The organism is Paraburkholderia sp. UCT31, from assembly GCF_014397655.1.
Lineage (GTDB): Bacteria > Pseudomonadota > Gammaproteobacteria > Burkholderiales > Burkholderiaceae > Paraburkholderia > Paraburkholderia tuberum.
In genome coordinates this window covers 1-55,327 of sequence record NZ_VZQP01000026.1, presented here as the reverse complement: position 1 = coordinate 55,327, position 55,327 = coordinate 1, and the positions used below count along the sequence as shown (strand labels likewise).

Sequence of the window (55,327 nt, the reverse complement as noted above, 5' to 3'; positions counted from 1 at the left end):
GCTCGCGGTGCTGGTGCACGATCAGGTCGCGCCGCTCTTGAACTGGCCGGCCGCCTCCGCTTCCGGCGTGGTGCTGATGATCGCCACGCTCGCCGTGATGGCGCTGTCGCAACGGCTCGTGCGCCGCACCCAACGTCTGACCGGGGAGCCTCACGCATGAGCACGCCGCTGCCGACCCCGCGCCTGCCGCGCACCGAACCTCATTGGCCACGCTTCCCGCGCCTGCCTCAGACGATGCCCGGCCAGCTCGGCCGCGCGACCGCGCTCGTCGCCGGCGTGGTGCTGTTTCTCGCTGCGCTGCCGATCCTGACGATGATCGCGATGTCGTTCAGCGCGGCCGACACGCTCGAATTCCCGCCGCACGCGTACAGCCTGCACTGGTACCGCGCGGCGTGGCACAGCTTCGTGTCGCCGGACGCGACCGATACGCTGTCGATGGGCGCCGCGCTGAGCACGAGTCTCGTCGTCGCGCTAGCGACGATGCTGATCGCGACGCTGGTCTCCGTGCCCGCCGCGTACGCGCTGTCGCGCTACCGTTTTCACGGCAAGCCGGTGGTCGAGCAACTGATCGCGCTGCCGCTCGTCTATCCGCTCGTGATGCTCGGCCTGTCGCTGCTGCTGGTGTTCAACGTGCTGCCGGTCGAGCTTGGCGTCGGCCGTCTGATCATCGCGCATGTGATCCTGGCGCTGCCGTTCACGGTGAAGAACTGCGCGGCGTCGGTCGCGTCGATCGGCCCCGAGTTCGAGGAAGCCGCGCTCGTGATGGGCGCGAGCCCCGGCCGCGCGCTCATCGACGTGGTGCTGCCGCTGATGCGCCCCGGCATTCTCGCCGGCATGCTGTTCGCCTTCATCGTGTCGTTCAACGAGTTCACGGTGACGTTCTTCCTGTACAGCATCGACACGATGACGCTGCCGGTGTGGCTCTATAGCCGCACGGTGTCGTCGCTCGATCCGACCGTGTTCTGTTTCGCGGTGGTCATCGTCGCGATCGACTTCGCGCTGATCTGGCTGCTCGAAAAGCTGATCGGCGACGAAGGCGTCGCGCTGTGAACCCGCCACCTTGCTGGAGCCTCCGATGACCCATCTGACCTTGCAGGCCGTCACGCGGCGCTTCGGCGCCGTGCATGCCGTCGACGACGTCGACCTGAGCGTGCCCGACGGCAAGCTCGTGTGCTTTCTCGGCCCGTCCGGCTGCGGCAAGACCACGCTGCTGCGGATGATCGCAGGCCTCGAAACGCCGACCGAGGGCAGCATCCATTTCGCCGGCCGCGACATCACGCGACGGCCGGCCAACCGGCGCGACTTTGGGATGGTGTTCCAGTCGCTCGCGCTGTTTCCGCATATGACGGTCGCGCAGAACGTCGCGTATCCGCTGAAGCTGCGCAAGGTCGCGAAAGAGAAGCAAACGCGCCGCGTCGCCGAGCTGCTCGAGCTGATCCAGCTGCCGCACATGGCGAACCGGCCGGTCACGCAACTGTCGGGCGGGCAGCGCCAACGCGTCGCGATCGCGCGCGCGATCGCTTCGGAGCCGCAACTGCTGCTGCTCGACGAACCGCTGTCCGCGCTCGACGCGAAGCTGCGCGAAGCGATGCAGGTCGAAATCCGCCTGCTGCAGCAACGCCTCGGCATCACGACGATCATGGTCACGCACGACCAGCGCGAAGCGATGACGATGGCCGACGAGATCGTCGTGATGGAGAAAGGCCGCATCGCGCAGGTCGGCAAGCCGCTCGACATCTACCGCGATCCGGTCAGCGAGTTCGTCGCCGACTTCATCGGGCTCGGCAACATTCTGCCGGTGCGGTACGACGGCGCGGGCGTCGTGAGCCTGCCGGGCGGACGGCGCATCGCGGTGACGCCGAACCCGAACGCGCCGCTCGCCGATGCGCGGCAGCCGGGTGCGGCCGGCGACGCGATCCGCCTGCTGATTCGCCCCGAGGACATCTGCGTGAAGGCGGCCACGGAAGCACCGAACCCGAACCGGCTGCCCGGTACCGTCACGTTCATTCGCGACGTCGGCGCCTCGCTCGAAGCGACGATCGATTGCGTGGGCTTCACGCTGACCGCCGCGACCACGCCGCGCGAAACGCCCGGGCTCGCGCTCGGCATGCCGGTGCTCGCCGAGCTGCCGCCGCACGCGTGCAAGCTGATCGCCGCGCGCGCCGCCTGATACCCGAACCCATCACACGGCTTTGCTTGAATAACTACCGTATTACGACAGAGGAACACATCATGAACCAGCGCCCCGCTCTCCAATCGACCCGCCGCGTGTTCGCGACGCTCGCCGCGACGCTCGCGATGACCGCGCTCGGCGCGCTGTGCGCGCTGCCGTCGGCCGCGCATGCCGACGCGCTCGACGACATCGCGAAGTCGGGCACCGTGCGCATCGGCGTATTCGAGGACTATCCGCCGTTCGGCTCGATCGGTCCGGACATGAAACCGGTCGGCTACGACATCGACGTCGCCAATCTGATCGGCAAGGCGCTCAACGCGAAGGTCGAACTGGTGCCGGTCACCGGCGACAACCGCATGGCCTTTCTCGCCGACCACAAGGCCGACATGTTGCTGTCGGTCGGCCAGACGCCCGAGCGCGAAAAAGTGATCGACTTCTCGCAGCCGTACGCGCCGTACTACCTCGCGGTGTTCGGCCCGAAGTCGCTGCCGGTGAAGACCGCCGCCGACCTCGGCGGCAAGTCGATCTCGGTCGCGCGCGGCACGCTCGAAGACCTGAGCGTGACGAAGATCGCGCCGCCGTCGGCGAACATCAAACGTTTCGACGATCCGAACGGCGCTATTTCGGCGTTTCTTTCTGGTCAGGTACAGTTGATGGTGGTCGGCAACGACGTCGGCGCGACGATTCTCGCGCGGCATCCGGCGAACGATCCGGAGCAGAAGTTCGCGCTGTTCAGCTCGCCCGATCACGTCGGTCTGAACAAGAACGAGCCGCGCCTGAAGGCGAAGGTCGACGAAGCGATTGCCAAGGCCCGCAAGGACGGCACGATGAACGCGATTTCGCAGAAGTGGTTGCGCGCGCCGCTGCCGGCCGATCTTTGAAACCTGTGGCGTGGCGCCGTGAAGGCCGCGCCGCGATCTGATCCTACGATGGGCACGAGGCCATGACTTACGCGTTCGATTTCAGCGGCTTCGGCCTGTATGCGGGGATGCTCGCGCGCGGCGCCGCCGTGACGCTCGGCCTCACGGCCGTGTCGACCCTGGCGGGCGGGCTGGTGGGGATCGCCGGCGCGAGCATCGCGGCGGCCGGGCCGAAGTGGGCGCGCTGGCTCGTCGCGAGCTACGTCGAGCTGATCCGCAACACGCCGTTTCTGGTGCAGTTGTTCTTCGTGTTTTTCGGCCTGCCGAGCCTCGGCATTCATATCGACGAGATAGAGGCCGCGATTCTCGCGATGACCGTCAATCTCGGCGCGTACGCGATCGAGATCGTGCGCGCCGGCATCGATTCGATTTCGCGCGGTCAGGTGCAGGCCGCGCAGGCGCTCGGCCTGCATGGACGCCAGGTGTTCCGCTACGTCGTGCTGCCGCAGGCGCTCGCCAACGTGTTTCCCGCGCTGCTCGGCCAGGTGCTGATCGTGATGCTCGGCTCGGCCGTCGTGTCGCAGATCTCGGTGCCCGACCTGACCTATGCGGCGAACTTCATCCAGTCTCGCAACTTCCGCTCGTTCGAGAGCTACGTGATCATCACGGCTGCCTATCTGCTGATGTCGATCGTGTTGCGGCAGCTGTTGAACCGCTTCGGCCGCGGGCTGTTCGCGGGCCGTGCGGCACGAGGTAACAACAGCAGTAGGAGCGGCAACGACGGCTTGCCGCGCAACTGGCGCAGCCGCCTGATGTGGCGCGGTGCGCGCACCCTGCCGACGGAGCGCTGATCATGGCCGAATTCACGCTGTGGGACATCGCCCGCAACCTGCTGCTCGCCGCGCGTTGGACCGTGCTGCTGTCGCTGATCGCGTTCGTCGGCGGCGGGATCGTCGGGCTCGTGCTGCTCGCAATGCGCGTGTCGCCGATCGCGTGGCTGCGCCGCATCGTCGTGCTGTACGTCGAGGTGTTTCAAGGCACGCCGCTCTTGATGCAGCTTTTTCTCGCCTTCTTCGGCTTGCCGCTCATCGGCATCGACGTGTCGCCGTGGGCCGCCGCGACCGTCACGCTGACGCTCTATACGAGCGCGTATCTGGTCGACATCTGGCGCGGCTGCGTCGAAGCGGTGCCGCGCGGTCAGTGGGCCGCGGGTGCGAGCCTCGGCATGACGTTCGGCCAGCAGTTGCGCTACATCGTGTGGCCGCAGGCGCTGAAGATCGCGGTCGCGCCGAGCGTCGGTTTTCTCGTGCAGGTGGTCAAGAGCACCGCGCTCGCGTCGATCATCGGCTTCGCCGAACTGACGAAGACCGGCACGATGATCACGAATGCCGCGTTCCGGCCGTTTCCGATCTACGGCATGGTCGCGATGATCTACTTCGCGATGTGTTTTCCGCTGACCTGGTATGCTCGCGTGCTCGAAAAGCGGCAGAAGGTGGGACAGCATCGGTGACCCTATCAACAAACGTGTTTGTTGTTGTCACTCCGGTCGATTTTTGGGGACCGGAATTGGCACAACACTGGAATGCGGAAGATGATCCGAATAGGCTTGCTTCACTAGTCCGGCACCAGCGTCGTATCGGTAAATAATGTATCGCTCGGGAGACTCGTTCCGCCCGCTATTGGGTATCAGTACGACTAACCCTTTCGGATCGAGATAAATGGCGGCTGGGCGTTCGCGCTCGGCGAAATCGACGCGCTCCCATCGCCCCGCCTTCGTGTTGTAGCGGATCGCAACGCCTTGGAGATAGTTCGATGTGAATTCGCCGGATATCACGAATACGCGCTCCTTTGAACCGATACATGCCACCTGTATTTCATCGCCCCGCGATTGATCCTCGTCCCCGCATAAAGTCGTACCGGCGCGGTGCTGTTCTTGCTGAGATAGAAAACCGACGTGCTATCTATGGGATGATCGCGCAGCAATGCGAGCGTATGACTCTGATCGCTTCCGAGTCCGCAACGCGTGACCACTTCCATACCGATAGCGGATTGCGAATCGGCGACGTAGCCAATACACAGGATCGCGATAAAGGCGGCTATTCTCATTTCGCCATATCCGGAAGGGGTTGCATTGAATCGGGATCGGCGCTCAGACCGTCCGCGCACCCCGTGATTTTCTTATAGTAGACGCCGTTGGACAGGCCGCGATAGCGTTTATACGCTGCATTTCTCCATTGGATTTCCTCGTCAATTTTCTGGCAATGCCCCACAATCTGTCTCCTTGTGCCAAATTCCTCCCCCGCAACCAACCGAAATCATTGAAGGGTTACAACGCATCGGCGTGTAACCCTTTTTTTGTTTTTGCGACTTTCTACTAATTGTCAAGACCTGACCCGACTCACGTGTGATGCAATGGCATCGTTGCGTGCCCGGTATGCCGGGCCGCCGATGGATGCGCTTACGGTGGTGGTGAACCGGTGCTGTGATGGCGTCAAGCCGACGCCTGATGAATACCGGGCCGCTATGGAACAGGCGGATGAAGCCGGCAGGCGCGAACAGCTGTTGCAACTGCTGGAGAAGATCGCAGCGGAACAGCGCAAGTGGCATCGTGGCGGATCGCCCCTGAGGCCCACTCTCTGGAATCACGCGTAACCGCGAAAGGCCCGCTCGCCCGGCCTTTTCGCAGGCAAAGCCCCGCCGAAGCGGTGGTAGCGAGCCGAACTCAGAGATCAACGAAACGCGGCAACAGGTCTTGGTCGGCGAGGCGAATTTCGATATCATTAGCCGAATTGACGTGCTCCCGGTTGTTCACGTCAAAGACTTCATCCGTCACGCTGACGATGATCGTGCCTTGCTGCTTGCCATCGCACATGACAGGGATAAGGGCGCGCGCTTCGGGCACTTGGGCGGCTGTGAGAGCGTGCGGTAGGTAGAGCATCCAGCTTACGCCGGGACGATTATCGAAAACCGAGTTGGCAAAGTACTTGCGTGGACCGAAGATGGCATAGGACGGCGCATACACTTCTACGACTTTCGTGACAATCTGCGCGACGGCTTGATACCCCCCAAGTCGAGATGAATCATTTGATCTTTCTTTGACATTAAAGTCGAATTGTTGGGAGAAACCATCTCCACCATCGATAGATATCGTGAATGAAGCACCATCTTTCTGTGCCGCCCCATTCCAAATCCCAATTGATTTTGGATCATCCCTCGATTTTCCCTTGTATTCTTTTGTCATCTCATCAATGGCCGTAGGCAAAGGTTGACGATTCTCTCCGTAAACGCGATACCGAAGCGCTTCCTCGGCGCTGCCCCCCTGGATATACCACTCCTTAAGCATTGCATCTTGACTTGCAAGTGCATCAACTACAGGCCTTAAGCGACGCAGATGAAATTCGAAGTCGGCATTGGGTAAATTGGGCGTATCCCTATACTGAGCAAATAGATTCATTGCGATCTCAAGGTTGGTAGACAGAAGGGACGCCGTTTTTCAGCAGCGTTGGCATTATGTATTCCCTTGCTTTAGGTGTCCCAATAATGCCGGGACTTCGGACTCATACCGTACCTGCGCGTGACTTCATCGCCCTTCTCTGGTGGGCACTTGCATGGCCTTTCGCGCTCGCGGCTCCGGTCACGCGGTAGTTCGCCCCATCCGCCGTCTGCACCCGCGCCAGTGCCGCTGCTGCCCGCAGGACCAGCAGACGGTGCGGTGGTGGGGACCGGAACAGGTATTGGCATTGCCTGCGCCATTGCGTTTGCTGCGCGTGCGAGCGTCGCCGGGAATGGGATACCCATCAGCGTTTCTCCTTCATTTCCTGTTGTCTTTTACCCGTCGCCTGTAGCAGCATTTCGAATCGCTGTTCAGCCGGAACGCCTGATTTGTGCAGCCATGCTATGACCGCCGGAATCCAGTAAAACCCCGGCGTGGTTGCTTCCGCATACAGGAAATCGACTATCGGCACGTCACGCGTAAAGCGGAGTACCTTTGTTTGCGCGAAGGCCGCATTAAGCCGGTCCCGCAAGGTCTGATCATTGGCCAGCGCGGGATAGTCGCGCACGATATGACCACGGATAAAGTCCACATAGTTACGGTCTTCGTAGTCTTTCAGAAGCGCCCATTGTCCTTCAGTAAATTCCATTGTCGTTGATGGTGAACCGTCGTCCTTCGTTGAGGGAGTGCCAAGCTTCGGCAGCCCTGAAAAGATCGCGCTCGCTTTTGCCGTGGCATACCGCATTGAGCGCATGCAACACCCTGGGGTCCCAGAAGCGCAGCAGAGCGGATCGTCCGTCCGGTATTCGGGTATTCAGGTGCGGGCGCAGCTTTGCGGCCTGCCTCTCCAGGCTCTCTGAGGTGATCAGCCAGATCACGCCAGGGCGGGCCTGTTCGAGTTCGCGCAGGTTCGCAAGATGGTCGGGTGTCGTCTTCGGATCAAACAGCCACGGCCCCGCGTGTGCAAGTGCCATGTCGTTCGTGCCCGCGAACAGCGAAACCGTCCTATCGTTTTCGGGCGTGAGTTGCTGGCCGGTATGCTGCTGGTACTGGATGCCATCCACTAGCGCCAGCACGCGGCCACTGAAGTGCCGTTCCCCGTACTGGCGAAGCTGTTCATTGACAGAGGTGGGAATCATCAGCGTTCCAGGGTCATCGCGCCTTGCCCGGCAGCGTGGATCATGCATTCGAGACAGATAGACGACTGCGGAAGCGCCGACCGGGGCGTTGCGCGGTGGATCGATAACGGGCCTTTTTTCTGCGCGGAATCAGGGGAGCGTCCGCGACAATCGCATGCCCACGCGTAACCGAGGGCCTCGGCCATGTCGTAGCCATTTGAATACGACCGAAGCCTATCGAACGGAAACCATTCGCCGGTTTCGGCGTTCAGCGCAATTGCGGACGGCATTGGCGGGAAGTTTGAGTAGATTGAATAGGTGATACGGCAAAGCTGGCACTCTTCCTTACCCCCGGTTTCATCCTGTTTCTGCTGCTCCATCTGACCTCTGCTGTTTTCCAGAAAACACCCGACGAATTAACCATCTAAAAAGCGACACGGTCAACGACTTTAAATTGAGATAACGCAGTTTTGACAGACTTTCATAATTCTGAAGGCTTCAGGCACATTCTTGCTGGCGCAGGACTAAAATGATTGCATCCAGCCGCCTGTGCCGTTATTGATTGACGCCGATTAGTACTTTGTCCATGATGCGTCCATATCCGCCAGTTCACTTTTCAATATTTCTTTCACTCAATATGGATACCGCAATCCTTTCGTCAATCGTTGCTGGTTCGGCCGCCTTGCTCGGCGGCGCTCTCACCGCCGTTATCCAGACGCAGACGCAGCGGAGCAATCATCGCTTTCAGATCGAGCAGGAGACATTGAAACGGAATGGCGAGTTGCGCGAGAAAGAGAAAGCTCTTGCCCTTGAGCGACTGGCTACAGTGCATCGGCAGTTGACCGCCATAGGTCGAGAGTTCTCACAAGACAGCATAGATATCAACTGGCGCGCTGAAATGGGCGAATATGAATATGATCAGCGCTACCTGTCTATCCGCAAGGAAACCGATGAACTGCGAATGATCTGTGGGCTTTACGAGCCGTCTCTGTACGACGACGTTGAAATGCTCCACGGCGAAATGAACTTGTTCTGGGGAAACTTCAAGAATGTCCTGTACCTAACGGCTCATGAAAAAAGAGTCGATCACACGACGCCGTGCCTCGACCGCGCACACTCGGCCGCAATGGAAATTTCCCGACAAACGTCGGCATTGAAGGCGCGCCTAGCCGAACGAGCGCGCCATTACCGATCGGCCGGCTGATTCAGCATCGGCCCGCGTCGCACGGAGCGCCGACCGCAGCGCCAGAAAGCTGACGACCCGATGCCCCGGCCGCCCCAGCATCTTGCGGCCCGGCCGGCGCCTGCCAAGGCGAGACGTGAATGGTTCGCGTCGAATAATCGGTACCGTTCAAGCCGAAAAGCAGGCCCAATGCCAGCAATGCGGTGACCTCCGCGATGCGCAGCATCGGCGAGGCACGGCGCAAATCCATGAAGTAGATCGCCACCAGCAACCCCTTTGCCACTGCGATAAACAGGTTGATCGCGCTATTCCACGCGCCCAGACGCAATGCATGCAACGGCTCGACGCGAAACTGCCGATTCGCTGCCGACATTTGGTTTTCGGGAGTTCAAGTCGGAGCATCTCCGGGATCAGACCGCCATGCGCGAGCGAGCGCCATCTCATGATCGCCCGCTGACCCCGGTGGATACGTCCTGCCGGGAAGCGATCCTGATGCGCGAGACGAACCACGCCGCGAGCACGAACCACCCCGCTGCGACGACGAACGCGACGACATAGGCGGGTCCGGCACCGGCAAACGCCTTGACCCATGACAGCATCCACCCGGTGGCGGCAGGGCCGAGGATCTGCGGTAGCACCATCGACACTTGCCAGATGCCCATGTCCTTGCCGCTGGACGCATCGTCTGGCAACACTTGCAGCGCGAGTGCCCAGTCGACGGCTTGATAGGTTCCGTAAGCGGCGCAGAAAACCAGCCCGACTGTGATCACCAGCAACAGGTTTGGATGCAACGCCAGCAGGACGAAGCCAATCGCAGCTCCGGCCATGATCCAGCTGGTCAGGCGGACAACGGGAACGACGCCGTGCCGGTCGGCGAGCCGTGCGCCCAGCAGGCTGGCCGGGATCGCTAGCACCACGCCGACGCCAAGCAGCCCATTCAGGAGACTGGTCGGATGACGAATGCCGATCACGTCCTGCAGGTAGTACAACATGAAGGTGAAGATCGACCAGATTCCCATGTTACCGAACAGACGGGTTACCAGCACCCAGTAAAAGTTTCGGTGCAGACGTGGATCGAGATAGAACGAGCGCATGAACGTGACGAGCTCGAACCGTTGTCGGGATCTGACAGGTGTCGGCTCGCGAGAGCCGCGAATCGTCAGCCAAAGGCAGAGCAACATGATCGCAATGAACGCTGCAACCGTAGGATACAGGTGGCCCGGCGAATAGAGGACAACGAGCACCACGTTGCCAGTGATCGTGCCGAGCACGGTCATCACGTTGAGCCACGCGCTCGCGCGGTTGGTTTCCTGTTTTGGCACGACATCGGGCACCAGCCCGGCGTACGGCCCCGCCGCCCAGTTCCACCAGAACTGGAGATGCAGGAACGCGAGTGTATACATCCATAGACTCCCCCCGCCGTTGAATGAACCAAGCCATACCAGTGCAACCGCAATGCCGAACACGCCGGCGACGAGAAACGGTCGCCGGCGTCCATGTTTTGCAGAGCAGCGATCTGAAAGCGCGCCTGCCAGTGGCGCCACGATCATCGCAATGAATGCGCCGGACGCAATGACGGAGCCGGCCACGCCTTCCTTCAACGCGGCATCGCGTCCGAGCATATCGGCGACCTGTGCCGGCACGAGTACCGGAACGACCGTCATCCATTGGGTAAAGAGCGCAAACCACAGCGACGCGATCTGTATGTGACTGAGCGTCGACAGGCGAGAAGCCGACGGTGTGACCGACACGTTTCGGGCTTGACTGGGTAGGGTCATGTCGGAAGTCCATGAGCTTCGCGCAGAGACTTCGACGCCGCACGGCGGACGAAGGTCGTGGCCAATTCTGGGAGCCGTTCGACCACGACGGGGACTCCCATCGGACCAATGCGCCTGTATCGGTCGTGGTGCAAATGTCGGCATTGGCCGACGGCGAGTCCATCGACGAAGGCGCGGTGTACCGTCCCACTATGATAGCTGCCGTCGGTTGGCCCACAACCTGAAACGGCGCGCGGTCGGCAAGCGCGCTTCTCCGCCGCACTTAGCGACCGATCAACGCCCCGCCTGCGTCGACTGCCGCAACTTCGCCACCTCCGCCGCACCGACCGCCGGCGCGCCGTTGTTCCAGCCAGCCCGCACGAAGCTCAGCACATCGGCGATCTGCTGATCGTCGAGCACCGCGGCGAAGCCGGGCATCGGAAACGGCGACGGCACGCCGTCGATCACGAGATCGCCGGTGCCGTTCAGCGTGACGTTGATCAGCGACGACGCGTCCTTCGCGAGCACGTTCGGATTGCCGGCGAGCGGCGCGAGCATCGGCGCGAAGCCGTGCCCGTCGACGCCGTGGCAATGCATGCAATACGCCGTATAGACGCGTGCGCCGGCATCGTTCGCGGGGCGATCGAGCGACACCTTCGTCGCCTGCGGATCGTACGTATAGGCGGCCGCGCCGGTGCCGCCGACCGGCGGCAGCGACTTCAGATACGTCGAGACTGCCGCGACGTCCTGATCGCTCATCGCTTGCGTGCTGTTGTTGATCACGCTCGTCATCGCGCCGAACGCCGATGCATGGCGATTCGCGCCGGTCTTCAGGAACGTGCGCAGATCCTCGTCGCTCCAGCGGCCGAGCCCGGCGTTGTGCTCGCCCGTGAGGTTCGACGCGAACCAGCCGTCGAGCAGCGCGCCGCTCAGGAATGCGCTGCCGCTTTCGTCGAGCGCACTTTCCTGGAACGCAACACCGCGCGGCGTGTGACACGACCCGCAATGTCCGAGCCCTTGCACCAGATACGCGCCGCGATTCCACGCGACGTCCTTGCCCGGCTTGTCGCGATACGCACCCTTCTCGAGAAACGCCATGTTCCAGAACATCAGCGGCCAGCGCATGTTCAACGGCCACTTGATGTCGGACTCGCGATTCGCCTGCTGCACCGGCGCGACGCCGTGCATGAAGAACGCGTACAGCGCCTTCACGTCGTCGTCGTCTACCTTCGCGTAGGACGGATACGGCATCGCCGGATACAGGTTGTGGCCGTCTTTCGCGACGCCCTCACGCAGCGCCCGCGCGAAATCGGCTTCGGTGTAGCCGCCGATGCCGGTCCGTGCGTCGGGCGTGATATTGGTCACGTAGATGCGGCCCATCGGCGTGTTCATCGGCAGGCCGCCGGCGAACGGCTTGCCTTTCGGCGCGGTGTGGCAGGCGGCGCAATCGCCGAGTTGAGCGAGGTAAGCGCCGCGTTGCACGAGCGTTTGATCGGCTGCGCCGGTGGCTGCCGGAGTTGCGGCATCAGCAGGTGCCTGGGCGATAAACGGCAATGCGACGCATAGCGCCGCGCGAAGACCCTTCAGCATTTTTTTCATGTCGGGCTCCTTTCGCGTCAGGCGCTGTGCAGTTGGCGGCCAACCGGCAATTGCCGCAGCCGCGTGCCGGTGGCCGCATAGATCGCGTTGGTCAGCGCGGGCGCGAGCGCCGCGGTGCCGGGTTCGCCGATGCCGCCGGGCGCCTCGCCGCTCTTCACGATATGCACGTCGATCGGCGGCGTCTGGTTGATGCGCAGCATCCGGTAGTCGGTGAAGTTGTTCTGCTCGACGCGACCGTCCTTGATCGTGATCTCGCTATAAAGCGCCGCCGTGATGCCGAAGATGATGCCGCCCTGCACCTGCGCTTCGATCGTGTTCGGGTTGACGAACATCCCGCAATCGACCGCGCAGTTGACGCGCTTGACCGTCACTTCGCCCTGCTCGAGCGCGACCTCGACGACGATCGCGAAGAAGCTGCCGAACGCGTGCATCACCGAGATGCCGCGCCCTTGCCCCTTGGGCAGCGCGCTGCCCCAGTCGCCCGCTTGCGCGGCCAGGTTGAGTACGTTCAACGCGCGCGGCGATTTGCCGAGCAGATCGCGCCGGTACTGCACCGGATCGATCTTCGCGTGCGCGGCGAGTTCGTCGATGAAACTCTCGACGACGAACGTGCCGCGCGTCGGCCCGACGCCGCGCCAGAACGCGGTGGGCACCGCGTGCGGTTCCACGCGCACGTAGTCGACCAGCTGGTTCGGCAGGTCGTACGGCAGATCGGCGGCGACCTCCACCGCATCGGGGTCGAGCCCGTTCTTGAACGCGGGCGGCGCGAAGCGCGCCATGATCGACGACCCGGCAATGCGATGCTGCCACGCGATCGGTTTGCCGTTCGCGTCGAGCCCGGCCGAGATCGTGTCGTAGTAGTACGGTCGGTACATGTCGTGCTGGATGTCCTCCTCGCGCGTCCACAGCACCTTGACCGGCGTCGACACCTGTTTGCCGACCTTCACGGCCTGCGTGACCATGTCGGTTTCGAGCCGCCGTCCGAAGCCGCCGCCGATCAGATGGTTGTGCACGATGATCTTGTCGGCGGGCAAGCCCGTGACCGCGACCGCCGCATCGACGACACGCGTCGGCACCTGCGAGCCGAGCCAGATTTCGCAGGCGTCGCCGCGCACGTGGACCGTGGCGTTGACCGGCTCCATCGTCGCGTGCGCGAGGAACGGCTGCTGGTAGACCGCGTCGACGCGCGACTTCGCATCGCCGAACGCGCGGCCGACGTCGCCGGCCTTGCGCGCCACCGCGCCGCCATGTTGCGAGGCCGCCGCGAGATCGTCGACGATGCGCTTCATCGATACCTGCGCGCCCGCGCCTTCGTTCCACTTGATCTCGAGCGCCTGCAGGCCGCGCTTCGCGGCCCACGTGTGAGCGCCGATCACCGCGACCGCGTTGTCGAGCTTGATGACCTCGCGCACGCCGGGGATCGTCTTCGCATGCGTATCGTCGACGCTCGCGAGCGTGCCGCCGAACACCGGACAGTTCGCGATCGCCGCGTAAACCATCTCGGGCAAGCGCACGTCGAGGCCGAACTGCGCGGTACCGTCGACTTTCTCCGGCGAATCGAGACGCTTCGCCGGCGTGCCGATCAGCTTGAAGTCCTTCGGGTCTTTCAACGCCACGTTCTGCGGCGCGGGCAGCGCGGAGGCGGCCTGCGCGAGCTGACCATAGCTCGCGCTGCGATTGCTGGCCGGGTGGATCACCTGAGCGGCCTGTGCATGACAACTCGCCGGATCGACCTGCCACTGCTGCGCGGCCGCGTTGATCAGCATCACGCGCGCAGTCGCGCCCGCGCGGCGCATCGGCTCCCACGCGAAGCGGATCGACGTCGATCCGCCGGTCAACTGGCCGCCGAGCAGCGGGTCCATGAAGAGCTTTTCGTTGGGCGGCGCGTGATCGAGCGTGACCGTGTCGAGCGGCACTTCGAGTTCCTCGGCGATCAGCATCGGAATCGACGTATAGACGCCCTGACCCATCTCGACCTTCGGTATCACGAGCGTGACCTTGCCGGCGTTGTCGATCTGGATGAACGCGTTCGGCGCGAACACGCCGCTTTGCGGCGCCTCGTTCGCGTCGCCGCCGATCACGCTCTTGCCCGCCTTCTGATCCTGGCTCGCGGCCGGCATGCTGAAGCCGAGCAGCAGACCGCCGCCGGCCGCGGCGCCGACCGTCACGCCGAATTTGAGGAAGCCGCGCCGCGAGATGCCGCGCGCGTGCCGCGTGTCGGTGTCAGCCGGCTGCGCGCCGTTCTGTGCATCGAGCAATCCCTGGGACATGTCAGGCCCCCTTCGCGGCGTGCTTGATCGCCGCGCGCACGCGGTGATAGGTTCCGCAGCGGCAGATGTTGCCCGCCATCGCGGCGTCGATGTCGGCGTCGCTCGGATTGGGATTGCGCGCGAGCAGCGACGCCGCCGACATCACCTGCCCCGACTGACAGTAGCCGCATTGCACGACGTCGAGCTCACGCCAGGCCTGCTGCACTTTCTGGCCCGTCGGCGTGGCGCCGAGCGCTTCGATCGTGACGATCTTGCGGTCGCCGACCGCCGCCGCGGGGAACACGCACGAGCGCACCGCGACGCCATCGAGATGCACGGTGCATGCGCCGCATTGCGCGATGCCGCAGCCGAACTTGGTGCCGGTCAGCCCGACGAGATCACGCAGCACCCACAGCAGGGGCATGTCGGGCGGGGCATCGACGGTATGGGTTTCGCCGTTGATATTGAGCGTTGTCATGAGCGGCTCCGGGTGGGGATGTTGTTGTGGTCACGCGGTTTAGATCGCGACACCGCACCAGACCGCCGACATGCACCGGTTTTGTTCGGCACGTCGCGCTAATAAGCCATGAAATGCGGCCTGTGAGCGAGCGGGTGTCGCAAGAAAACCGGCCGATTGTAGCGGTGTCGAAAGAAGTTCGCTTTGACGGTGCCAGGCGGCACATCGCATGCTGTGCGCGGTGGATCGCATGTGTCGGCTGGAGCGATGCGTTACCATCGACGGATCGATCCGTTAGCGTGATCGCGCGACCCGCTGCATCGCACTGCGTGGTGTTGCGACGCACGATTCCGTCGAATCACCTCAGCCGCTGGAGCCGCCGATGAACGACCCGCAATGCACTCAATTCCTCACGGACATTCGCCGACCATTGCTTGCGCTGCACAAGGCGATTCTCGATCACGAACGCGCCGCGTACGAAAAGGAGTTCGGCCCGGTAACGCCGGCGGCATTCCTGCAGGTGCTGATCAACGGCTCGGGGTTTCGTTGGCTGACGCCGCTGTCGACGGTGATCGCGAGCGTCGACGAAGTTCTCGACGACGCGGAAGCCGAGGCCGGCGACCGTCTCGCGACCGCCGAGGCCGTGGTCGGCCTGTTCTCGCCCGACCAACCGCACAATCACTTCCTGCCGCGTTATCTGCCGCTCTTGCAGGCCGATCCCGCGATCCTGCATTACCACGGTGAGGTATCGCGGCTGCTGCGCGGAGGGCAAACGACGTAACGGCGATTCGCACCAGGCACGGCGGCGGCGCGTGCGCTGCCTGCCGGCTCCTGCATTGCCTCACCGTTCATAAACGGCTGCGGGTCGAGGCCGCATGGTTGATCGTCGGTATTCTTGCGCAGATCGAGCGGAATGCTCTGACGTGAAGGTACTTTTGCAACGATTCGTCGACCGCCGGAATGCGCGGTCGATCAAATTACCTGGTTTAGCTGAATAAATTCAAGGTGAGCTTTTGCGGGAACGTGGAAGCTCAGCCGCGCCCCTGCGGCAGATATGACAGCGGATCGACCGGCTTGCCGTCGCGCCGCACTTCGAACCCCACCGACACACGCGAGTTGTTCTCGTCGCCCATCTCCGCGATCTGCTGTCCCTTGCGGACGATGTCGCCCATCTTGACCATCAGCTTGCGGTTGTGCGAATACGCGGTCAGAAAATCCTTGTTGTGCTGGACGATGATCAGACTGCCATAGCTGTTCAGTCCGGTGCCCGCGTACATCACCTTGCCGTCGGCGGCGGCTCGCACCGGATCGCCCGCGTTGCCGCCGATTTCGATGCCGCGTGTTTCGCCGGGCTGGAACGCTTCGACGACGCTGCCCGCGGCAGGCCACGCGAGCGTCACGCTGCTCGCGTGCCGGCGGGTTTCCTGCGTGACTTCGCGAACTGCGGTGGCATCCGGAGCCGGCGCGGCGGACTGTGCCGAAGCTTGCGCCGACGTTTGCGCTGTCGCTTGTGACGCACGCTGCGCCGCGGATTGCGCCGCCGCCTTCGCGGCGGCCGCCGCATTGGCCGCCTTCACCGCGCGCTCCGTTTCCGGCGACCCAACGTGCAGTACCTGCCCCGGCTTCAGCCGCGCCGACGCCTTCAATCCGTTCCATGCCTGCAACTGCTTGACGCTGATGTGATGATGCTGCGCAACCCGCGCGAGCGTGTCGCCGCGCCTGACCCGATACACGAGCGGCGGCGACTTTTTCAGCGGCGCGTTATCGCTGGCGTCGATCGACAGCGGCGCGGCTGCCGCCGGGTCGCCAGACGCCGCTCCCGTCGCATTCGCCGCCGGCACGCCGGACGCCGCGTTGGCGCTGGTTGCCGCACCGTTCTGCGCATTGGGCTGCCCGACGTTCGCACAACCGCTGACGGCCAGCGCGACCCACGCGCCAGCGAGACTGGCCAATAACGTTCTGTCGAAACGCTTTCTCATCCTGTTCGACTCCTGCTGTATGAATGCGCAAGCCGGATAGCCCGATGCCGCGGACGAGGTGCGCGATCTGCGGCCGCGCGGCCTTCCCGACGGCACGGCGAAGCCGCCTCCTATGGCGCTCATTTCCTGCCTGCCTGTCGATCAAATTTCTCGCGGAATTCTAAAGTGTCGTTTAATAAAAACGCCTGCCCCACACACTCTGATACATATATAACGGCAAGTAACCGATTTGCCTTTAGGTTCAGTCACTTGCAGGCGATTCCTCGACACGAAATCACGGTCAAAACGAGCGCTTCGCGGCCATATAAATCAAGGACTTACCCGGAGATTCCGCACAACCGATCGCCCTGTCGCGCGTGCGAGCATTGGGATGGCGATACTGCGAGCGGCGAACACGCGTTATGTGTGTACAGCGGCAGGCTGCAGGTTCAGTCGTTGCCTGAGCACGGGTGCGTGCACTGGACTAGGGCCATTGGCGCGGACGACGAACGTCTTTCGACACAAGGCATGCTCAGCTACTGAGCATAAGTCACGGAAAATAAACAAAGATTCTGCGAAATTTTCGGCAACGCCTATTGCAAAAACTATGGTTGTCCTTATACTTGCCTTACCGCCTCTCTACCTCCTACGTTAGGGGCGGCTACTTAGCAGGCCCTCATTCGTGAGGGCCTTTACTTTTTGGGGACAGAAAAAGAATGGATCGAGTCGCAGTCTTTGTTGATGCTGGGCATGTGTACGCCGGCGGCTCCGCTGCGCTTACTGGCGCAGCGAAGAAACGGACCGAAATGACTCTCTCTGCCCCCGTTTTGGCGACCCTGCTCGAAGAACGGGCGAAGTCGATCAGTGGACTCCCACTGCTTCGGATCTATTGGTACGACGGCCTAGTGAATGGCCGTCACTCGACGGACCAGCAGATTCTCGCTTCCACCGACAATATCAAGCTCCGTCTCGGCATCGTCAACTCCGTTGGCGAACAAAAAGGCGTTGACGCGCGTATCGTTACTGACCTCGCCGACTTGGCGCGCAATTGCGCGATCTGCGACGCGATCCTCATCGGCGGAGATGAGGATTTGAGAATCGGCGTAGAGCTCGCACAGGAACGCGGTGTACGTGTACACCTGTTGTCGATAGAGTCGACCAACGTTTCTCAAACGCTTCGCGAGGCCGCCGATACGACGTCACAGATCACGAAGGCGGAGGTCGGCCAGTTCCTGACGATCAACCTTGCGGCGCCAGTTCCGGCTCCCAAAGCCGTGACTGCAGCGGCCGTCCCAGCCAAAGCATCTGCGAAATATGATACGGCGCTCGCACACGCGTTCAAGGGCGTCAGCATTGAGACGAATGTTGCTGCAACGGTTGCAGCCTCGGTCGATTACTCGAAGGTCGTCGGCGAGTACCTTGGCACACTGTCCCCGGCGGAAGCCGGTGCACTGAAAACCGCAATGCAAGCGGTAGCCGGGAGCGTTCCGCGGGACCACGATGGCCGCCTCCTGGGCCGTGCGCGGGATACGGTTGGCCGGACGCTTGTCCGCGAGGAAATCAAGAAGCTTCGTCAGGAAGTACGGCTACAGGTTGAAGCGCAACCTACTGCCTGAAATGCGATATGGATTCAGCCCGCCGCATCGGCGGGCTTTTTTTTGGTGCGCCAGGCATGGCGCGTTGCGCGAAAGCGCAACTGGTTTTGGCTGTGGTGGCCAAGCTGGTGACTTGGAGGTGCAAGTCCTCTACACACCCGGCAAGGGGAAGTGCTAGCTGAAGGCAAGGGTGTCGCGGGCGACTGCGAATCTGAAGGAAGCCGAGAGCAAAATGCTGGCCTGACGAACAGGAAGCGGATTAGGCGGTGTAGCGGGGTAAGGCGGCCAAAATCGTCAAAAAGCCCAATACTTGCACGGAACGCTACGACGTAGATCCGACAGGCATAAGCAGGAAGGTCGCGCGTCTTACCTTGGGAGGCCTGTTGGTCTGCCTTGTGCTACTGCCGTCGAGAGGCGGCAGGATGGGCCCGCAGGAGTTAGCCGAAGCCGTAGTAGCTGCCGAGACCAGGGCAGTGAAGGGCCGAACCTGTCATGAGTGGATAGTCGCGCATGCTCTCTGAGCGGACAGGACAGATGCCCGAGGCAACTCGGGGCCTGCCACCAAAGGCTGGCGGAGCCGGAAGCTCCAAGAGCGGTGGCGGCGTCTATTGGACGACAGGCGACATGATGAACGAAACGAAGCTCGCTGGGGCGGTATGCCCAGTAGGCAGGAACCGCCGTATACGGAACCGTACGTAAGGTGTTGTGGGAGGACGGCGGGGGTGACCCCGCCTCCTACCCGATCGCTGAGCAAATTGCCCAAATTGTTATGCGCGGTTCATCGTCCCGGCTCCTATGCGAAAGCTCTAGCGGCCGCCCGCGCTTTGTCACCTAGACTGAAGGATGGATGCACTGCACCGGACTAATGCACGATGGGCAATCGGGAAGACGTCTCGCGAGGTACGTCGAGTCTCGCTCGTGGCCTAAAGGTCGTCGCCTACATTGGCGCGTTTGTCGCGCTCATTGCCTTCGTGCTGACGGTGCTTGTTACGGAAGCCGTCGTTTTTTGTCTCAGGTGACGGCTGCGAAAGGTGGGCCTCAGCGGGCCGGTGAGATGCGCTCGGACTTGGGTGGCTGGAGAGAAGGCAGCGCGAGCGCAGCCTCAGTCCTTGCGCCGATGGGCGCGGGAGCGCAAGTGCTCAACGCATAAGGTATGCAGGATTCGCGTCGACGAATTCCGGTAATCGAGTCGCCCTCCGTCGGTGAAGAGTCTCGCCAAATCAATCTGAGTAGGCATCACGCGCTCGCTGTGAAACATCGAGGCGAGCGTGAGGGACGCCTCACCCAACTCGGCCCGCTCTAACCAGTCACATGCGCCACCGTTCGCGTCAAGCCAGATTCGTGCACTATCAATCAGGTGATCGCTCGGCATCCATTTGTCGGTGTACCGTCGCCAGATAATCTGCGATGCAACGAGATAGCACAGCAGCTCGGCACGCGCCACTTCGTCGAGATTGCCGGGTAGGGTCATTGCGCGCAGTCCAGATCGAACGGCGCGCGGTCGGCGGGCCGCCAGACGTAGTTGTCTATCATCACCTTGAACTCGGCCGCGTCGATCGCACCGATGTGCTTGTTCAGCAGGGTCACAATGTCCTCCGATTATCGACGTGCGATTCTGACGCCCGGTCTAAGAGCGCGACTCCAGGTATACCCGCAGGCAATTGTCATAGATTGTCATGCGCGGTTTCCCGCCCCTGTTCCGTGCTACGTATACCCGCCTCAGATCGAAGCGGAGGAGGCATGTCGTTTCCCGAATGGGGCAATTCGTACAACGCACTGCATGTGCCATTGACGAGCGACTGGCAATGCGCGCTCGTGCCGGCTCGCGACGTGCAGGATATTGATCGCGGCTGGAAGCTCTCCTATGAGGAGCGCCAGAAAGCGCGCAAGGAGCGCGAGGAACAGATCGAACAGGACCAGCGGGACTTTGACCGGTACTTCCGGGTGGGCACCAGCCGCCGTGCTGCGCGCGGCTGTAGTGACTTCAGGGCCTACGTCGCGTTTATCAGCGAGCACCTGCGCATCTCGGGATTGGGCGCGCCTGTCGACGGCGACGGCGTGGCGCGCATCCTTCGCGACGCGGTACGCGATGGCCGGCTCGTTCCGGCCATCAGCCGAGCCTGGCGGGGCAGTCGACGAGTTGCCCGGCCCTACGGGCCGCAAAGTTGGCCGAATCGGATGCCAGACCCAAAGCCGACTGTCTACGGGCTTCTCGACGGCCAGCTAGTACCGTTCGGTGCGGACGGACGTCTTATCGATCGCACGGCATACGTGCCGGCTGCCGCCAGTTCGAGCGGCGGAACTGACTGGCTTGGCGTGGTCGAAAAAGCGGCGGGCGCGTTGCTGGGCGGTTCAGGATTGGATGCCGATAGCGGCGGCGCCCCAGACATGGCCGCGAGCTTGACGGAGGGCGGCGCGTCAACTGCGCTCGGCGATGCGCAGCCGTTCGACTATCAGCCTGATATGCCGGCGGACGGTTCCTTCGACATCGCCAAGACTCCAAACAAGGGTGAGCCGGGGACGTGGTACACGAATCCGGGTAGCGGACAGATGCGCTTGTATGGGGACGATGGCAAGGCGGTTGTCGATTTTGATTTTGACCACGACCACGGGCAGGGCATTCCTCACGCGCACAATTGGGATGGCGGAGTGCGCGGCGCTGGTCTGCCTTTTTCCCTGTTGCCGTGAGTTTTACTGGAGCTTGTATGGACGCGGGTAGATACACCGATATTCGAAACGTTGCGGGCTTTCCAAGCTTTCACGATGCGGAGCTAATTGGCATTGACCACGATCCCGAGGCGCGCACCTTGGAGCTTCGCTTTCGACGGGTGGGCGGTGAAGTCGAAGTGCTAAGGTTTTCCGGCGTGATTGGCCAACGCATGATTGATTTCGCTGGGCAGAATGTCGCGTCGAGGCTTTTGATCTCGCCGCGGTACGCGTTTTCGCTCGCGGAGGTTCGGACGTGGGTCCAATGGATCGATAGTCGCGATGACTCGAAGGGGGCCGAGATCAATGAGCAGAAGGGGAATGAGTACGTCCAGAAACTGAGGGCTGGAGATTGCTGGTTATTTGTTCTGGAGCCGTCGTGTGGTGCTGAAATGGCCGTGCTTTGCGAGTCGCTTTCGCTAAAGACGTGAATTTGACGTTGGACAGCGCTAAACGTCAAATATCGAAAACCGCACTCGTAAATGCGCTGGCCGTGCCATAGGATACATAAACGCGGCTGGCGTGCCGCCGGACTAGCACTCCGAAATACGCTGGGGTTACTGCGTGAGTGCCCGGTGCGCATGCCAAAAACCCGCAGAGCCAGCGGCTCCAACCTCAAGAGGGGGCGCGGTTGGCACTAACCCCGGCGCAACCCACCGGGGTTTTTCATTTCAAGCCGACACGAGCGAGTGATTGCCGCGCTGGCCGACGTAGAAGCGATGAATTCGCACGGAAACTCGGCGGAGCTGCGCTCCTATTACCGGCGATCGACCAGCCGGAGCTTAAGCAATACGTCACAGTAACGCAGCAGCCTGAGTCGCCACCAACCGAGTAACGCGCTGCCGCACGGACGAGTGGAAAAGCCGACCCTCGCGGGTCGGCTTCCCACATGTCCTCAGCGACGCTCGACTCTCGAAGTTCAAGGGCGTTGGGCGCGCTTGATAAATAAAAAGGCCTTGGACGCCGTCGCGGTCGGAGCCTTCTACTCAGTCACCCTCAGAGAGCAGTCCGTGCAGCAGTAGTGCACCAACGATTCCGTCAGCGTTTAGCAAGCGCCTGCCTGTTTCGCTCCGTAGGTTGCTTGGCTCACAGTGTATTGGTCTCCAGCGCTTGAAGACAGTTGCTGAATGAGGCCTTTGCACGAGAAGCCCTCCATATCGAGATATTGCTTCGCAGATTTCGCCGCCTCTTGGTTCCAATCGATGTTCAGGCTGTCCACTGCTACGGTAGCGTCGGCAATCATGTAACCATCGCCGGCGGCCGATGAGAGTTGGTGAATAAGTCCGTTCCTTGAGAAACCTTGAAAACTGAGATACTGCTTCGCTGATCTAACGGCATTATTCTGAGGCCCTGTCAGATCATTGAGGAGTGCGTCTTTTGTTTGAGCCTCCGGCGCTTGCGCTTTTGGATGTTCGCTCGCCGACGCTTCATCGGTTACGTGCCCTTGGGTTTTAGTTTCCGGCGCACTCGCACCAAGTGCAACGAGCATGACGCCGCACAGCGATCCATAGAGCATAATGACTTTTCGCCGCGTGCGGTCGTTTCCGTGTAAGACTTTGCGCGGCCAGATTAGACCGAATAAAAGCATCAAGAAGCATACGACGGCCAACAATGCAAATACTGTCGCCATGAACCACCTCCTTTCATTCGTTAAAGGAAGGCGAAGGGTGAACACTTCAAATCGCTACGTCAATAATCTTTAAATATTCTTTAATGAATTTTCGAGGCTCTGGGCACTAAAAAAACCCGAGCTCGTCGCGGTTGGGGTTCGTTGCTGCGTGATCGCGGCAGATCGCTAGGCCGGCGCTCGCCAGACCGTGGTAGTGCATCAGATGGCGATGCAGCGCCTCGCTGAAGCTGGCGACTTCCACGTCAAAATACTAAGCCGAAACAAAGTAACCGAACATGGGTCAAGCCGCGTAGCGGACTGACGGATGTTGAAACATGGATCGGACCAAGGCCGGAATCTTCTGCAGCGAGCGCAGAACCGCTCGAACACGCTGCTTGAGATGCCCCGGACCTTTGATGGCAAGCTTGCCGATCTTGTGATGTTTGAGATAACCCCATACCAACTCGTCCGGGTTCAGATCTGGCGAGTAAGCAGGAAGGAAGAACAGACAAAGGCGCCCATCTGATTCTGCGGCAAGCTGCCGGATCGCTTTGCAACGATGTACCGGATGACCATCGGCAATCAGGAAGACAGGCGCATTAGCGGTGAGCATCAGCCGTTTGACGAAGTCGACGTACACGGGGATCGTGAAGCTGCCTTCGAAACACATGAAACGAAGTTGACCACGCGGGCTGATCGCTGAGATCAGGTTCACCTTGAAGCGCGCGCCAGTGACTTCGACTACCGGTGTTTGACCGACCGGTGCCCAGGTCGTGCCGCTGTGATAGTCCGATCGCACCGTCGATTCGTCGACGAAGAATATCTGTGCCCCGCAGCGTTTGGCCTGCCCGACAATGGCCGGGTATTCGTTCCGCATCCATGACTCGACCAGTTCAGGGTCGCGTTGGTACGCACGCGCAAGCGGCCGCTGGGGTGAAAGCCCGAGCTTGCGCAGCAGTCGACCGACAGACACCTCGGAGAGCCTGACGTTGAAATGATCGCGAATCAACTCCCGCACCATGTCTCGCGTCCACAATGCAAACTCAAACTTCATCTGCATTGGGTTCTTCGTTGTGACCGTCTGATAGACGAAGCGGATAGCCTCGGACGGCAGCTTCATCGGTCGACCAGGGATTGCCTTGGCTCGTAACGCCTCGATGCCCCCTTCGCGCCAGGCCGCCAACCACTCGTAAATACGCGCTCTTGAGAATCCCAGCGTGCGGATCACGTCCTCCGGCGACTCGCCAGCTTCGACACGCTTGACCGCCCGAATGCGGATCTCTTCCAGCGTTGCATGTGAAAGCTGCCGGCCGTCGTCCTCTCGCATCTCGCCTCTCCCTAAACCCCTTAAAGCTTAGACCATGGCGTCGATTTATGTTCGCTTACTTACGCACTGGTTAGTAACTGCGTTGGTTCGGCTGCGCGATCCCAGCTATAGACGATCAACTCCCGGCGAGGCGCACCGCGATCCCCGCTGCCTACCTGATATTCGATTTCCAACTCCTCGAATTGGACCCGCGCGAAGATTTCTGGATCGTCGTGTGATCGTTGAGGCTCACGATCGCCTTCCCGCATCAGCTGCCGCGATAATTGTCGGCGCCCCCCACAGCAGGCGTCGCCGCGACATTCACCGTCGGCGCAGCGGGCGACACGTCCATATCGGATGTCACCGTTCCAGGCGAAACAGCAAAGCCGGTGATCGTGCGCATCTGGGCCGTAGCCTCACTCGTTGTCCCAAACCAGAAGGCCAGCGACTGCTTCAGTTCGCTGAACACGTAGCCGACGAACGTTCCCGCCGTCAGGCTTGACGTCGGGTCCTTCAGCAGGGTCATCGCCGAGCCGCCGAACACGGCATACCCGAGAGCCGCTGCTCCCGCGATAAGCGCAAACGTGATAGACAGTCGCACGAGGTCCTTGGGCTGCTTCGCGGCGAGTTGACGCGCGCTGTCGCGGTCGGTCGCTTCAGCCTGATACTGCGCCGTCAGTTGTGCATCGGCGGCCGTCTGCGCAGCGAGTTCGGCTTGCAGCTGTTGAAGGGCGTACGACGCGAGCAGAGCCTGATTGGCGAATTCCGCTTCGCGCAGCTTTTCGAGCAAGGCGGGTCCGCGGCGATCGCCGCCGCGGCAGCTTCCGGATCATCCTTCGGCGTGCCCGTCACCGACGAGATAATCGCGCCTACCGCGCCGCCGGCGATCGTGCCGAGCGGGCCGAGCGCCGAGCCGAGCAGCGGCGCTGCTTTTGCAATAGTGGGAGCGAGGTCACTCCAGTTCATGAATTCTCCGGGTTCTGTTGTGTCGACGTACGCCGATGTGAGGTCAGCGACAGGTCTCCGCGAACGATCCACACCTGCCACAGCACGATGAAGTTGCCCGCGAGTTCGGTTGGCTCGACTGGCGTGTTGTAGCTGCCCGTCCAGACCCGCAGCGCGACGAGCCCCCGTACACCATCGCGAGAACCGTTCGGACAAGATGCCGGCCGGCGGCGCTCCGATGACGATTCAGAACCGGAAGTATCTCGACGCGCACGTCCGGTCAGCAATCGGCGATGTCATCGCCGCCGAGCTCACAACGAAGCACGTCGCGGATATGCTCGAAGCGCTTATCGAGGACGACAAGCGGCCTACGGCCAAGGCACTACGAACGCGCATCATCCTCGGTCTGCCGACGCGGTATGTCGCTCGGTTGGATGACGGCAAACCCTGCGCTCAACACAGAGCCTGTCAAGACGAAGGTGAAGCGCCGCCGCCTCACGCTCGACGACTTCTGTGCGGTCCAGGCAAAGGCACCTGAAGTTGCTAACTGGCTGGAAAACGCGATGCTGCTCGCACTCGTCTCCGGGCAGGACCGCTCGACCTGCGCATCCTAGCAGCACGCGCCCGCGGTCGACGGGTGCGTGAAGGTGCTCCGGAGCAAGACGAAGGTATGGATCGAGATACCCGCCTCGCTCCGTCTTGAAGCCATTGGCAAGTCGCTCGGCGACCTGATTGCACGCTGCCGCAACACAGGCGTTGTCAGCAGGTACCTGATCCACCGTATCCGCAACGCTGGCACGGCAAAGCGCGGTCAACCTGTCAGCCCTCATCGGATCACTACCGCGTTTGCGGAAGCCCGCGACCTCCCTGGCATCAAGGGGGACGATGCGCCCAGCTTCCACGAGATCCGAAGTCTTGCGAAGCGGCTCTACGAGAAACAGGGCGGCGTCGATACAAAGGCACTGCTCGGTCACCTCACCAAGACGTCCGCCGACCTCTACGCCGACTCGCGCGGTGCAGAACCGATCCGCGTCAAAGTGGGCATGTAAGTGAAAATGCCAAGATCTAACAATCCATTATTTTCATAGATACATCTTTCATTTATTAAGTGTGATAGATAGAATGCGAACTACCGTACCTATTGGGGTTCGTCATGTCCGAAACAAAGGGAAAAGCAAAAGGCGGGAAGGCAGCGGCGGCAAAGATGAGTCCAGAAGAAAGGAGAGAAAGGGCAACGAAGGCAGTTCAGGCGCGTGAAGCGAAGAAGACGCTGCCGAGGGCAACCCATGGCTCCGTCGATCATCCCTTGCGGATCGGGGATGTCGAAATCCCCTGCTACGTTCTCGAAGACGGGACTCGGGTGCTCTCCCAACGTGGCCTGATTGCTGGCATTGGCATGTCCTCAGGTTCAACCAGATCCGGTGATGCGCGGCCGGTGGCTTTTTTTGAGTCAGAAGCATTAAAGCCTTTTTCGAACAATGACTTAACGCTGGCGCTCAGATCGCCAATTCAGTTCATACCGCCGCACGGCGGAAAACCCGCGCTCGGATATCCGGCAACAATCTTGGCGGACATATGTGAATGTGTGTTGGCGGCTCGCAAAGGGGGCGCCCTCCCGCCTCGTCAGGCGCAAATCGGCGACCAATGCGAGATCCTGGTTCGCGGATTTGCGCGGGTCGGCATCATCGCCCTTGTAGATGAAGCGACTGGATATCAAAAGGATCGCGCTCGTGACGCGTTGGCGAAAATTCTCGAGGCGTTTGTCGCCAAGGAACTTCAACCGTACGTGAAAAAATTTCCTGCGGAGTTTTATGAGGAGATGTTTCGCCTTCGTGGATTGCCCTTTGATCCCGATTCGGTCAAGCGCCCGCCATACTTCGGTCACCTGACAAACGATATTGTCTATCGACGGCTTGCTCCTGGCGTCTGGCAAGAACTGAAGGCAAAAGCGAAAAAGAATGCGGACGGACGGCCAAAACATCAACTCCACCGATTGCTTACTCCTGACGTGGGCGATCCTCGGCTTAGGGAATTGATCACCAAGGTGACGACCGTGATGCAACTCAGCAACAAATGGCCTGACTTTAAGCAAAAGCTCGATCGCGTCGCGCCGGCCTATGATGAAACCTTGCAGTTGCCGTTCGAATTGATGGGCGATGACGGTGAAGGATTGTGAACTAGGCGAATTGCGGAACGGAACGCCTGAAGACCTTTACGGCGACTTGCGAGGTACCGAGTCGCTCCTCGTGAAGTCGGCACTTTAGCGAAGGTGTTCCGAACGAATACGGTACAAATTCGGAACACCCCAAGCCCAGCAAGGGTTTTCGGCTAGTTCAAACACCCTGAACAGACGTTACGAGCCGTATTTCCGCGTTACGACGGCACATGTATTGGGACGCCAACGACGCATACATCACCGCTTCGCCGCGGCGCGTTCAGACTTGTCGACATTCGACTTATCGGCAGGCAGGAGGGGAACTTGAATAGCCATGCGTCGCGTCGGAGGGCGCAAAAAAGGCCGGCCTTCGAAATCCGAAGGCTGGCCGATCTGCGTTTGAAGGGCAGCGAACTAGAACTTATGCCGGATCGCCGCGCGTACGACGACCTGCTTCGACGTCGACGACGGCGATTGCGTGCCGGGGATGAATGCGAAATCGAGGATCGATAGCGTGGAATCGCCGGTGACCTGTTGATAGGCGCCCTGCAGATAGAGGTCGGTGCGCTTGGACAGGTTGTAGTCGGCCATCAGGCCGAACGTATGGATGCGCGGCTTCACGCCGCCGTTCGATGCGTCGTAGGTTTCCATCGTGTACACGTACTGCGCGCCGACGAACAGCACCGGCGAAATCTGATATTTGCCGTTGATCTCGAAGTTCTGATACTTGAGCGAATTCAGCAGCACGCCCGGCGGTGTGACGGGCACGAGCGGCACCAGCGGCTCGATGCCGAGATAGCCGTTTGCGGTCGGCTCCAGGTAGTTCGAATTGCTATAGACGAAGCCCGCCGTCGCCGGTCCGAACGTATAGGTGATGCCGCCGCCGAACACGCGCAGGCGCGTCGCAACGAAGCCGGCGTCGTTCGCGGTGATCGCCCCGTTCGAGCCGTTGCCCGGATTGTCGGCCTGCAGATAGGCGGCCGCGACCAGCAGCCCGCCGTACGTGTACTGGCCGCCGAAGCTGTAGGCGCGATTGTTGGCGAAGTTCGTGTCGTTGCTGAAGCTGTAGGTGCCGCCGAACTGGAAGCCCGAGATCGACGGGGTCGTGTACTTGACGGTGTTGTCGAGGCGGAACGTGTTGTCGGTGTTGTCGTTGTCGTACGGATGCGAGAACAGCTCGCCGCCCCAATTGCCGTTGGCCGTGGTCTGCGCGAGATAATCGACGACCGAGTCGTATTGCCGGCCGAACGTCAGCGTGCCGTACGCCTCTGAACTGAGTCCGACGAAAGCCTGCCGGCCGAACAGGCGGCCGCCCTGCCCGAGCCGCCCGGAATTCAGATCGAAACCATTCTCGAGCTGGAAGATCGCCTTCAGGCCGCCGCCGAGATCTTCGGAACCCTTCAGGCCCCAGCGGCTTCCCTGCGCAAGACCGCTGGCGAGTTCATAAACATGGCCGTGGCCGACATTGTTCGTGTAGTTGATGCCTTCGTCGATCACGCCGTACAGCGTGACGCTAGTTTGCGCGGCGGCAGGCGCGGCAAGAACGGCAGACGCAGCAATGGAGACAGCCAGCGCGAGCACTTGCTTGTTCATGATGATCTCCCTGCACCGCGAGTGATAGGACAACTCGATCCGGCCGCTTTGTTCTCTTTGCTCTTTGTTCTCGTCACTTTTCCAGCAGTTCTGAAGACTGCTCCAATAGCTGCGCTTTTCCGGAAATCCTCACACGACATAGTCTGGCCGTCCATGAGTGGATGCGCCAAGCATCGAGAATGTTGCTAATTCTCCACTGCGCGTTGCTGCCTCTTTTTTCGTAACGTCGCTTCAGGTAAACAGCAGCCGCTGCTGCGGTCTCGCTGCGTCATCGTCATGAAAAGAAATATAATCTGCGCCTTTGCTGCGATGCAACGGAACTCGGCGTCACCGCGAAGGTCAACTTCACAGCCCGCTGACACGGCCGCCGTGCGATACCGGTCGAGCGTGGCGAGATGGGCCACTGGCGACGCCAGCACGGATCACCTCACCGCCGCAGCACCCAATCCCATATTAAAAAGCCTCGTGAGACGCCCGCCGCGCTGGATCAGCGCGCCGTCGCACGGGGCTGCTTTTGACGCAAACAATGGCCAAGTCATCTTCCCGCCTGATCGAACTCGACTTTTTCCGCGGACTGGTTCTGCTGATCATCGTCGTCGATCACATCGGCGGCAGCATTCTGTCGCGCGTGACGCTGCATGCGTACGCGCTGTGCGATGCCGCCGAAGCATTCGTGTTCCTCGGCGGCTTCGCGACCGCCACCGCCTATGCGACGCTCGCCGAGCGGCGCAATGAGACGATCGCGCGCGGCCGCTTCCTGCGCCGCTCGTTCGAGATCTATCGCGCGTTTCTCGTCACCGCCGGGCTGATGCTGCTGGTGAGCGCGGTGCTGACCGCATTCAGCATCGACGGGCCGAATCTCGCCACGACCGATCTCGACGACCTGATCGACACGCCGCTTGCCGCGCTGCGCGACATCGTGCTGCTACGCCGCCAGCCGTACCTCGCGTCCGTGCTGCCGATGTACGCGTTCTTCGCGCTGCTGGTGCCCGCGATCCTGCCGCTCGCGCGCAGCAGGCCTTGGCTGCTGGTCGCCGGCAGCGTCGCGCTGTGGGCCGGCGCACCGGCGATCAGCCAGTACCTTCCCGCCGCGCCAGACATGCACTGGAACTTCAACCCGTTCGCGTGGCAACTGATGTTCGTGCTCGGCGTGCTCGCGCGCTGCCAGCCGGTGTATCAGCGCACCAGCGCGCATCGATCCGGATGGCTCGTCAGTGTGCTGGCGTTCGCGGTGGTCGTGGGCGCCGCGTACTACAAGCTCGTTCTGCTGGATGCGCCACTTGCCGGGAGCCTCAAGCAGAACCTGTCCTACCTGCGCGCTGGGAACTTCCTCGCGATCGCGTGGCTCGTAGCCAATCTGGTCGAGCTCGGCTGGGCGAAGAAGGTCGCGCGGCGGCTGCCGTGGGTCGGCGTGATCGGGCGCCAGGGTTTGCTGTGCTTCATTGCCGGCGCGGTGATTTCGCTGGTGATCGACTCGGTGCTCTACGCGGCGACCGATGGTTACCTGAACTATCCGCTCGGACTGCTCGCCGATGCGGCCGCGGTCGGCGCGCTGTTTGCCGTCGCGTTGGCCGTGGAACCACTGAAGCGGGTCGTCGGGCGGCTCGTGGACGGGCGGCTGCGGACGTCGGGCTGAAGAACTTTTCGGCTACGTTTCGAGCGCCCTTCGAGCGCGTCCCTGACGCGTCGCGATTTTCGGGGCACTTGAGGTACCCTTGGCGCCCGAAGAACTTTGCGCGCATAAAGCGCCGTCCTTCTCTGCGCCACTTTCCATCTCAAATCTGGCGCCAATGCTGATAGCATGACGGCCGCGCGCGAGTCCCGCGCCCGCCGTCCTTCCCTACTGACATGCGTCGATTCCTCAGTTTCGCCCTCGCACTGCTTGCCTGCGCCGTCGGCGCGCCCGCGTTCGCGAGCACGGTCGCGAGCCGCAGCTTCCATTCCGATACGCTCAGCCGCGACTGGAACTACACGATCTACCTGCCGGGCGGCTATCGCGCGGACGGTCCGCGCCTGCCGGTGCTCTACCTGCTGCACGGCAATAACGGCGACGCCAACGACTGGCTCACGCGAGGTCATTTGCAGAACGCCGCGGACACGCTGATCGAGCGCAAGGAGATTGCCCCGGTCGTCATCGTGATGCCGCAAGGCGGCACGGACTGGTACGTCGACCGCAAGGAAAAGATGGAGAGCGCGTTCTTCGACGATCTGCTGCCCGAGATCGAAACGCACTACGCGGTCGCGACGCAGCGCGGAGGCCGGATGATCGGCGGCGTGTCGATGGGCGGCTTCGGCGCGCTGCGCTACGCGCTGACGCGGCCCGAGATGTTTTGCGGCGCGCTGCTGCTCAGTCCGGCGATCTATACGAACGAGCCGCCGCGCGCGTCGGCGGCGCGGCGGGTCGGCGTGTTCGGCGAGCGCCAGTTCGATCCGCGCGTGTGGCACGAGCTCAACTATCCGGCGCAGTGGGACCGCTACATGAGCCAGGCGTATCGCCTGCCGATGTTCATCGCATCCGGCGACGACGACCTCGACATCCAGGCCGACGCGTCGCTGCTGTACACGCATCTGCGGCTCGCGGGCAATCCGGCGGCGCTGCGCATCATCGACGGCGGCCACACGTGGGACGTGTGGAGCGCGCTGTTGCCCGCCGCGCTCAAATACACGCTCGGCTGCGTGAAGCCGCCGGCGCAGGAGCATCCGTCGAATCAGCGCCCTTGAGCCGGCGCGGCACGCGAGGCGCACGGCCGCCCAGCCCCGCGTCCCTCGACGCCCGCGCTACTCCACGAGATCGGTCCACAGCACCATCAGCACCGTCATCAACGCTGGGCCGATGAAAATCCCCAGCAGCCCGAACGTCTCCGCGCCGCCGAGAATGCCGAACAGCACGAGCAGAAACGGCAGGCGCGTCGAGTTGCCGATCAGCACCGGCCGCACGAAGTGCTCGGCGACGAACACGACGACCGCGCCGAACACCAGCAGCCCGGCCGCCGCGACCATCGAGCCCTGCACGAGCAGCCACAGCGCCGCAAGACCGAACACGATCGGCGCGCAGAACGGCAGCATCGCGGCGATCGCCGTGACGAAGCCGAGCAGCGCCGCATGCGGCAGCCCGGTCACGAAGTAGGCGACGCCAAGCAACAGGCCTTCGCCGGCGCCGACCACGATCAAGCCCGACACGGTGCCGCGCACCGCGGTACCCATATGCGCGACGAGGTCCGCGCCGCTATCGCCGAAACCGCGTCGCGCGGCCTTCAGCAGCGAGCCGGACAGCCGCGGCCCCGCCTGAAAAATCACGAACAGCGTGACCAGCATGAACGCGAACACCATTGCCGCATGCGCGGCGCGCGCGCCGAAATGCCGGCCGAGCGTCATCACCGTATTGCTGTGCAAGCCTTTCATCGCGGCCGAGTCGCGCAGCGGCTGAGCAAGATTGGCCTGCCACCAGGAAGTGATCTGCTGCACGCCGAACGGCAGACGGTTGATGAAGTCCGGCAGCGCGATGCCGTTCTCCTGCACGCTGCGGAACCAGTCGTTCAGCTCGTGCGCCTCGCGCAGCGCCTGGGCGATGCCGAGCCCGACCGGCAGCAGCACGAGCACGGCGATCACCAGCGTGAAGACCGTCGCGAGCAAGGTCGCGCGCCCCTTGAACCAGTGGCTGCCTGCTACCTTGTGCAGCAGCGGCCACAGCGCGATCGCGACGACCCCGGCCCACGCCACCACTACGATGAAATCGCGCACCACCCACAATGCGAGCAGCGCGAGACCGATATAGAGCACGACCGATGCGGCCTTCTGCTTTTTCAGGCGCTCGGCGGCGACGGACGAAGCTTCGGGAGAGTTGGGGGGGACTGCGGGAGGGCGTGGAATCATGTGAACTCTTGTGTTTTTGAACGGTGTGCGCGCGAGCCGACCTGAAAAATTCAAACCCGCTACACTGACGGCTCAGTTCGCCGCCCGACATTCGACATCTTAAAGGAAGCGTTGCCGCCTCTTTCCCGGCCGCCCTCCTCGTCGCGCCACAGGCAACACAGCGTTGCAAAAATAGGCATTATTAAAAAATCACATAAAAAATGCTTGCAACGCCTGTCATTTCGGCGAATCGCTAATGTCAAGTCTGATTATTGCTAATTCCGGAACGGTGTTTCAACGGTGACACAATAGCTATCCGGCGCGCGTGGGACTAAATTCGGCACTCCACAATACGGAGCCGATGATGACCCTGGAGTCCATCCCCCTCGACGGTAGCAATGGCGTACGCATCGAAATTCTCGAGAGCTCCGACACGACGCTGGTGATCCGCTGGGTCGAGCCGGGCCGCTGCCACTACGGTGAGCAGCGCTGGCGCCGTCGCTCGGCGCATTCTTCCGGCACCTGCGCGGTGTCGCGCCGCAAGATCCGTCGCGGTGACCCTGTGTTCAAGCCGGCCGAGCGCCCGGCGCCGTCGAATGCGTCCGCGATGATCTGCGCGGAAATCCTCGAACCGCTGCTTGAAGCGGCCTGACGCACGGAACGTTCCCGAGTCCCGCGCACTAAGCGCGGGTTTCAATTCGTTGTTCCGGGGGCGATCTCCCTACTGCCCACGTGCCCTTGGCGAGCGCGTGCCCGGCGGCCGCGGCATCGCAAGATGCGGCGCCGCGCCGGCCCCGCTGCCGGTTGCCGCCCCGCGCCTCGTGCGTTAAGGTGGACTCGTTGCGCCCGCCCGACCGCCGGCTCGCTATCCGGTGCCGGCCGCGCGCCTTCCACCACCGCGCCGCGCCCGCCGCGACGCCGTTTGAGGGCCGATCATGGCAGAAGACACGCCGCAAACCCGCGCGGCCAACGCCGCTTCCACGCCTCCCGCCTCCTCCGCTCCTCCCGCTTTGCTGATCCCGCCGCAGCAGTTCTCTCTCGACGTGCTGCTCGAAAAGTATGCGAAAGGCGACGAGCAATCGGCCGACGATGTATATCGCCGCGTCGCGCGCGGCGTCGCCGAGGCCGAGCCGCCCGAGTTGCGCGCGTCGGTCGAGGAACAGTTCGTCGACAACATGCGCCACGGCGCGCTCGGCGCGGGCCGCATCATGAGCGCGGCGGGCAGCGGCATCGCCGCGACGCTGATCAACTGTTTCGTGCAGCCGGTTGGCGATTCGATCCAGGGCGTCGATGAACAGGGCTTGCCCGGCATCTACGTGGCCCTGCTGCAGGCGGCCGAAACGATGCGGCGCGGCGGCGGCGTCGGCTACAACTTCTCCGCGATCCGGCCGAAGGGCGCGCGCGTTCACACCACGAGTTCGGCCGCCTCGGGTCCGTGCAGCTACATGGACGTGTTCGACGCGTCGTGCCGTACCGTCGAAAGCGCGGGCTCGCGGCGCGGCGCGCAGATGGCGGTGCTCGACTGCAACCACCCTGACCTGCTCGAATTCATCGAGGCCAAGCATTCGAAGGGACGCTGGAACAACTTCAACGTGTCGGTCAGCGTCACCGACGAGTTCATGCGCGCGGTCGAAAACGACGAGCCGTGGCAACTGGTCCATCGCGCCGAGCCGTCGCCGGCGCTGCGCGCGGCCGGCGACGTGCGGCAGCGCGAAGACGGCCTGTGGGTCTACAGCGAACACCCGGCGCGCGCGATCTGGGACCGCATCATGCGCTCCACGTACGACGTCGCCGAGCCCGGCATCGTGTTCATCTCGCGGATGAACGAGGACAACAATCTGCGCGCCGTCGAAACGATCCGCGCGACCAATCCGTGCGGCGAGCAGCCGCTGCCCGCGTACGGCTGCTGCAACCTGGGACCGCTCAATCTGACGCGCTTCGTCGTCGATCCGTTTGCGCAGTTGCAGGGCCGCCAGCCGTCGTTCGACTGGGACGGCCTCTCGCGGCGCACCCGCACGCAGGTGCGTTTTCTCGACGACGTGCTCGACGTCACGCTGTGGCCGCTGCCGCAGCAATACGACGAATCGCGCGCGAAGCGGCGCATCGGCGTCGGCTTCACCGGCCTCGGCGATACGCTCGTGATGATGGGCCTGCGCTACAACTCGCAGGAAGGCCGCGATTTCGCGGTGCGCATCGCGCGGCTGATGCGTGACGAGGCGTATCGCGCATCGGTCGAGCTCGCGAAGGAGCGCGGCGCGTTCGAGCTGTTCGACGCCGCGCGCTATCTGGAAGCCGGCACGTTCGCGTCGCGCCTGCCCGATGACATTCAGCAGGCGATCCGCCGCGACGGCATTCGCAACAGCCACCTGCTGTCGATCGCGCCGACCGGCACCGTGAGCCTCGCGTTCGCCGACAACGCGTCGAACGGCATCGAGCCGGCGTTCTCGTGGACTTATACGCGCATGAAAGTGATGGCCGACGGCGGTCGCGAATCGTTCGACGTCGAGGACTACGCGTACCGGCTCTATCGCGAGCTCGGCGGCGACGTGAGCCGGCTACCCGACTATTTCGTCAGCGCGCTGCAGATGTCGGCGCGCGACCATCTCGACATGATGGCGGCCGTCCAGCCATACGTCGACACGTCGATCTCGAAGACCGTCAACGTGCCAGCCGACTATCCGTTCGACGCGTTCGAAAGCCTCTACTTCGATGCATGGAAAAGCGGGCTGAAGGGCCTTGCCACCTATCGCCCCAACGACACGCTCGGCGCGGTGCTGAGCGTGACGCCCGCGCAGGCCGACGACACGCTCGCCGAGACGGACCAGGACCCGCTGCGTATCGCGATCGATCATCGGCCCAGAGGCGAGTTGCCGGCGATCATCGAGAAGGTCGAGTATCTGACCCAGGCGGGCAAGAAGTCGCTGTATGTCGCGGCGTCCTTCATCGAGGTGACGGGGCGACTCGGCGGCGAGGACGTGACGATCGAGCGGCCGATCGAGTTCTTCATTCCGACCGGTCAGCGCGACGAGTCGCAGCAGTGGATCACCGCGACGATGCGTTCGCTGTCGCTGGCCGCGCGCGGCGGCTTCGTTGCGCGCAATCTGCAGGATATGCGCAAGGTGTCATGGGATCGCGGACAGGTGCGGCTCGGCGACGTGCAGCGTCTCGACGGTCATCGCGCGCCGCGCTGGCACGATTCCGAAGTGGCGGCGCTCGCGTTCGCGATCCAGCAAATCCTGTATCGACGCGGCTTTCTCGACGCCGAGGGCAATCAGGTCGCGTCGCGGATGCTCGCGCGTTTGCCGCGCGGGCACATGAAAACCGACATGGCGCTGTCCGCCGATTTCGGCATCCGTCCGAATCCAGCGGATAGCGCCGACACCTTGCTGCAGCCGAACGGCACGCAAGGACTGCACACGATGCTCGGACGCAAATGCGCTTCGTGTGGCGCGAATGCGGTGATTCGCAAGGACGGCTGCGATTTTTGTACCGCGTGTGGGGAGGTGGGGGCGTGCGGGTAGTGTGAGGCGAGGAGCGCGCTGGCACCCAGGCCGAACGCGCTCATTGAAGGCTATGCCTCACCCCACCCTCGCGTAGTAAAGATTCTGCGGATGCTTCGCCTCCGCGAAGAAAAACCAGCGCTCCGCCACGAGCCCCGCATACTGCACGAGACAAGCCGCGGCCAGCAAGCCGAACGACCCGCCAGGCGAACGCAGCCCCGAGCCCAGCACGATCAACACGACCGGCACGACGAACGCACCCACGAGAAAGCCCCATTTGACGCCACGCAACGTCCGCGCCGATTTGCCGTGAAAGAACTCGCGCAAATTGAACGCACCGGCGGTGAAGCCTCGTGACACCTGCACGAGCTTCGGATTGCGGATGCCCGTCGCGCTCTGCACCGTCGATTTCGGCCGCAAGCGCGCATTGCGCATGAGCGACGCGTAGCGGCTCGCGCAACCGGCGAGCGTCAGCAGGCACGCGCAGACCGCCAGTCCCGCCGTCAGCGCGGGCGCGAACCATGCGCTCAGTGCGGTCGCGAGCGTCAAGCCCGATGCGCAGCCGAGCAGCACGAAGTTCACCAGCGTCAGCGGCGTCGCCCACTCCTGCAGAAAGCGCAGGCACGCATAGATCATCGCGGTGCAGACGAACAGCGCGGCGCTCGCGAGCACACCGAGCCAGCCGAGCGCGAGCGACCACGGCGAGCCGAGCCAGTGCGCGACGCCATACAGGCACGCGCACGCCAGAAACGCCGGCAGGCACAGGCATTCGCGCGACAGCCACGAGGTGCGCCACATCGCGATCGCGCGCCACGCACGTTCCGGATGGCCCAGATGGAAGAACGACGCGATCAGACCAAGACCGCCCAGCAGCACCGCGAGCGCCGCGCCGCTCACGTAGAACGCGGTGGCGGCGGGTTGCGCAACGACGCCCAGGCACGCCGCACTCTCGACGCCGACGAGCGCGATCAACAGCCCCTGCGCCGCGCCGCTCAGCGTGGTCAGGAAGACTACGGAAAAAGCCGGATTCATCGTGTGGCCTCGTTGTCGTTCAAATGCGCTTCGCGATCGACGCGAGATGCACTTCGCCATGCGCGAGCTGCCCCTCGAGCTGCGAGTCGGGCGAGCCCGACGTGTGCGTGGCATCGCCGGTGGTCGTTCCTGACGATTTGCACGAGCACCCGTCGCCGCCGCAACTCGCGGACGCGATCGGCACGCGCGGCAAATAGTGATTCGCGGGGCGCGTGCCCCACTCCGGCATCAACTGATAGCCGCCGCGCTCGCGGATCGCTTGCGACACTACCGACTCCGGATCGTGGATATCGCCGAACAGCCGCGCGGATGTCGGACAGGCGAGCACGCAGGCCGGCTTGCGATCGCGCTCGGACAGATGCTCGTCATGAATGCGATCGACGCACAGCGTGCACTTGGTCATCTCCTTGCGCGCTTCGTCGAGTTCGCGCGCGCCGTACGGGCACGCCCAGGCGCAATACTTGCAGCCGATGCAGCGATCGAAATCGACCAGCACGAGACCGTCTTCCTTGCGCTTGTAGCTCGCGCCCGTGGGACACACCGGCACACACGGCGGGTCCTCGCAATGTAGGCACGACTTCGGGAAATGGATCATCTCCGTGTCGGGGAAGCTGCCCGCTTCGAAACTCTGCACGCGGTTGAAGAACGTGCCGGACGGGTCCGCGTCGTAAGGATTGAAATCGGCGAGGCTGCCCGATTCGCCTGACGTGTTCCATTCCTTGCAGCTCGTCACGCACGCCTGGCATCCCACGCATACGTTCAGATCGATTACCAGCGCCATCTGGGTCATTGCAAGCTCCTTGCCGTGGCTTTAGCGGTCGTCGCCGTTAGTTTCGGCGCGGCGCAACGTCCCGCGCAGGCGAGCCGCGAATTCTCCGCGTCCCGCGAAATAGGTCTGGACGATGCGCGACACCACACTCTTCTGTGCAACCGCGCCGGGTAATTCGGGCATCGCCTCGAACTGCGGCAGCGTGTGCCGCGCGTCGGCTTCGGCCGGATAGATGCGCACGCGCACGTCGTACCAGGCGGCCTGGCCCGTCACCGGATCGGAGTTCGACATGCGCGCGGGTGCCTCGTCGCAGCCCGGCAGCTCGTCGGTGATCAGGTGATTGAGCAGGAAGCCGCGCTGCGATTCGTTCGCGTCCGGACCGAGATTCCATGCGCCCGCCGCTTTGCCGATCGCGTTCCACGTCCATACGGTGCCCGGTTCGACGGTCTCGCTGTAGCGCGCCATACAGCGCACGCGGCCCCATTGCGATTCGACGTAGATCCAGCTGCCGTCGGCGATGCCGTTCGCGCTCGCCGTTTTCGGATTCACATAAAGGTAATTTTCCCCATGAATCTGCCGCAGCCACGCGTTCTGCGAATCCCACGAGTGATACATCGCCATCGGCCGCTGGGTGACCGCGGCGAGCGGGAATCGCGCGAGATCCGTCGCCGCGCTTTCGAGCGGTGCGTACCAGAACGGCAGCGGATCGAAGTACCTGTCGACGCGCGCGCGCAGATGGTCGGGCGGCTGCCGGCCGCTTGTGCGTCCTTGCGCGGCGAGCCTGAACTTCTGCATCACGTCCGAGTAAAGCTGGATCAGAATCGGTTCGCTGAATTTGCGGAAACCGTTTTTGACCGCCCAGTCGAGATACGGTCCGTTGCAGTTGCGCATGTACTGCAAGGTCTCGGGCAAGCGGTAATGGAATACGCAGTTGTTCTTCGCGTACTGCTCCCATTGATTCGGATTCGGCTCGCCGACGAGCGCCTTGTCGCCATCCTTGCCGCGCCAGCCGATCAGAAAGCCGACCCCGGAACCGGGCGACGTGGTGTGATTGACGATGAAGTCCGGATAGTCGCGAAAGCGCCGGCCGCCATCCGCATTGGTGAACGCCGGAAACCTCAGGCGCGACGCCAGTTCGATCAGCACTTCCTGGAACGGCTTGCATTCGCCGGTCGGCGGCACGACCGGTACACGCACCGAATCGACGGGGCCGTCGAACTCGGAGATCGGCCGGTCGAGCATCGACATCGCGTCGTAACGTTCGAGGTAAGTCGTGTCCGGCAGGATCAGATCGGCGAACGCGGTCATCTCCGACTGGAACGCGTCGCACACGACGAGAAACGGAATCTTGTAGTCGCCGTTGGCGTGTTTGTCGGCGAGCATCTCGCGCACCTTCATCGTGTTCATCGACGAATTCCACGCCATGTTGGCCATGAAAATCATCAGCGTGTCGATGGGATACGGATCGCCGCGCCACGCGTTGGTGATCACGCTGTGCATGACGCCGTGCACCGCGAGCGGATATTCCCACGAGAACGCCCGGTCGATGCGCACCGGGCCGCCGTGTTCGTCGATGAACAGATCCTCGGGTGCGGCGGGCCAGCCTAGCGGACCCGTCGCAAGCGGTGTATTGGGCTTCACCGCGGCGGGGTCGTTCGGTGGTTTCGCCGATGGCGGCACCGCGCGCGGGAACGGCGACTTGTGACGAAAGCCGCCGGGCCGGTCGATCGTGCCCAGCAGCGACATCAGCACGGCGAGCGCGCGGATCGACTGAAAGCCGTTCGAATGCGCGGCGAGCCCGCGCATCGCATGAAAAGCAACCGGGTTGCCCGTGACCGTCTCGTGCGTTTCGCCCCACGCGTCGGTCCAGCGGATCGGCAGCGTGATGCGGTGCCGGCGGCCCGTCTCGATCATCTCGCCGGCGAGCCGCCGGATCGTCTCGGCCGCGATGCCGGTGATCGCCGCCGCCCATTCGGGCGTGCACTCGGCGACGCGCTCGCGCAGCAATGCAAACGACGGCGTTACCGGCTTGCCGTTGTCGAGCGTGTAACGGCCGTCGAGCGCGGGCCTCACGCCGCTCGCATGATGCGGCACCGCGCGCTGGGTGGCCGGGTCCCACCACAGATGATTCTGCGGAAACAGCGGATTGCCTTCGGCCCGTTCGGGATCGCGCACGAACAAACCGAAGTTTTCGCTCGCTTCGTCGAGATCGATCAGCTCCGCCGCGTTCGTGTAGCGCTGCACGAACTCGTGATCCCACGCGTCGGCGGCGATCAGTTCGTGCAGGAACGCCATGAACAGCGCGCCGTCGGTGCCGGGCTTGATCGGCACCCATTCGTCCGCGATCGCCGCATAGCCGGTGCGGATCGGATTGATCGCGATGAAGCGGCCACCCGCGCGCTTGAACTTCGCAATCGCGATCTTCAGCGGATTCGAATGATGATCTTCCGCGGTGCCGATCATGAAGAACAGCTTCGCGCTGTCGAGATCCGGTCCGCCGAATTCCCAGAACGAACCGCCGATCGTATAGATCATGCCGGCCGCCATGTTCGACGAGCAAAAGCCGCCGTGCGCCGCATAGTTCGGCGTACCGAACTGTTTGGCGAACAGGCCGGTCAGCGCCTGCATCTGGTCGCGGCCCGTGAACAGCGCGAACTTCTTCGGATCGCTCGAGCGAATCGCGGCGAGACGCTTTTCGAGCACGTCGAACGCGGTGTCCCACGAGACCGGCTCGAACTGCGCGCTGCCGCGCTGCGCGCCGGCCTTGCGCATCAAAGGCTGCGTCAGGCGCGCGGGCGAGTACTGCTTCATGATGCCGGAGGCACCCTTCGCGCAGATGACGCCCTGATTGAGCGGATGCTCCGGATTGCCGTCGATATAGCGCACCTCGCCGTCGCGCAGATGCACGCGGATGCCGCAGCGGCACGCGCACATGTAGCAGGTGGTGGTCTTGACATCGAGCCGTTCGTTCTGCGTGCGGGCGTGGTGTTCCATGGCCATCTCCGTCGCTGCTTCTGGTGGGCCGAAGCGCGCGTCATACGCGCTGCTCATACGATACCGATCATCGTATTCGCACCTGCCTCACAAGGGAAATCGCGATTTGCGAGCAAAACTATCCGGCGCACCGATAGTTTCGGTTTCGCTTTCGCTTTCGCTTTCGCTTTCGCTTTCGCTTTCGCTTTCGCTTTCGCTTTCGCTTTCAGCTATGCGCTTTTTTCGACGGCGTGTCCAGTCGGGTGAGATTGGTTGGGTGCGCTGGGACGCTCGTTTGAGCGCGGCCCTCCAGTTGCGCGATCAGCGCATCCGGAATTTCGACGCCCTCCTCGTATGCCGCCTGCGCAAGCTGCTCCCGACGATAACCGGGCAGGCGCACGTCGTCATCCATCAGCATCATCTCAGAACAGGTGGCCGATGCGCGAGCGCTCGCCCTCCTCGGTCAGGAACGAGCCCGCTTCGCAGCCGAAGTTCGCGCCGCTCAGCGCGGCGGCCAGCAGCTCGACCACGAGCGCCAGCATCGCGCCTTTCGCGCCGCCGAACGGCAGCATCATGCCGTCGAGCGCGGCGCGCGCGGCGCTGCTCTGCCTACCAGCGCTTCGTCTTGATGTTGTGCACGTGGGCGTGCTCGCCGGCCTTGATCGGCGCGACCACCTTGCCGATGTCGACGCCGTACTTGAACACCGTGTCGCCAACGGCCATGTCCTTCAGCGCGATCTTGTGACCGATCGGAATGTCCTGCTTCGCCGGCACGGTGACGATTTCGTCGTCGTCCATGATCCATGCGTTGAGCAGCGTGCCCGCCTTGATGCCCTCGACCACCGCCACGCCGACCGTGTCTTTCGCCTCGTGCAGCACGATGTGGATCGTTCTGCGCGGCGCCGACGCGCCCGCTGCGGTGTCGTTGATGTCTGCCGTGGGATTGCTCATGAGCGTCTCCATTCGTAGTTTGAATGCGGTGAGGGTGCCGCCGGGGCAGCGCAGCCAGGTGCGCCGCGGTGAATCGATACTAGGCGGCGACTTATCCAATGTCAACTAGGTCATATATATGTGTTAGACGACTGAGCGAGAACCGGGCCGTTGTCGCGATTCACCGACAACATACGATTCATCCAGGTGGATTAGATGATCTGGTCGTTTAGAATCAGGGCAGGTTCAACCCCGGCGAACGGCACGACTCGCGTATCCCAGAGGTTTTCATGAGCACGCTCGCGATCAATGCGCCCGCAGTGGGAGGCACACGGTACAAGGAGGTCAAGAGCGCGATTCTCGCGGCGCTCGCGGCCGGCGAATGGAAAGGCGGCGAATGCATTCCTTCGGAAAAGCGCCTCGCCGAACGCTTCGGCGTGTCGATCGGCACGCTGCGCAAAGCCATCGACGAACTGTGCGCCGAGAACATTCTGATCCGTCATCAGGGGCTCGGCACGTTCGTGGCGATGCATCAGCGCGACCGGCACTTCTTCCGCTTCTTTCGCATCGTGCGGCGCGACGGCGACAAGGCCTACCCGGTCGTCACGCTGATCGGGTTCAGGAAGGCGCGTGCCTCGCGCGAGGCGGCCGCCGCGCTCGGCATCGACACCGGCGCGCGCGTTCTGCAGTTCGTCAACGGGCTCGCGCTGCACGGCAAGACCGTGCTGATCGAACATATCACCGTGCCCGAAGCGCTGTTTCCCGGCTTGACGGAAAGCAAGCTGCGCAACCGGCCGAACACGCTGTACAACTTCTATCAGGACGGTTTCGGCATCAACGTGGTCGAGACCGATGAGCATGTGAGCGTGGCGCTCGCCAATGAGCTCGAAAGCACACAACTAGGCGTCGAAGTCGGCGCGCCGCTGCTCGAGATCCGGCGCATCGCGTACTCGTATCACCGCAGCGCGGTCGAACTGCGCATTTCGCGGCTCAATACCGAGGAGTACGAGTACATCGGCACGCGCGCGGCGCGCGACGATCAGAAATAGCGGACCTCGGTCGCCGCCTGCGCTTCACATCACATCTGCGCAAAAACGACAGGCCAATCGTCTTTCATTTTCGGCCGGCGCCAACCTGTCTAAAATAGCCGCACTTCCGCCCCCAAGAACCTCATGCTGGATACCGCTCACGAGCGGCTCCGCGATGATCGACGCGATCCGCCAGCTCGTCGAGATGAACAACCAGTTCTATCCGGGCTCGCCGCTGAGCTTCTCGATGGGCGCGGCGACCTGCCAGCGCGGCGATCGGCTGGAAGCGGGCGTGCAGCGCGCCGACCTGCTGATGTACGAGGAAAAGCGCGCGCACTACGAGGCGCAGCCGGGGGCGGACGCGGCGGCGAAGTAACGCTCGCCGGCGTCAGGCGTTCACCACGCCAACGCAACGCTCAACCTCAGCCCGGCAGCTTGGCCGCGAGCACATCCAGCTTGACGATGCTCGGTGGCGACGCGAACAGCTCGCCCGCCTTCTCCATCAACGCGGCCGCGACCTTGCCGTTCAGATGCGCGTCGCGGCCGGCTTCGTCGTCGAACGCGTCGAAAATGGCGTACGTCGACGGACCGAGCTTCAGACCGAACCATGCGGCGGTGGCCGGTTCCTGCTCGACGAGCGGCAGGCCGCCGAGCAGAAACGCCTCGACCTCCTTTTCCTTGCCGGGCTTGGCTTCCAGACGGACATACAAAGCGAGCTTGACCATGATGCGACTCCTGGTGAGTTCGGCAGCGAACGGTCCTTTCAAAGCGCTTTGAAAAGTATAGGCGGCAGCTGAAGCGGCGTCGGACTTAACTCGCGGGCATGTCACGCACCCGGAAAGCGCAGCTCGAAACGCACGACGCCCGGTCGCGGACACACCACACGCGCGCCGCCGCCATGCAGATGCATGATCGCCTTCACGATCGCGAGCCCGAGTCCGTTCGATTCGGTGAACGCGCTGCGCGCCGCGTCGCCGCGATAGAAGCGGTCGAACAGCCGGTCGAGTTGCACGGCGGGAATCGGCTCGCCCTCGTTTTCGACCGTCACCAGCGCGCCTGCTTCGTCCTGCGCGCCGCGCAGGCGCACGATCGTGTCGCCCGCGCCGTAACGCACCGCGTTGACGACCAGATTGTTGATGGCGCGGCGGCACAGCATCGGATTGGCAGACGCGACGCCCGCCGCGTCGACTTCGAAACGCATCCCGCGCTCGTCGGCCAGGCCTTCGAAATAGTCGGCGATCCTGATGAGCTCGCCATGCAGATCGACCGGCTGCCGCTCGATCGACAACGCCGCATGATCCGCATGCGCGAGAAACAGGATGTTCTCCGCAATATGGCTCAGGCGATTCAACTCCTCGAGATTCGATTCGAGCAGTTGCTGATATTCGTCGGCTCCGCGCGGCTGGGCGAGCGCCACCTGGGTTTGGCCGACCAGCGCGCCGACCGGCGTGCGAATCTCGTGCGCGAGATCGGCGGAAAACTGCTGCAGGCGTTGATAGCCGTCGGCGAGACGATCGAGCATCGCGTTGAACGCGTGTGTGAGTTGACGCAGTTCCACCGGCGCCGCTTCGTCGTCGAGCCGGACCGCCAGGTTCGTCGGACTGATTTGCGCGGCCCGCGTGGCGATCTCGCGAACCGGTCGCAGCGCGCGGCGCAGCACGCCGTAAGCGAGCAGCGTCGCGGCCAGCATGCCGCTCAGCGTCGCCAGCACGATGCGGTTGCGGTATTCGGCCAGCATGCGCATTTCGTGCGTCATCGGATGGCCTGCGATCACCTCGACTTCGGCGCCATCCTCGCGCGCTGTCGCGGTCGCAACCGCCCAATGCACCGGCACGCCGTCGGGCAGGCGCGTCTGACGCATGTCGGCGGCACGCGGCGGATTGCCCGCCGGGCCAACCGGTAGATCAGGCACCGCGAGCCTGCCCGGATTCACGTCGACGAACGGCGCTTCGCCCGGCCGCCGGAAGATCAGCACGTCCTCTTCCGCGCCGAGCATCGTCTCGAACAGCAGCGGGCGCTTTTTTAATTCGCTGACCGAATAAAGGTCGTGCACGATGCGGCTGAAATGCTCGACACGGCCGCTCAGCACGACGTCGGCGCGGCGTTGCAGCGAGACTTCGGCGGAATGATAGAAATACGCGCCGAGCGAGCCGATCACCGCGCAGGCGATCAACGCGAACAGCAACGTGGTGCGCGCGATCAGCGAGCGTTCGGTCCAGAGTTTCATGCGCCGTCGCCAAACGTGTAGCCGATGCTGCGCACCGTGTGAATCAGCTTCCGCTCGAACGGGTGATCGATCTTCGCGCGCAAGCGCTTGATCGCCACGTCGACCACGTTGGTGTCGCTATCGAAGTTCATGTCCCACACTTCCGACGCGATCTGCGAGCGTGACAGCGCTTCGCCCTCGCGGCGCACCAGCAGATGCAGCAGCATGAACTCCTTGTTGGTCAGCGCAATGTCGACGCCCTCGCGCGTGACCCGGCGGCGCAATACGTCGAGCTTGAGGTCGGCGACTTCGAACACGTCGCTCTCGCGGATCACGCCACGGCGCAACAGCGTGCGAACGCGCAGCACCAGCTCGGTAAACGAAAACGGTTTGACCAGATAGTCATCGGCGCCGAGTTCGAGACCGCGAATGCGGTCGCTGACCTGATCGCGCGCGGTCAGGAAAATCACCCGCAGATCGCGCCGCGCACGCAACGCCCGCATGATTTCCCAACCGTCGATGCCGGGCAGCATCACGTCGAGAACGACCAGTTCGTATTCATGCTCGAGCGCCAGATGCAGGCCGTCCGTGCCGGTGCGCGCGAGGTCGACCGTGTAGCCATTCTCGCGCAGGCCCTTCTTCAGATAGTCGCCGGTTTTCGGATCGTCTTCGATGACCAGAATGCTCATGATGCTCGCTGCTCCTCTCGCGCGATGCGACCGTAAAGGCCGCGCTCGCACGCGCAAAAAAGCCTGATGACAGCGCTCGAGAACAACGGCAGCGCTCCCGGCGGCCATTCTACGTGGCCGCCATCGACCCTTGATGACGTTTTTGTCATCCTCCCGTCACTCTGATGAGCCGATGCGACGGCTAGTCTGAACGCACCGTCCACCACGCTGCATCCCTTCCTGGAGTTGCCTCATGAAGACCCGCATGAAGATCGCCCGCGCACGAACGCTGCGCGCCCTCGCCGTCCCCGCACTCGCCGCCGTGCTGCTCGCGACGACGTTCGCGGCTTCGGCCCAGACCGCCGCGCCGACCGGCGTGCGCGGCACGGTGACGTCGCTGTCGGGCGATCTGCTCAAAGTCCACACGCGCGATGGTCAGGACGTCGACGTGAAGCTCGCCGCCGACACGCCGATTCGCGGCGTCACGCTCGCCAACGTCAGCGACATCAAGCCGGACAGCTACGTCGGCACCGCCGCGATTCCGCAGCCCGACGGCACGTTGAAGGCGCTCGAAGTGCATGTATTCCCGCCGAGCATGCGCGGTTCGGGCGAAGGTCATCGGCCGTGGGATCTCGGCGCGAACAGCACGATGACGAACGGCACGGTCGGCTCGCTCGTGGTCAGCAACGGCCGCACGATTACCATCAAGTACAAGGATGGCGAGAAGAAGATCGTGATTCCGCAGGACGTGCCCATCGTCAGTCTGGAACCGGGCAACCGCGCGTTGCTCACGCCCGGCACGAAGGTCGTGCTGTTCGCGCACAAGGAAGCGGACGGCGCGATGGCGGCGAATTTCATTTCGGCCGGCGAGCATGGCGTGACGCCGCCGATGTAAAGCGGCGCGTCATTCGTCTTCATCCCTCTCGTCTTTGAAGCCAATGCCCGACTCGCAAGCGTTTCTGGTCGTTCATCCCCTCGTCGTTCGCGTGACGCACTGGATCAATGCGTTCGCGATGGCCTGCATGGTGATGAGCGGCTGGGCGATCTATAACGCGTCGCCGATCTTTCCGTTCCGGTTCCCCGTGTGGGCGACGGTCGGCGGATGGCTCGGCGGCTCGATCGCATGGCACTTCGCGGCGATGTGGCTGCTGTGCGCGAACGGCCTGCTGTATCTCGCGCATGGCGTCGCGAGCGGCCATTTGCGTCGCAAGCTGCTGCCGGTGCGTGCCCGCGAGCTGGCGCGCGATGCGGCGCTGGCGTTGCGCCTAAGACTGCCGCACGAAACCGGCAAGTACAACGCCGTGCAGCGCGCGTTGTATCTGCTGGTACTGCTGCTCGGCGTGCTGCTGGTCGCATCGGGACTATCGATCTGGAAGCCGGTGCAATTGTCGTGGCTAACCGCGCTGTTCGGCGGCTTCGATTTTGCGCGCCGCGTGCATTTCGTCGCGATGGCCGGCGTGGTCGGCTTTGTCGTCGTGCATCTGCTGCTGGTGCTGCTGGTGCCGCGCACGTTGCCGCCGATGGTCACCGGACGCGCCCGGCGCAACGCGCAGCGCACCGATCAAGCCTCCCAGAGGACTCGCGCATGAGCGCCCCGCAACGAACCGACATGGCGAACGATACGCACGCCAATACAGAAGACGCGCGCCGCTCACGCGTCGTGCTTGCCGAGCACCGGCCGCGGATCGAGCAGTTGCAACGCCGCTTGTTTCTGCGCTCCTCGCTATCGATCGGCGCGCTCGCGATGCTGTCCGGCTGCAACCTGCAGGACAATGATTCCGTCGACAAGGTGCTATGGGCGATGTCGCGCTGGAACGACCGCGTGCAGGCGTGGCTGTTCAATCGCAACAAACTCGCGCCGACCTATTCGGCGCGCGATATCACCGATCCGTTTCCGTTCAACGCGTTCTATCCCGAGTTCGACGCGCCCGATATCGACGGCTCGACCTATCGGCTCGAAGTATTGGGGCTCGTCGCGGATAAACGCGGCTGGAGTCTCGAGCAGCTGCGCAGGTTGCCGCAGGTCTCGCAGATCACGCGTCACGTGTGCATCGAAGGATGGAGCGCGATCGGACAATGGAGCGGCGTGCCGTTTCGCACGTTTCTCGAACTGATCGGTGCCGATCTGAGCGCGCGCTACGTCGGTTTCAAATGCGCGGACCGCTATTACTCGAGCCTCGACATGGCGAGCGCGCTGCATCCGCAAACGCAATTGACGCTCGATTTCCGCAACGCGCCGCTGCCGGCCAGATACGGCTATCCGCTGAAGCTGCGCGTGCCGACCAAGCTGGGCTTCAAGAACCCGAAGCACATCGCCGCGATCTTCGTGACCAACACGAACCCGGGCGGCTACTGGGAAGATCAGGGCTACAACTGGTTCAGCGGGCTTTAGACCGCGGTCACGTAACGCGGGACCGGCTTGTGCGCGCGCGGCGGCGGCGCATCGTGAGCGACGCGCATGCGCTTGACCTCGTCGACGGGACTCAGGCCGAATAGCCGCTTGAACTCGCGGCTGAACTGCGACGCGCTTTCGTAACCGACCCGCACGGCGGCCGCGCCCGCATTCAAGCCATCCTGCACCATCAACAGACGCGCGTGATGCAGACGCGTGGTCTTCACGTACTGCATCGGCGAGGTCGCGGTGACCGCCTTGAATTGCGCATGAAACACCGCGAGGCTCATGCCGGCCTCGGCCGCGAGCGTATCGACATCGAGCGACGCGTGGTAGTCCGCATGAATGCGCCGCAGCGCCTTCGCGATGCGGCCAAAGTGATTCTGATGCGTGAGCGCCGCGCGAATCGCGCCGCCCTGCTCGCCGGTCAACACGCGATAACAGATTTCCCGGACGATGCCAGGCGCCAGGATTTGCGCGTCGAGCGGCGACGCGAGCGCCTCCAGCAGACGCTGCACCGCGCTGCTCAGTGCGGCATCGAGCGGCGTCGAATACATGCCGGCCGCTTCGTATTGCGCGAGGCCCTGGGTTTCGTTGAGCGCCATCAGCAGTTCGGCGACAATCGTCAGATCGACGCGCACCGACATGCCGAGAAACGGCTCCTGTTCGCTTGCCTCGGTCTCGCATTCGAACGGCAACGGCACCGACAGCACCAGGTACTGCTGTGCGTCGTACTGGAACACCTGATCGCCGAGATAGCCGCGCTTGCGCCCCTGACAGACGATCACGATGCTCGGCTCGTACATGACCGGCATGCGCGGCATCGGACGATTCGCGCGCAGCAGGCTGACGCCTTCGAGGCTCGAGCGCGTCATGCCGGCATTCGGCGCGAGCAGGTTGAACAGTTCGAGCAAGCGGCGTTGCGCGGGGTCTTCCGGAATGGAACCGACAGCTTGAGTGGACATGACGATATGGCGACGGCCAGGAGAATAATGCTTGAAATTTAGCATCAAACAGCCTGTCGTGCTGCCCCTCCAGAGTTTTAGGCAAACCTTCAAGACGATCAGGTATTCCCCGGGCAGCGACCGGTCCCTAAGATGGGAACCCTGCCGGATCGCCTTTTTCGACGCGCGCAGCGTGCGCGGTCATCGACCGCCATGCGCCGACAGCTTGCCAACGGCGGCCCCCAAACGCTCGCGCCCCGATCCCGGTTCATGCTGCGGCCCGCCGCATCCGCAACCGAGTGTTGCGCATCGTCGGCGCGTCGCATGTTGCGCCATCACCCTCTTTGCTGGAGCTATCCATGAGCACGACGTATGCCTATGCAGCGACCGACGCCACCGCGCCGCTCGCCCCATTTGAAATCCAGCGCCGCGCACCCCGCGCCCATGACGTGCAGATGGAAGTGCTGTACTGCGGCGTGTGCCATTCTGACCTGCATCAGGCGCGCAACGAATGGAAGCACACGATCTACCCGGTCGTGCCGGGCCACGAGATCGTAGGCCGTGTGACCGCGGTTGGTCCGAAGGTGACGAAGTACAAGGTCGGTGAACTCGTCGCGGTCGGCTGTCTGGTCGATTCGTGCCGCACCTGTTCGAGCTGCGCGGAAGGTCTCGAGCAGTATTGCGAGAACGGTTGGGTGGGCACGTATAACGGTGTCGATCGCGTCGACGGACAGGTCACTTACGGTGGCTATTCGACGCAACTGGTCGTCGATGAGGCTTTCACGCTGCGCGTGCCGCAGAATCTCGACCCCGCGGGTGTCGCGCCGCTGCTGTGCGCGGGCATCACCACGTATTCGCCGCTACGCACGTGGGGCGTGGGCCCGGGCAAGAAAGTCGGGATTGTCGGCCTCGGTGGACTCGGCCATATGGGTGTGAAGCTGGCTCGGGCGATGGGCGCGCATGTCGTGCTGTTTACGACCTCGCCGTCGAAGATCGAGGATGCGAAGCGGCTTGGCGCGCATGAAGTCGTGGTTTCGAAGAATCCGCAGGAGATGGAAGCGCATGTGAATAGCTTCGATTTCATTCTCAATACGGTGGCTGCGCAGCATGATCTGAATCCGTTTTTGAATCTGCTCAAGCGTGACGCGACGATGACGTTGGTGGGTGCTCCGGAGCACGATCATCCGTCGCCGCAGGTGTTCAATCTGATCTTCAAGCGGCGGCGCCTTGCTGGTTCGCTGATTGGCGGTATTGCCGAGACGCAGGAGATGCTTGATTTCTGTGGCGAGCATGGCATTACTTCTGATATTGAAATGATTCCAATGCAGAAGATCAATGAAGCGTATGAGCGCATGCTCAAGAGCGATGTGAAGTATCGGTTTGTGGTTGATATGGATTCGATGCGGAAGTAATAGCAACTTTTTGGCCGCGCAGCGGGTGGTTTTTTTTTGCGCCTGCGGCGCGGGGTTCTGTTTTGTTGTTGTGTTTTTTTGCCTTCGCCCTTTTTTTCTGTGTTCTTAGGGCGTTGGCCTTTCCTTGATTTCTTGTCGGTCTATTGGCGTTGCCCCTGTGCGGGGCGGCACCTACTTTCTTTGCTGCTGCAAAGAAAGTAGGCAAAGAAGACAGCTTTAAACCGCTAACTCTTAAGCGGGTCCCTTTGTCCACCGCGGGTAGTGGTGCATCTGGAATCTGTGTTCCCGCACACTCCGCGTTAGTGACAAGGCCGTCATTCTTCCGGCGGCGCTGCGCGCGCCGAAGCGCTGTTTTCAAACCATTGGTCGTTTCGGCGCGTCGCCGAGGCGCAGCCGATGGCCTCACCAACCTAAAAAAGCACTCTGGTTTTCCTTGCATACCCGTCCGCGACGCACGTAGTGCGGAGTGGGATGGATGACGGCTTTGTCACTGCCGTGGAATGTGCGGGGGCACGGATTCCAGATGCACCACTGCCATTCGTGGAGCACGGTGCCCGCTTAAGAATTAGCGGTTTGAGCTGTCTTCTTTGCCTACTTTCTTTGCAGCAGCAAAGAAAGTAGGTGCCGCCCCGCACAGGGGCAACGCCAATAGACCGACAAGTCAGCAAGGAAAGGCCAACACCACAAGAACAAAGACAAATCCGCCGCAGGCAAAAAAACAGAAAACCATTTGGAGCATCCCAGTGATCGACAGAATAACTGCAATGCGCACATTCATCCGAATCGTGGACACCAACAGCTTCACCCGCGCAGCGGAGTCATTAAACATTCCGCGTGCAACGGCGACGACGATCGTCCAGAACCTGGAAGCCCTGCTGGGCACAGCGCTGTTAGTCCGTACGACGCGCCGCCTGAGCATCACGCCGGAGGGCGCCGCCTACTACGAACGCTGCGCGCAAATCCTGGCCGACATCGACGAAATGGAAGCCAGCCTCCGTAATTCGACCGACAACCTCACCGGCCGCCTCCGCATCGAAATGCCCAGCGCGGTAGCGAGTGCAATCGTGCTGCCGTCGCTAGACGACTTCCACACCCGTTACCCGAACCTCGACCTCGCGATCGGCGTCAGCAACCGCACCGTCGATCTGGTCTCCGAAGCAATCGACTGCAGCATCCAGCTCGGTGAATTGCCCGATTCCAATCTCGTCGCGCGGCAACTCGGCACGCTCGATCAGGTCACCTGCGCGAGTCCGGCCTACCTGGCCCGCCACGGCACGCCCGCCGATCTCGACGATCTGCGCGCGCACGTCGCGGTCAACTGCGTGTCGCCGCATAGCGGCCGCGAATGCGACTTCGATTTCGAAGTGGGCGGCGAAGCGCGCAAGGTCAAGCTCAACGGCTTCGTACAAGTCAGCGACGAACAGGCGTACCTGACCTGCGGACTGCAAGGCCTCGGCATGATCCAGCCCGCGCGCATCGCCGCGCAGCCTTACCTCGATTCGGGCTTGCTGCATGAAGTGCTGCCGCAATGGAAACCCGTGCCGATGCCGGTCTCGGTCGCGTATGTGAAGAACCGCCGCGTCTCGCCGCGCGTGCGCGCGTTCGTCGATTGGCTCGCGGAGCTGTTCGAGAAAGCCGGGCACGTCGAGCAGGATCTGTCGCGCGTGCGTCAGTTGCTGCGCGGCCTGCATCCCGCGTGAAGCGGGTGCGGGTGCGCGGCGCTCGCGCGTTGACTAGTCCAACGGCCGCACCGGCACCGGCCGCGTCAGCAGATCGACATAGAAATTAAAAAACGCCGGATTATCAAACCGTTTGACGACCGTCATCTTCTGCAAACCCGGCGGCGGCGAACTCGTGTAGCCCCTTGCCTTGCCATCGTCGGCGCCGAAGCCTGTATCCACATCCACCCACTCCTCGACGGTCTGCGTCGCGAACGACGGATGCATCAGATAGGCGAGCGTCAGGGTGTCCCAGATGTTCGTCGTGTAGTTCGGATTGGTCTCGAAGCCGTTCTTGCCGTCGTATCCGTAGCCGTTCAGCGCCCTGAACAGTTGCGTGATGATGGTCTGCTTCGCCGGATCGTGCGCGACGCGATCGTACAGTGCCTTATCCATTTTCACGGTATCCGTCACGTCGAGCGGAATCACCGTCTGTCTGATCGGCAGACGCAGCACCGCTTTCGCCGCTGCGGGATCGAACCACCAGTTGAATTCGGCGGTGGGCGTGGTATTGCCCCGCACGTCGATCGCGCCGCCCATGTAAATGATCTGCTTGATCAGCGGCACGATCTCGGGATGCTCGCGCGTGGCCAACGCGATGTTGGTCAGCGGACCGATCGCGAGGATCGTCACCTCGCCCGGGTACCGCTTGACCGATTCGGCGATGAAGTCGATCGCGCTCTGGCTCTGCACCTTCGTGTGCGTCGCGAAGCCGTCCGGCGGCGCGACGAGGTCGGTAGCCGATTTCGGCTCGGGCTTGCTCCATGCGCCAACATAGCCATCGCCGCCGGGGAATTCCTTCAGTTCCCGCTGGATCGTTTTGAAGTCGTGCGTCAGTGCGTGGTTGGCGCCCGCATAGACGCCGATCTGTTGTTCGACGCCGAGTCGTTCGACCGATTTCAGCGCATCGGCAACACCTTGCTTCAGCCACTGATTGCCCGACACCACGGTAATGCCGAGCACTTTCAACGAGCCCTGCGCCTGCAATTGCGCGGCCATCACCCCGAGCTGGCCGTCGTCGCCGAGCGTGTTGTAGTCGCTGTCGATGATCACCTTCGGCGGATCGCTCCGGGCATCGAGACTGCTGCTGGCGCAAGCCGTGAGATCGAGTGTGATTGCCACGCTTGCCGCCCAGATCAATGCCACGAGAATTCGCCCCATCGATGCCCCGTTTGGAATGCCGCTGAGTGACGCGGACAAGGAAACCATCATAGGCGCAAGCCGTATGAATGACGAATGATCAGCGCGGCAACGACAGCACACGCAAAAGCGGCTCGCGACGCCACTGCAACGTCGCGAGCCGCTTCGAATAGAGCGCTGTAAAAGCCCGTTACTGCGATTCCTCCGCCCACACGGCGTTCTCCCGCGTCATCAACGCGGTCGATGCCGCCGGTCCGAACGTGCCCGCCGAATATGAGCGCGGCCGCTCGCCCGACTTCGCCCAGCCTTCGAGAATCGGCTCGGCCCACGCCCACGCCGCTTCGAGTTCGTCGCGGCGCATGAAGTGCGTCAGACGTCCGCGGATCACGTCGATCAGAAGCCGCTCATAGGCTTCCGCGCGACGCTCGGTGAACGCCTGCTGCAGGTCGAGGTTCAGGCTCACCGGCAGCATGTGCATGCCGCTGCCCGGCTCTTTCGCGAGCACCTGCAACTGGATCGACTCTTCGGGTTGCAACTGGATCACCAGACGATTGCCGTAGGTTCGTCCACCGCTCGGGATGATCGAGAACGGCAGATCGGAGAATTCGATGACGATCTCCGACAGCTTCTTCTGCATTCGCTTGCCGGTGCGCAGGAAGAACGGCACGTTGGCCCAGCGCCAGTTGTTGATCCGCGCGCGCAACGCGACAAAGGTTTCGGCGCGGCTGCCCGCCGGCACGTTGTCTTCCTCGAGGTAGCCCTTGACCGCCTCGCCATCCACCGCGCCCGCCGTGTACTGGCCGCGCACCGTGTCGCGCGCGATGTCCTCGGGCGTCATCGGCCGCAGCGAGCGCAGCACCTTCAGCTTTTCGTCGCGCACCGCGTCGGGATCGAGCGACACCGGCGGCTCCATCGCGACGATGCACAGCAGTTGCAGCAGGTGGTTCTGCACCATGTCGCGCAGCGCGCCGGTCTTGTCGTAGAACCCCGCGCGGCTGCCCACGCCGACCGTTTCGGCCACTGTGATCTGCACGCTCTTGATGTACGGCGCCTGCCACAGCGGCCCGAAAATCGGATTGCCGAAGCGCAGCACCATCAGGTTCTGCACGGTTTCCTTGCCGAGGTAGTGGTCGATCCGGTAGATCTGCGCTTCTTCGAAATGCTTGCCGACCGCGTTGTTGATCTCCTGAGCGGACGCGAGATCGTGGCCGAGCGGCTTTTCGAGCACCACCCGCGAATTGCCGTCGACGAGCCCGGCCGACGACAGGTTGTCGCAGATATGGGTGAACAGATCCGGCGACGTCGCCAGATAGAACACGCGGTTCACGCCGTCGCGCGACGCTTCCTTCAGGCGCAGGTAGTCCTCGGCCGCATCGACGTCCATCCTCACGTATTCGAAAATCGCGAGGAATTTGTCCCACGCCGACGCGTCGAACGCTTTTTCGTCGATGAAGGGCTTCGCCTTCTGCTCCATGAATTCGCTGATGTATTCCTCGCGCGACCAGGGCTTGCGCCCGATCGTCAGAATGCGGGTATCGGGCGGCAGGTTGCAGTGCAGATGCGCCATGTACAGCGCGGGCAGCAGCTTGCGGAACGACAGGTCGCCGGTGCCGCCGAAGATGATCATGTCGAGCGGCAGGTCGGGTGTGGCAGGAGCTTGTTGGGTCGTCATGGCACGGTCGCAGCGTCTAGGGGGAAGGCGTCGATCAGGAATCGGCGGCGGGCGGACGGGCTACGGCTCACGTCCGCTATGGCGCTTTTTCCGGCAAACATCTATGGTGCAGCGTTTTGAGATAGTTTGCACGGCAGCATCTGCCGCAGGTTAGCGCAAGTTGCCAACCTTGCGCGCCAGACAGTCGTTTATTCGGGATATTTTGCGCGATATTTGCCGGTTGGGCCGCTGACGGTCAGCCGCGCGCCAGCGCGTCACGCGCGACCCGGCACGCGGCCAGATCCCACGCCGCGCAGCCTACGCTCTTGAACACCACCGGCCCCGCCGGCAAGGGC

55 protein-coding genes and 2 pseudogenes (1 of these 57 cut by a window edge) are annotated in these 55,327 nt (G+C 62.8%); 26 read left to right on the top strand and 31 right to left on the bottom strand.

The genetic code is table 11. The features are described 5' to 3' along the window. The 6 genes from F6X40_RS22120 to F6X40_RS22095 all read left to right on the top strand — a co-directional run. Window positions 1-160 carry the 3' portion of an ABC transporter permease gene (locus tag F6X40_RS22120; RefSeq protein ID WP_187629257.1) on the top strand. The gene continues 824 nt to the left of window position 1, outside the view, so only the last 160 of its 984 coding nucleotides appear in the window; its start codon lies off the left edge, out of view; it ends in the stop codon at window positions 158-160. Further along, a complete protein-coding gene (locus F6X40_RS22115; RefSeq protein ID WP_187629230.1) occupies window positions 157-1,050 on the top strand; it encodes an ABC transporter permease in 894 nt (297 codons plus the stop codon). Before F6X40_RS22120 ends, F6X40_RS22115 begins: the two co-directional genes overlap by 4 nt. A gap of 25 nt (window positions 1,051-1,075) precedes the next feature. Continuing rightward, entirely contained in the window at window positions 1,076-2,170 is a 1,095-nt protein-coding gene (locus F6X40_RS22110; protein ID WP_187629229.1) for an ABC transporter ATP-binding protein, read from the top strand. Between the two features lie 62 nt (window positions 2,171-2,232). Then, on the top strand, window positions 2,233-3,054 hold the full coding sequence (locus F6X40_RS22105; RefSeq protein WP_187629228.1) for a transporter substrate-binding domain-containing protein: 822 nt from the start codon (window positions 2,233-2,235) through the stop codon (window positions 3,052-3,054). 62 nt (window positions 3,055-3,116) lie between these two features. Beyond that, window positions 3,117-3,884: an amino acid ABC transporter permease gene (locus F6X40_RS22100; protein ID WP_184034003.1), complete on the top strand. Its 768-nt coding sequence runs from the start codon at window positions 3,117-3,119 to the stop codon at window positions 3,882-3,884. A gap of 2 nt (window positions 3,885-3,886) precedes the next feature. Further along, window positions 3,887-4,543 carry an amino acid ABC transporter permease gene (locus tag F6X40_RS22095; protein ID WP_187629227.1) on the top strand — a complete coding sequence of 219 codons (657 nt, stop codon included), beginning with the start codon at window positions 3,887-3,889 and terminating at the stop codon, window positions 4,541-4,543. Between the two features lie 27 nt (window positions 4,544-4,570). Here F6X40_RS22095 and F6X40_RS22090 read toward each other — a convergent pair whose 3' ends face one another. Then, window positions 4,571-4,867, bottom strand: coding sequence for a hypothetical protein (locus F6X40_RS22090; protein WP_187629226.1), 297 nt, complete (start codon window positions 4,865-4,867; stop codon window positions 4,571-4,573). Window positions 4,868-5,445: 578 nt separating this feature from the next. Between F6X40_RS22090 and F6X40_RS22085 the strand changes: the two genes are divergently transcribed. Beyond that, window positions 5,446-5,685: a hypothetical protein gene (locus F6X40_RS22085; RefSeq protein WP_184069335.1), complete on the top strand. Its 240-nt coding sequence runs from the start codon at window positions 5,446-5,448 to the stop codon at window positions 5,683-5,685. A gap of 70 nt (window positions 5,686-5,755) precedes the next feature. Here F6X40_RS22085 and F6X40_RS22080 read toward each other — a convergent pair whose 3' ends face one another. The 4 genes from F6X40_RS22080 to F6X40_RS42445 form a co-directional block, all read right to left on the bottom strand. Continuing rightward, window positions 5,756-6,487, bottom strand: coding sequence for an immunity 52 family protein (locus F6X40_RS22080; RefSeq protein WP_187629225.1), 732 nt, complete (start codon window positions 6,485-6,487; stop codon window positions 5,756-5,758). A 343-nt stretch (window positions 6,488-6,830) separates the two neighbouring features. After that, on the bottom strand, window positions 6,831-7,175 hold the full coding sequence (locus F6X40_RS22075; RefSeq protein WP_187629224.1) for a hypothetical protein: 345 nt from the start codon (window positions 7,173-7,175) through the stop codon (window positions 6,831-6,833). Continuing rightward, a complete protein-coding gene (locus F6X40_RS22070; RefSeq protein ID WP_187629223.1) occupies window positions 7,162-7,665 on the bottom strand; it encodes a DUF4123 domain-containing protein in 504 nt (167 codons plus the stop codon). The genes F6X40_RS22075 and F6X40_RS22070 overlap by 14 nt, the downstream gene beginning before the upstream one ends. Continuing rightward, entirely contained in the window at window positions 7,665-8,024 is a 360-nt protein-coding gene (locus F6X40_RS42445; RefSeq protein ID WP_260336501.1) for a hypothetical protein, read from the bottom strand. The genes F6X40_RS22070 and F6X40_RS42445 overlap by 1 nt, the downstream gene beginning before the upstream one ends. Window positions 8,025-8,281: 257 nt before the next feature. On the opposite strand from F6X40_RS42445, the gene F6X40_RS22060 reads away from it, so the two are divergent. After that, window positions 8,282-8,848: a hypothetical protein gene (locus F6X40_RS22060; protein ID WP_187629222.1), complete on the top strand. Its 567-nt coding sequence runs from the start codon at window positions 8,282-8,284 to the stop codon at window positions 8,846-8,848. A gap of 1 nt (window position 8,849) precedes the next feature. Here the strand turns inward: F6X40_RS22060 and F6X40_RS22055 are convergent, their stop codons facing one another. The 5 genes from F6X40_RS22055 to F6X40_RS22035 all read right to left on the bottom strand — a co-directional run bounded on the left by F6X40_RS22055 (window position 8,850) and on the right by F6X40_RS22035 (window position 14,910). Further along, the gene (locus F6X40_RS22055) at window positions 8,850-9,200 is read right to left on the bottom strand and encodes a cytochrome C oxidase subunit IV family protein (RefSeq protein WP_187629221.1); all 351 of its coding nucleotides are present in this window, start codon (window positions 9,198-9,200) and stop codon (window positions 8,850-8,852) included. Between the two features lie 67 nt (window positions 9,201-9,267). After that, the gene (locus tag F6X40_RS22050) at window positions 9,268-10,605 is read right to left on the bottom strand and encodes an MFS transporter (RefSeq protein ID WP_187629220.1); all 1,338 of its coding nucleotides are present in this window, start codon (window positions 10,603-10,605) and stop codon (window positions 9,268-9,270) included. Window positions 10,606-10,878: 273 nt separating this feature from the next. Then, entirely contained in the window at window positions 10,879-12,183 is a 1,305-nt protein-coding gene (locus F6X40_RS22045; RefSeq protein WP_187629219.1) for a c-type cytochrome, read from the bottom strand. A gap of 17 nt (window positions 12,184-12,200) precedes the next feature. After that, complete coding sequence (locus tag F6X40_RS22040) at window positions 12,201-14,453, bottom strand: xanthine dehydrogenase family protein molybdopterin-binding subunit (protein WP_187629218.1); 2,253 nt, start codon at window positions 14,451-14,453, stop codon at window positions 12,201-12,203. 1 nt (window position 14,454) lies between these two features. Continuing rightward, window positions 14,455-14,910 (bottom strand): (2Fe-2S)-binding protein, encoded by a 456-nt coding sequence (locus F6X40_RS22035; protein ID WP_018420878.1) that lies wholly within the window; start codon window positions 14,908-14,910, stop codon window positions 14,455-14,457. Between the two features lie 361 nt (window positions 14,911-15,271). Here F6X40_RS22035 and F6X40_RS22030 point away from each other — a divergent pair, with 361 nt between their 5' ends. Then, window positions 15,272-15,670, top strand: coding sequence for a hypothetical protein (locus F6X40_RS22030; RefSeq protein WP_184034018.1), 399 nt, complete (start codon window positions 15,272-15,274; stop codon window positions 15,668-15,670). Window positions 15,671-15,920: 250 nt separating this feature from the next. On the opposite strand, the gene F6X40_RS22025 is transcribed toward F6X40_RS22030, so the two are convergent. Next, window positions 15,921-16,868: a peptidoglycan DD-metalloendopeptidase family protein gene (locus F6X40_RS22025; protein WP_187629217.1), complete on the bottom strand. Its 948-nt coding sequence runs from the start codon at window positions 16,866-16,868 to the stop codon at window positions 15,921-15,923. Window positions 16,869-17,563: 695 nt separating this feature from the next. Here F6X40_RS22025 and F6X40_RS22020 point away from each other — a divergent pair. Continuing rightward, window positions 17,564-18,463, top strand: coding sequence for an NYN domain-containing protein (locus F6X40_RS22020; protein ID WP_187629216.1), 900 nt, complete (start codon window positions 17,564-17,566; stop codon window positions 18,461-18,463). A 1,081-nt stretch (window positions 18,464-19,544) separates the two neighbouring features. Here F6X40_RS22020 and F6X40_RS22015 read toward each other — a convergent pair. Then, on the bottom strand, window positions 19,545-19,913 hold the full coding sequence (locus F6X40_RS22015; protein ID WP_187629215.1) for a hypothetical protein: 369 nt from the start codon (window positions 19,911-19,913) through the stop codon (window positions 19,545-19,547). 269 nt (window positions 19,914-20,182) lie between these two features. Here F6X40_RS22015 and F6X40_RS22010 point away from each other — a divergent pair, with 269 nt between their 5' ends. Together F6X40_RS22010 and F6X40_RS22005 are read left to right on the top strand one after the other, a co-directional pair. Next, complete coding sequence (locus F6X40_RS22010) at window positions 20,183-21,130, top strand: hypothetical protein (protein ID WP_187629214.1); 948 nt, start codon at window positions 20,183-20,185, stop codon at window positions 21,128-21,130. Between the two features lie 17 nt (window positions 21,131-21,147). Then, entirely contained in the window at window positions 21,148-21,579 is a 432-nt protein-coding gene (locus tag F6X40_RS22005; protein WP_187629213.1) for a hypothetical protein, read from the top strand. A 614-nt stretch (window positions 21,580-22,193) separates the two neighbouring features. Here the strand turns inward: F6X40_RS22005 and F6X40_RS22000 are convergent. The 3 genes from F6X40_RS22000 to F6X40_RS21990 form a co-directional block, all read right to left on the bottom strand. Beyond that, complete coding sequence (locus F6X40_RS22000) at window positions 22,194-22,778, bottom strand: Ltp family lipoprotein (protein ID WP_262421504.1); 585 nt, start codon at window positions 22,776-22,778, stop codon at window positions 22,194-22,196. A gap of 280 nt (window positions 22,779-23,058) precedes the next feature. Beyond that, on the bottom strand, window positions 23,059-24,084 hold the full coding sequence (locus F6X40_RS21995; RefSeq protein ID WP_187629212.1) for an IS630 family transposase: 1,026 nt from the start codon (window positions 24,082-24,084) through the stop codon (window positions 23,059-23,061). Between the two features lie 247 nt (window positions 24,085-24,331). Next, entirely contained in the window at window positions 24,332-24,853 is a 522-nt protein-coding gene (locus F6X40_RS21990) for a hypothetical protein (RefSeq protein ID WP_187629211.1), read from the bottom strand. 574 nt (window positions 24,854-25,427) lie between these two features. Between F6X40_RS21990 and F6X40_RS21985 the strand changes: the two genes are divergently transcribed. The 3 genes from F6X40_RS21985 (at window position 25,428) to F6X40_RS21975 (ending at window position 27,184) form a co-directional block, all read left to right on the top strand. Then, window positions 25,428-25,622: a hypothetical protein gene (locus tag F6X40_RS21985; protein ID WP_187629210.1), complete on the top strand. Its 195-nt coding sequence runs from the start codon at window positions 25,428-25,430 to the stop codon at window positions 25,620-25,622. A gap of 27 nt (window positions 25,623-25,649) precedes the next feature. Continuing rightward, window positions 25,650-26,057, top strand: coding sequence for an integrase (locus F6X40_RS21980; protein WP_187629209.1), 408 nt, complete (start codon window positions 25,650-25,652; stop codon window positions 26,055-26,057). Window positions 26,058-26,161: 104 nt separating this feature from the next. After that, on the top strand, window positions 26,162-27,184 hold the full coding sequence (locus F6X40_RS21975; protein WP_187629208.1) for a P63C domain-containing protein: 1,023 nt from the start codon (window positions 26,162-26,164) through the stop codon (window positions 27,182-27,184). A 393-nt stretch (window positions 27,185-27,577) separates the two neighbouring features. Here F6X40_RS21975 and F6X40_RS21970 read toward each other — a convergent pair whose 3' ends face one another. Then, the gene (locus F6X40_RS21970) at window positions 27,578-28,756 is read right to left on the bottom strand and encodes a porin (RefSeq protein ID WP_187629207.1); all 1,179 of its coding nucleotides are present in this window, start codon (window positions 28,754-28,756) and stop codon (window positions 27,578-27,580) included. Between the two features lie 526 nt (window positions 28,757-29,282). Here F6X40_RS21970 and F6X40_RS21965 point away from each other — a divergent pair. Next, on the top strand, window positions 29,283-30,392 hold the full coding sequence (locus tag F6X40_RS21965) for an OpgC domain-containing protein (protein ID WP_187629206.1): 1,110 nt from the start codon (window positions 29,283-29,285) through the stop codon (window positions 30,390-30,392). A gap of 212 nt (window positions 30,393-30,604) precedes the next feature. Then, window positions 30,605-31,477, top strand: a complete 873-nt coding sequence (locus tag F6X40_RS21960; RefSeq protein WP_187629205.1) for an alpha/beta hydrolase — start codon at window positions 30,605-30,607, stop codon at window positions 31,475-31,477. Window positions 31,478-31,534: 57 nt separating this feature from the next. Here the strand turns inward: F6X40_RS21960 and F6X40_RS21955 are convergent, their stop codons facing one another. Then, window positions 31,535-32,629 (bottom strand): AI-2E family transporter, encoded by a 1,095-nt coding sequence (locus tag F6X40_RS21955; RefSeq protein WP_187629204.1) that lies wholly within the window; start codon window positions 32,627-32,629, stop codon window positions 31,535-31,537. A 343-nt stretch (window positions 32,630-32,972) separates the two neighbouring features. Here F6X40_RS21955 and F6X40_RS21950 point away from each other — a divergent pair, with 343 nt between their 5' ends. Beyond that, on the top strand, window positions 32,973-33,260 hold the full coding sequence (locus F6X40_RS21950) for a DUF3331 domain-containing protein (RefSeq protein ID WP_013091570.1): 288 nt from the start codon (window positions 32,973-32,975) through the stop codon (window positions 33,258-33,260). A 283-nt stretch (window positions 33,261-33,543) separates the two neighbouring features. Then, window positions 33,544-36,129 carry an adenosylcobalamin-dependent ribonucleoside-diphosphate reductase gene (locus F6X40_RS21945; protein WP_187629203.1) on the top strand — a complete coding sequence of 862 codons (2,586 nt, stop codon included), beginning with the start codon at window positions 33,544-33,546 and terminating at the stop codon, window positions 36,127-36,129. 57 nt (window positions 36,130-36,186) lie between these two features. On the opposite strand, the gene F6X40_RS21940 is transcribed toward F6X40_RS21945, so the two are convergent. The 6 genes from F6X40_RS21940 to F6X40_RS21920 all read right to left on the bottom strand — a co-directional run bounded on the left by F6X40_RS21940 (window position 36,187) and on the right by F6X40_RS21920 (window position 41,833). After that, entirely contained in the window at window positions 36,187-37,140 is a 954-nt protein-coding gene (locus F6X40_RS21940; protein WP_184069301.1) for a dimethyl sulfoxide reductase anchor subunit family protein, read from the bottom strand. A gap of 19 nt (window positions 37,141-37,159) precedes the next feature. Beyond that, window positions 37,160-37,930 carry a 4Fe-4S dicluster domain-containing protein gene (locus F6X40_RS21935; RefSeq protein WP_184049921.1) on the bottom strand — a complete coding sequence of 257 codons (771 nt, stop codon included), beginning with the start codon at window positions 37,928-37,930 and terminating at the stop codon, window positions 37,160-37,162. Window positions 37,931-37,951: 21 nt separating this feature from the next. After that, on the bottom strand, window positions 37,952-40,903 hold the full coding sequence (locus F6X40_RS21930) for a molybdopterin-dependent oxidoreductase (protein WP_187629202.1): 2,952 nt from the start codon (window positions 40,901-40,903) through the stop codon (window positions 37,952-37,954). A 205-nt stretch (window positions 40,904-41,108) separates the two neighbouring features. Next, on the bottom strand, window positions 41,109-41,294 hold the full coding sequence (locus tag F6X40_RS42440) for a hypothetical protein (protein ID WP_262421503.1): 186 nt from the start codon (window positions 41,292-41,294) through the stop codon (window positions 41,109-41,111). A 10-nt stretch (window positions 41,295-41,304) separates the two neighbouring features. Then, entirely contained in the window at window positions 41,305-41,457 is a 153-nt protein-coding gene (locus F6X40_RS42435) for an Ldh family oxidoreductase (protein ID WP_262421502.1), read from the bottom strand. A gap of 34 nt (window positions 41,458-41,491) precedes the next feature. Continuing rightward, window positions 41,492-41,833, bottom strand: coding sequence for a UxaA family hydrolase (locus F6X40_RS21920; RefSeq protein ID WP_187610244.1), 342 nt, complete (start codon window positions 41,831-41,833; stop codon window positions 41,492-41,494). A 269-nt stretch (window positions 41,834-42,102) separates the two neighbouring features. On the opposite strand from F6X40_RS21920, the gene F6X40_RS21915 reads away from it, so the two are divergent. Then, on the top strand, window positions 42,103-42,861 hold the full coding sequence (locus F6X40_RS21915; RefSeq protein ID WP_184008499.1) for a GntR family transcriptional regulator: 759 nt from the start codon (window positions 42,103-42,105) through the stop codon (window positions 42,859-42,861). Window positions 42,862-43,006: 145 nt separating this feature from the next. Further along, window positions 43,007-43,216, top strand: a pseudogene (locus F6X40_RS21910) (histidine kinase); the annotation flags it as partial. Window positions 43,217-43,262: 46 nt separating this feature from the next. Here F6X40_RS21910 and F6X40_RS21905 read toward each other — a convergent pair. The 3 genes from F6X40_RS21905 to F6X40_RS21895 all read right to left on the bottom strand — a co-directional run bounded on the left by F6X40_RS21905 (window position 43,263) and on the right by F6X40_RS21895 (window position 45,735). Then, entirely contained in the window at window positions 43,263-43,565 is a 303-nt protein-coding gene (locus tag F6X40_RS21905) for a putative quinol monooxygenase (RefSeq protein WP_184067164.1), read from the bottom strand. Window positions 43,566-43,666: 101 nt separating this feature from the next. Then, complete coding sequence (locus F6X40_RS21900) at window positions 43,667-45,067, bottom strand: heavy metal sensor histidine kinase (protein WP_187629201.1); 1,401 nt, start codon at window positions 45,065-45,067, stop codon at window positions 43,667-43,669. Next, complete coding sequence (locus F6X40_RS21895) at window positions 45,064-45,735, bottom strand: heavy metal response regulator transcription factor (protein WP_187629200.1); 672 nt, start codon at window positions 45,733-45,735, stop codon at window positions 45,064-45,066. Before F6X40_RS21895 ends, F6X40_RS21900 begins: the two co-directional genes overlap by 4 nt. A 232-nt stretch (window positions 45,736-45,967) precedes the next feature. Here F6X40_RS21895 and F6X40_RS21890 point away from each other — a divergent pair, with 232 nt between their 5' ends. The 3 genes from F6X40_RS21890 to F6X40_RS21880 are packed head-to-tail and all read left to right on the top strand — an operon-like array spanning window position 45,968 to window position 48,106. Then, on the top strand, window positions 45,968-46,609 hold the full coding sequence (locus F6X40_RS21890; RefSeq protein WP_184069292.1) for a hypothetical protein: 642 nt from the start codon (window positions 45,968-45,970) through the stop codon (window positions 46,607-46,609). Window positions 46,610-46,652: 43 nt separating this feature from the next. Beyond that, window positions 46,653-47,303, top strand: a complete 651-nt coding sequence (locus tag F6X40_RS21885; RefSeq protein ID WP_187629199.1) for a cytochrome b/b6 domain-containing protein — start codon at window positions 46,653-46,655, stop codon at window positions 47,301-47,303. Continuing rightward, on the top strand, window positions 47,300-48,106 hold the full coding sequence (locus tag F6X40_RS21880; protein ID WP_187629198.1) for a molybdopterin-dependent oxidoreductase: 807 nt from the start codon (window positions 47,300-47,302) through the stop codon (window positions 48,104-48,106). Before F6X40_RS21885 ends, F6X40_RS21880 begins: the two co-directional genes overlap by 4 nt. Here the strand turns inward: F6X40_RS21880 and F6X40_RS21875 are convergent. Further along, entirely contained in the window at window positions 48,103-49,071 is a 969-nt protein-coding gene (locus F6X40_RS21875) for an AraC family transcriptional regulator (protein WP_187629197.1), read from the bottom strand. The genes F6X40_RS21880 and F6X40_RS21875 overlap by 4 nt on opposite strands. 338 nt (window positions 49,072-49,409) lie before the next feature. Here F6X40_RS21875 and F6X40_RS21870 point away from each other — a divergent pair, with 338 nt between their 5' ends. Then, window positions 49,410-50,462 carry an NAD(P)-dependent alcohol dehydrogenase gene (locus tag F6X40_RS21870; RefSeq protein WP_187629196.1) on the top strand — a complete coding sequence of 351 codons (1,053 nt, stop codon included), beginning with the start codon at window positions 49,410-49,412 and terminating at the stop codon, window positions 50,460-50,462. Here F6X40_RS21870 and F6X40_RS21865 read toward each other — a convergent pair. Beyond that, complete coding sequence (locus tag F6X40_RS21865; RefSeq protein WP_187629195.1) at window positions 50,407-50,820, bottom strand: hypothetical protein; 414 nt, start codon at window positions 50,818-50,820, stop codon at window positions 50,407-50,409. The genes F6X40_RS21870 and F6X40_RS21865 overlap by 56 nt on opposite strands. Before the next feature lie 385 nt (window positions 50,821-51,205). Between F6X40_RS21865 and F6X40_RS21860 the strand changes: the two genes are divergently transcribed. Beyond that, complete coding sequence (locus tag F6X40_RS21860; protein WP_184034115.1) at window positions 51,206-52,162, top strand: LysR family transcriptional regulator; 957 nt, start codon at window positions 51,206-51,208, stop codon at window positions 52,160-52,162. Between the two features lie 33 nt (window positions 52,163-52,195). Here the strand turns inward: F6X40_RS21860 and F6X40_RS21855 are convergent, their stop codons facing one another. The 3 genes and pseudogenes from F6X40_RS21855 to F6X40_RS41880 all read right to left on the bottom strand — a co-directional run. Then, a complete protein-coding gene (locus F6X40_RS21855) occupies window positions 52,196-53,341 on the bottom strand; it encodes a nucleoside hydrolase (RefSeq protein ID WP_187629194.1) in 1,146 nt (381 codons plus the stop codon). Between the two features lie 169 nt (window positions 53,342-53,510). Beyond that, window positions 53,511-54,992 (bottom strand): glucose-6-phosphate dehydrogenase, encoded by a 1,482-nt coding sequence (gene zwf, locus F6X40_RS21850; protein ID WP_090806032.1) that lies wholly within the window; start codon window positions 54,990-54,992, stop codon window positions 53,511-53,513. Window positions 54,993-55,227: 235 nt separating this feature from the next. Next, window positions 55,228-55,327 (bottom strand): annotated as a pseudogene (locus F6X40_RS41880) (delta(1)-pyrroline-2-carboxylate reductase family protein); the annotation flags it as partial.

What these genes read in the sequence shown, in the direction of transcription:
- F6X40_RS22115 (WP_187629230.1), top strand. Translation starts at nt 157, where the DNA reads ATGAGCACGCCGCTGCCGACCCCGCGCCTGCCGCGCACCGAACCTCAT.
- F6X40_RS22110 (WP_187629229.1), top strand. Translation starts at nt 1,076, where the DNA reads ATGACCCATCTGACCTTGCAGGCCGTCACGCGGCGCTTCGGCGCCGTG.
- F6X40_RS22105 (WP_187629228.1), top strand. Translation starts at nt 2,233, where the DNA reads ATGAACCAGCGCCCCGCTCTCCAATCGACCCGCCGCGTGTTCGCGACG.
- F6X40_RS22100 (WP_184034003.1), top strand. Translation starts at nt 3,117, where the DNA reads ATGACTTACGCGTTCGATTTCAGCGGCTTCGGCCTGTATGCGGGGATG.
- F6X40_RS22095 (WP_187629227.1), top strand. Translation starts at nt 3,887, where the DNA reads ATGGCCGAATTCACGCTGTGGGACATCGCCCGCAACCTGCTGCTCGCC.
- F6X40_RS22085 (WP_184069335.1), top strand. Translation starts at nt 5,446, where the DNA reads ATGGCATCGTTGCGTGCCCGGTATGCCGGGCCGCCGATGGATGCGCTT.
- F6X40_RS22080 (WP_187629225.1), bottom strand. Translation starts at nt 6,487, where the DNA reads ATGAATCTATTTGCTCAGTATAGGGATACGCCCAATTTACCCAATGCC.
- F6X40_RS22075 (WP_187629224.1), bottom strand. Translation starts at nt 7,175, where the DNA reads ATGGAATTTACTGAAGGACAATGGGCGCTTCTGAAAGACTACGAAGAC.
- F6X40_RS22070 (WP_187629223.1), bottom strand. Translation starts at nt 7,665, where the DNA reads ATGATTCCCACCTCTGTCAATGAACAGCTTCGCCAGTACGGGGAACGG.
- F6X40_RS42445 (WP_260336501.1), bottom strand. Translation starts at nt 8,024, where the DNA reads ATGGAGCAGCAGAAACAGGATGAAACCGGGGGTAAGGAAGAGTGCCAG.
- F6X40_RS22060 (WP_187629222.1), top strand. Translation starts at nt 8,282, where the DNA reads ATGGATACCGCAATCCTTTCGTCAATCGTTGCTGGTTCGGCCGCCTTG.
- F6X40_RS22055 (WP_187629221.1), bottom strand. Translation starts at nt 9,200, where the DNA reads ATGTCGGCAGCGAATCGGCAGTTTCGCGTCGAGCCGTTGCATGCATTG.
- F6X40_RS22050 (WP_187629220.1), bottom strand. Translation starts at nt 10,605, where the DNA reads ATGACCCTACCCAGTCAAGCCCGAAACGTGTCGGTCACACCGTCGGCT.
- F6X40_RS22045 (WP_187629219.1), bottom strand. Translation starts at nt 12,183, where the DNA reads ATGAAAAAAATGCTGAAGGGTCTTCGCGCGGCGCTATGCGTCGCATTG.
- F6X40_RS22040 (WP_187629218.1), bottom strand. Translation starts at nt 14,453, where the DNA reads ATGTCCCAGGGATTGCTCGATGCACAGAACGGCGCGCAGCCGGCTGAC.
- F6X40_RS22035 (WP_018420878.1), bottom strand. Translation starts at nt 14,910, where the DNA reads ATGACAACGCTCAATATCAACGGCGAAACCCATACCGTCGATGCCCCG.
- F6X40_RS22030 (WP_184034018.1), top strand. Translation starts at nt 15,272, where the DNA reads ATGAACGACCCGCAATGCACTCAATTCCTCACGGACATTCGCCGACCA.
- F6X40_RS22025 (WP_187629217.1), bottom strand. Translation starts at nt 16,868, where the DNA reads ATGAGAAAGCGTTTCGACAGAACGTTATTGGCCAGTCTCGCTGGCGCG.
- F6X40_RS22020 (WP_187629216.1), top strand. Translation starts at nt 17,564, where the DNA reads ATGGATCGAGTCGCAGTCTTTGTTGATGCTGGGCATGTGTACGCCGGC.
- F6X40_RS22015 (WP_187629215.1), bottom strand. Translation starts at nt 19,913, where the DNA reads ATGACCCTACCCGGCAATCTCGACGAAGTGGCGCGTGCCGAGCTGCTG.
- F6X40_RS22010 (WP_187629214.1), top strand. Translation starts at nt 20,183, where the DNA reads ATGTCGTTTCCCGAATGGGGCAATTCGTACAACGCACTGCATGTGCCA.
- F6X40_RS22005 (WP_187629213.1), top strand. Translation starts at nt 21,148, where the DNA reads ATGGACGCGGGTAGATACACCGATATTCGAAACGTTGCGGGCTTTCCA.
- F6X40_RS22000 (WP_262421504.1), bottom strand. Translation starts at nt 22,778, where the DNA reads ATGGCGACAGTATTTGCATTGTTGGCCGTCGTATGCTTCTTGATGCTT.
- F6X40_RS21995 (WP_187629212.1), bottom strand. Translation starts at nt 24,084, where the DNA reads ATGCGAGAGGACGACGGCCGGCAGCTTTCACATGCAACGCTGGAAGAG.
- F6X40_RS21985 (WP_187629210.1), top strand. Translation starts at nt 25,428, where the DNA reads ATGTCGCTCGGTTGGATGACGGCAAACCCTGCGCTCAACACAGAGCCT.
- F6X40_RS21975 (WP_187629208.1), top strand. Translation starts at nt 26,162, where the DNA reads ATGTCCGAAACAAAGGGAAAAGCAAAAGGCGGGAAGGCAGCGGCGGCA.
- F6X40_RS21970 (WP_187629207.1), bottom strand. Translation starts at nt 28,756, where the DNA reads ATGAACAAGCAAGTGCTCGCGCTGGCTGTCTCCATTGCTGCGTCTGCC.
- F6X40_RS21965 (WP_187629206.1), top strand. Translation starts at nt 29,283, where the DNA reads ATGGCCAAGTCATCTTCCCGCCTGATCGAACTCGACTTTTTCCGCGGA.
- F6X40_RS21960 (WP_187629205.1), top strand. Translation starts at nt 30,605, where the DNA reads ATGCGTCGATTCCTCAGTTTCGCCCTCGCACTGCTTGCCTGCGCCGTC.
- F6X40_RS21955 (WP_187629204.1), bottom strand. Translation starts at nt 32,629, where the DNA reads ATGATTCCACGCCCTCCCGCAGTCCCCCCCAACTCTCCCGAAGCTTCG.
- F6X40_RS21950 (WP_013091570.1), top strand. Translation starts at nt 32,973, where the DNA reads ATGACCCTGGAGTCCATCCCCCTCGACGGTAGCAATGGCGTACGCATC.
- F6X40_RS21945 (WP_187629203.1), top strand. Translation starts at nt 33,544, where the DNA reads ATGGCAGAAGACACGCCGCAAACCCGCGCGGCCAACGCCGCTTCCACG.
- F6X40_RS21940 (WP_184069301.1), bottom strand. Translation starts at nt 37,140, where the DNA reads ATGAATCCGGCTTTTTCCGTAGTCTTCCTGACCACGCTGAGCGGCGCG.
- F6X40_RS21935 (WP_184049921.1), bottom strand. Translation starts at nt 37,930, where the DNA reads ATGACCCAGATGGCGCTGGTAATCGATCTGAACGTATGCGTGGGATGC.
- F6X40_RS21930 (WP_187629202.1), bottom strand. Translation starts at nt 40,903, where the DNA reads ATGGAACACCACGCCCGCACGCAGAACGAACGGCTCGATGTCAAGACC.
- F6X40_RS42440 (WP_262421503.1), bottom strand. Translation starts at nt 41,294, where the DNA reads ATGGATGACGACGTGCGCCTGCCCGGTTATCGTCGGGAGCAGCTTGCG.
- F6X40_RS42435 (WP_262421502.1), bottom strand. Translation starts at nt 41,457, where the DNA reads ATGATGCTGCCGTTCGGCGGCGCGAAAGGCGCGATGCTGGCGCTCGTG.
- F6X40_RS21920 (WP_187610244.1), bottom strand. Translation starts at nt 41,833, where the DNA reads ATGAGCAATCCCACGGCAGACATCAACGACACCGCAGCGGGCGCGTCG.
- F6X40_RS21915 (WP_184008499.1), top strand. Translation starts at nt 42,103, where the DNA reads ATGAGCACGCTCGCGATCAATGCGCCCGCAGTGGGAGGCACACGGTAC.
- F6X40_RS21905 (WP_184067164.1), bottom strand. Translation starts at nt 43,565, where the DNA reads ATGGTCAAGCTCGCTTTGTATGTCCGTCTGGAAGCCAAGCCCGGCAAG.
- F6X40_RS21900 (WP_187629201.1), bottom strand. Translation starts at nt 45,067, where the DNA reads ATGAAACTCTGGACCGAACGCTCGCTGATCGCGCGCACCACGTTGCTG.
- F6X40_RS21895 (WP_187629200.1), bottom strand. Translation starts at nt 45,735, where the DNA reads ATGAGCATTCTGGTCATCGAAGACGATCCGAAAACCGGCGACTATCTG.
- F6X40_RS21890 (WP_184069292.1), top strand. Translation starts at nt 45,968, where the DNA reads ATGAAGACCCGCATGAAGATCGCCCGCGCACGAACGCTGCGCGCCCTC.
- F6X40_RS21885 (WP_187629199.1), top strand. Translation starts at nt 46,653, where the DNA reads ATGCCCGACTCGCAAGCGTTTCTGGTCGTTCATCCCCTCGTCGTTCGC.
- F6X40_RS21880 (WP_187629198.1), top strand. Translation starts at nt 47,300, where the DNA reads ATGAGCGCCCCGCAACGAACCGACATGGCGAACGATACGCACGCCAAT.
- F6X40_RS21875 (WP_187629197.1), bottom strand. Translation starts at nt 49,071, where the DNA reads ATGTCCACTCAAGCTGTCGGTTCCATTCCGGAAGACCCCGCGCAACGC.
- F6X40_RS21870 (WP_187629196.1), top strand. Translation starts at nt 49,410, where the DNA reads ATGAGCACGACGTATGCCTATGCAGCGACCGACGCCACCGCGCCGCTC.
- F6X40_RS21855 (WP_187629194.1), bottom strand. Translation starts at nt 53,341, where the DNA reads ATGGGGCGAATTCTCGTGGCATTGATCTGGGCGGCAAGCGTGGCAATC.
- zwf (WP_090806032.1), bottom strand. Translation starts at nt 54,992, where the DNA reads ATGACGACCCAACAAGCTCCTGCCACACCCGACCTGCCGCTCGACATG.